The organism is Nonlabens xylanidelens, assembly GCF_002934445.1.
In the GTDB taxonomy this organism is placed as follows: domain Bacteria; phylum Bacteroidota; class Bacteroidia; order Flavobacteriales; family Flavobacteriaceae; genus Nonlabens; species Nonlabens xylanidelens.
The window spans coordinates 461370-519040 of the sequence record NZ_PTJE01000001.1 but is presented as its reverse complement, the minus strand read 5'-3'; the positions used below and the strand labels follow the sequence as shown (position 1 = coordinate 519040).

53 protein-coding genes (2 of these 53 cut by a window edge) are annotated in these 57671 nt (G+C 34.7%); 36 read left to right on the top strand and 17 right to left on the bottom strand.

Going from position 1 to position 57671, the window contains the following annotated elements; all coding sequences use genetic code 11:
• From LY01_RS02340 to LY01_RS02330, 3 genes are all read left to right on the top strand, one after another.
• Positions 1–335, top strand: the end of a protein-coding gene (locus LY01_RS02340; protein WP_104514194.1) for a TonB-dependent receptor. Its footprint begins 1810 nt before the window's first position; the window shows 335 of its 2145 coding nt (coding positions 1811–2145); its start codon lies beyond the left edge, outside the window; its stop codon occupies positions 333–335.
• A 208-nt stretch (positions 336–543) separates the two neighbouring features.
• A complete protein-coding gene (locus tag LY01_RS02335; RefSeq protein ID WP_104514193.1) occupies positions 544–1158 on the top strand; it encodes a hypothetical protein in 615 nt (204 codons plus the stop codon).
• 382 nt (positions 1159–1540) lie between these two features.
• The gene (locus tag LY01_RS02330; RefSeq protein ID WP_245890610.1) at positions 1541–7066 is read left to right on the top strand and encodes an alpha-2-macroglobulin family protein; all 5526 of its coding nucleotides are present in this window, start codon (positions 1541–1543) and stop codon (positions 7064–7066) included.
• Positions 7067–7254: 188 nt separating this feature from the next.
• Here LY01_RS02330 and LY01_RS02325 read toward each other — a convergent pair whose 3' ends face one another.
• Genes LY01_RS02325 through LY01_RS02315 form a run of 3 tightly spaced genes read right to left on the bottom strand, consistent with a single transcriptional unit; the run spans position 7255 to position 9837 of the window.
• Complete coding sequence (locus LY01_RS02325) at positions 7255–8286, bottom strand: glycosyltransferase family 9 protein (protein ID WP_104514192.1); 1032 nt, start codon at positions 8284–8286, stop codon at positions 7255–7257.
• 3 nt (positions 8287–8289) lie between these two features.
• The gene (locus tag LY01_RS02320) at positions 8290–8898 is read right to left on the bottom strand and encodes a DUF4254 domain-containing protein (protein WP_104514191.1); all 609 of its coding nucleotides are present in this window, start codon (positions 8896–8898) and stop codon (positions 8290–8292) included.
• Between the two features lie 42 nt (positions 8899–8940).
• Positions 8941–9837 (bottom strand): hypothetical protein, encoded by an 897-nt coding sequence (locus LY01_RS02315; RefSeq protein WP_146080357.1) that lies wholly within the window; start codon positions 9835–9837, stop codon positions 8941–8943.
• Positions 9838–9883: 46 nt separating this feature from the next.
• Between LY01_RS02315 and LY01_RS02310 the strand changes: the two genes are divergently transcribed.
• Complete coding sequence (locus LY01_RS02310; RefSeq protein ID WP_104514717.1) at positions 9884–10105, top strand: DUF6341 family protein; 222 nt, start codon at positions 9884–9886, stop codon at positions 10103–10105.
• Between the two features lie 11 nt (positions 10106–10116).
• Here the strand turns inward: LY01_RS02310 and purD are convergent, their stop codons facing one another.
• Positions 10117–11385 (bottom strand): phosphoribosylamine--glycine ligase, encoded by a 1269-nt coding sequence (gene purD, locus LY01_RS02305; RefSeq protein ID WP_104514189.1) that lies wholly within the window; start codon positions 11383–11385, stop codon positions 10117–10119.
• A gap of 64 nt (positions 11386–11449) precedes the next feature.
• Between purD and LY01_RS02300 the strand changes: the two genes are divergently transcribed.
• The gene (locus LY01_RS02300; protein ID WP_104514188.1) at positions 11450–12745 is read left to right on the top strand and encodes a phenylacetate--CoA ligase family protein; all 1296 of its coding nucleotides are present in this window, start codon (positions 11450–11452) and stop codon (positions 12743–12745) included.
• Between the two features lie 65 nt (positions 12746–12810).
• Positions 12811–13257, top strand: a complete 447-nt coding sequence (locus tag LY01_RS02295; RefSeq protein WP_104514187.1) for a hypothetical protein — start codon at positions 12811–12813, stop codon at positions 13255–13257.
• Position 13258: 1 nt separating this feature from the next.
• Here the strand turns inward: LY01_RS02295 and LY01_RS02290 are convergent, their stop codons facing one another.
• The 5 genes from LY01_RS02290 to LY01_RS02270 form a co-directional block, all read right to left on the bottom strand.
• A complete protein-coding gene (locus LY01_RS02290) occupies positions 13259–14050 on the bottom strand; it encodes a glycosyltransferase family 2 protein (protein WP_104514186.1) in 792 nt (263 codons plus the stop codon).
• A complete protein-coding gene (locus tag LY01_RS02285; protein WP_245890609.1) occupies positions 14051–15442 on the bottom strand; it encodes an undecaprenyl-phosphate glucose phosphotransferase in 1392 nt (463 codons plus the stop codon). It abuts the gene before it with no gap.
• Positions 15405–16394 (bottom strand): UDP-glucuronic acid decarboxylase family protein, encoded by a 990-nt coding sequence (locus tag LY01_RS02280; protein WP_104514185.1) that lies wholly within the window; start codon positions 16392–16394, stop codon positions 15405–15407. Before LY01_RS02280 ends, LY01_RS02285 begins: the two co-directional genes overlap by 38 nt.
• Before the next feature lie 270 nt (positions 16395–16664).
• The gene (locus LY01_RS02275; RefSeq protein WP_104514184.1) at positions 16665–17066 is read right to left on the bottom strand and encodes a hypothetical protein; all 402 of its coding nucleotides are present in this window, start codon (positions 17064–17066) and stop codon (positions 16665–16667) included.
• Positions 17066–17713 (bottom strand): peptidoglycan DD-metalloendopeptidase family protein, encoded by a 648-nt coding sequence (locus LY01_RS02270; protein ID WP_104514183.1) that lies wholly within the window; start codon positions 17711–17713, stop codon positions 17066–17068. The genes LY01_RS02275 and LY01_RS02270 overlap by 1 nt, the downstream gene beginning before the upstream one ends.
• A 115-nt stretch (positions 17714–17828) precedes the next feature.
• Here LY01_RS02270 and LY01_RS02265 point away from each other — a divergent pair, with 115 nt between their 5' ends.
• The 3 genes from LY01_RS02265 (at position 17829) to LY01_RS02255 (ending at position 19717) form a co-directional block, all read left to right on the top strand.
• On the top strand, positions 17829–18530 hold the full coding sequence (locus LY01_RS02265; protein ID WP_104514182.1) for a CoA transferase subunit A: 702 nt from the start codon (positions 17829–17831) through the stop codon (positions 18528–18530).
• A 95-nt stretch (positions 18531–18625) separates the two neighbouring features.
• On the top strand, positions 18626–19279 hold the full coding sequence (locus LY01_RS02260; RefSeq protein WP_104514181.1) for a CoA transferase subunit B: 654 nt from the start codon (positions 18626–18628) through the stop codon (positions 19277–19279).
• A gap of 57 nt (positions 19280–19336) precedes the next feature.
• Positions 19337–19717 (top strand): hypothetical protein, encoded by a 381-nt coding sequence (locus LY01_RS02255; RefSeq protein ID WP_104514180.1) that lies wholly within the window; start codon positions 19337–19339, stop codon positions 19715–19717.
• Positions 19718–19877: 160 nt separating this feature from the next.
• Here the strand turns inward: LY01_RS02255 and LY01_RS02250 are convergent, their stop codons facing one another.
• The 3 genes from LY01_RS02250 to LY01_RS02240 form a co-directional block, all read right to left on the bottom strand.
• On the bottom strand, positions 19878–20609 hold the full coding sequence (locus LY01_RS02250; RefSeq protein WP_104514179.1) for a hypothetical protein: 732 nt from the start codon (positions 20607–20609) through the stop codon (positions 19878–19880).
• A gap of 13 nt (positions 20610–20622) precedes the next feature.
• Positions 20623–21204, bottom strand: coding sequence for a helix-turn-helix domain-containing protein (locus tag LY01_RS02245; protein WP_245890608.1), 582 nt, complete (start codon positions 21202–21204; stop codon positions 20623–20625).
• 109 nt (positions 21205–21313) lie between these two features.
• Positions 21314–22357 (bottom strand): ferredoxin--NADP reductase, encoded by a 1044-nt coding sequence (locus LY01_RS02240; protein WP_104514178.1) that lies wholly within the window; start codon positions 22355–22357, stop codon positions 21314–21316.
• A 91-nt stretch (positions 22358–22448) separates the two neighbouring features.
• Here LY01_RS02240 and LY01_RS02235 point away from each other — a divergent pair, with 91 nt between their 5' ends.
• From LY01_RS02235 to LY01_RS02220, 4 genes are all read left to right on the top strand, one after another.
• A complete protein-coding gene (locus LY01_RS02235) occupies positions 22449–23927 on the top strand; it encodes a DUF5687 family protein (RefSeq protein ID WP_104514177.1) in 1479 nt (492 codons plus the stop codon).
• Positions 23928–24001: 74 nt separating this feature from the next.
• A complete protein-coding gene (locus tag LY01_RS02230) occupies positions 24002–24742 on the top strand; it encodes an ABC transporter ATP-binding protein (RefSeq protein WP_104514176.1) in 741 nt (246 codons plus the stop codon).
• 39 nt (positions 24743–24781) lie between these two features.
• Positions 24782–25012 (top strand): hypothetical protein, encoded by a 231-nt coding sequence (locus LY01_RS02225; RefSeq protein WP_104514175.1) that lies wholly within the window; start codon positions 24782–24784, stop codon positions 25010–25012.
• Between the two features lie 24 nt (positions 25013–25036).
• A complete protein-coding gene (locus LY01_RS02220) occupies positions 25037–25264 on the top strand; it encodes a hypothetical protein (RefSeq protein WP_104514174.1) in 228 nt (75 codons plus the stop codon).
• A 4-nt stretch (positions 25265–25268) separates the two neighbouring features.
• Here the strand turns inward: LY01_RS02220 and LY01_RS02215 are convergent, their stop codons facing one another.
• Positions 25269–28727, bottom strand: a complete 3459-nt coding sequence (locus LY01_RS02215) for a TraB/GumN family protein (protein ID WP_104514173.1) — start codon at positions 28725–28727, stop codon at positions 25269–25271.
• Positions 28728–28964: 237 nt separating this feature from the next.
• On the opposite strand from LY01_RS02215, the gene porW reads away from it, so the two are divergent.
• From porW to LY01_RS02150, 12 genes are all read left to right on the top strand, one after another.
• Positions 28965–31574: a type IX secretion system periplasmic lipoprotein PorW/SprE gene (porW, locus tag LY01_RS02210; protein ID WP_104514172.1), complete on the top strand. Its 2610-nt coding sequence runs from the start codon at positions 28965–28967 to the stop codon at positions 31572–31574.
• Positions 31575–31583: 9 nt separating this feature from the next.
• Positions 31584–31985 carry a bactofilin family protein gene (locus LY01_RS02205; protein ID WP_104514171.1) on the top strand — a complete coding sequence of 134 codons (402 nt, stop codon included), beginning with the start codon at positions 31584–31586 and terminating at the stop codon, positions 31983–31985.
• A 165-nt stretch (positions 31986–32150) separates the two neighbouring features.
• Positions 32151–32516, top strand: coding sequence for a hypothetical protein (locus tag LY01_RS02200; RefSeq protein WP_104514170.1), 366 nt, complete (start codon positions 32151–32153; stop codon positions 32514–32516).
• A gap of 124 nt (positions 32517–32640) precedes the next feature.
• Positions 32641–33831: a F0F1 ATP synthase subunit A gene (gene atpB / locus LY01_RS02195; protein WP_104514169.1), complete on the top strand. Its 1191-nt coding sequence runs from the start codon at positions 32641–32643 to the stop codon at positions 33829–33831.
• A gap of 31 nt (positions 33832–33862) precedes the next feature.
• Positions 33863–34060, top strand: coding sequence for an ATP synthase F0 subunit C (gene atpE, locus LY01_RS02190; RefSeq protein WP_104514168.1), 198 nt, complete (start codon positions 33863–33865; stop codon positions 34058–34060).
• Positions 34061–34159: 99 nt separating this feature from the next.
• Positions 34160–34654, top strand: coding sequence for a F0F1 ATP synthase subunit B (locus tag LY01_RS02185; RefSeq protein ID WP_104514167.1), 495 nt, complete (start codon positions 34160–34162; stop codon positions 34652–34654).
• Positions 34655–34659: 5 nt separating this feature from the next.
• Positions 34660–35196 carry an ATP synthase F1 subunit delta gene (atpH, locus tag LY01_RS02180; protein WP_104514166.1) on the top strand — a complete coding sequence of 179 codons (537 nt, stop codon included), beginning with the start codon at positions 34660–34662 and terminating at the stop codon, positions 35194–35196.
• A gap of 95 nt (positions 35197–35291) precedes the next feature.
• On the top strand, positions 35292–36866 hold the full coding sequence (gene atpA, locus LY01_RS02175) for a F0F1 ATP synthase subunit alpha (RefSeq protein WP_104514165.1): 1575 nt from the start codon (positions 35292–35294) through the stop codon (positions 36864–36866).
• A 69-nt stretch (positions 36867–36935) separates the two neighbouring features.
• The gene (gene atpG, locus LY01_RS02170) at positions 36936–37811 is read left to right on the top strand and encodes an ATP synthase F1 subunit gamma (protein WP_104514164.1); all 876 of its coding nucleotides are present in this window, start codon (positions 36936–36938) and stop codon (positions 37809–37811) included.
• Between the two features lie 177 nt (positions 37812–37988).
• On the top strand, positions 37989–38831 hold the full coding sequence (locus LY01_RS02160; RefSeq protein WP_104514162.1) for an alpha/beta fold hydrolase: 843 nt from the start codon (positions 37989–37991) through the stop codon (positions 38829–38831).
• Positions 38831–39331: an RNA polymerase sigma factor gene (locus LY01_RS02155; protein ID WP_104514161.1), complete on the top strand. Its 501-nt coding sequence runs from the start codon at positions 38831–38833 to the stop codon at positions 39329–39331. Before LY01_RS02160 ends, LY01_RS02155 begins: the two co-directional genes overlap by 1 nt.
• On the top strand, positions 39318–39884 hold the full coding sequence (locus LY01_RS02150; RefSeq protein ID WP_104514160.1) for a hypothetical protein: 567 nt from the start codon (positions 39318–39320) through the stop codon (positions 39882–39884). The genes LY01_RS02155 and LY01_RS02150 overlap by 14 nt, the downstream gene beginning before the upstream one ends.
• Positions 39885–39953: 69 nt before the next feature.
• On the opposite strand, the gene LY01_RS02145 is transcribed toward LY01_RS02150, so the two are convergent.
• The 3 genes from LY01_RS02145 to LY01_RS02135 all read right to left on the bottom strand — a co-directional run bounded on the left by LY01_RS02145 (position 39954) and on the right by LY01_RS02135 (position 43897).
• Entirely contained in the window at positions 39954–41687 is a 1734-nt protein-coding gene (locus LY01_RS02145) for a hypothetical protein (protein WP_104514159.1), read from the bottom strand.
• Positions 41688–41699: 12 nt separating this feature from the next.
• Complete coding sequence (locus LY01_RS02140; RefSeq protein WP_104514158.1) at positions 41700–42854, bottom strand: ABC transporter ATP-binding protein; 1155 nt, start codon at positions 42852–42854, stop codon at positions 41700–41702.
• 143 nt (positions 42855–42997) lie between these two features.
• Complete coding sequence (locus LY01_RS02135) at positions 42998–43897, bottom strand: hypothetical protein (protein ID WP_104514157.1); 900 nt, start codon at positions 43895–43897, stop codon at positions 42998–43000.
• 87 nt (positions 43898–43984) lie between these two features.
• On the opposite strand from LY01_RS02135, the gene LY01_RS02130 reads away from it, so the two are divergent.
• From LY01_RS02130 to LY01_RS02080, 11 genes are all read left to right on the top strand, one after another.
• The gene (locus LY01_RS02130; RefSeq protein ID WP_104514156.1) at positions 43985–44620 is read left to right on the top strand and encodes a thymidine kinase; all 636 of its coding nucleotides are present in this window, start codon (positions 43985–43987) and stop codon (positions 44618–44620) included.
• Between the two features lie 2 nt (positions 44621–44622).
• Positions 44623–45732 carry an alanine racemase gene (gene alr, locus LY01_RS02125; RefSeq protein WP_104514155.1) on the top strand — a complete coding sequence of 370 codons (1110 nt, stop codon included), beginning with the start codon at positions 44623–44625 and terminating at the stop codon, positions 45730–45732.
• A 122-nt stretch (positions 45733–45854) separates the two neighbouring features.
• Positions 45855–46265, top strand: coding sequence for a large conductance mechanosensitive channel protein MscL (mscL, locus tag LY01_RS02120; RefSeq protein ID WP_104514154.1), 411 nt, complete (start codon positions 45855–45857; stop codon positions 46263–46265).
• 187 nt (positions 46266–46452) lie between these two features.
• Positions 46453–47442: an aspartate-semialdehyde dehydrogenase gene (locus LY01_RS02115; RefSeq protein ID WP_104514153.1), complete on the top strand. Its 990-nt coding sequence runs from the start codon at positions 46453–46455 to the stop codon at positions 47440–47442.
• 65 nt (positions 47443–47507) lie between these two features.
• Positions 47508–48812 carry a T9SS type A sorting domain-containing protein gene (locus LY01_RS02110; RefSeq protein ID WP_104514152.1) on the top strand — a complete coding sequence of 435 codons (1305 nt, stop codon included), beginning with the start codon at positions 47508–47510 and terminating at the stop codon, positions 48810–48812.
• A 2-nt stretch (positions 48813–48814) separates the two neighbouring features.
• A complete protein-coding gene (locus LY01_RS02105; protein WP_104514151.1) occupies positions 48815–50977 on the top strand; it encodes a prolyl oligopeptidase family serine peptidase in 2163 nt (720 codons plus the stop codon).
• A gap of 216 nt (positions 50978–51193) precedes the next feature.
• On the top strand, positions 51194–52732 hold the full coding sequence (locus tag LY01_RS02100) for a choice-of-anchor I family protein (protein ID WP_104514150.1): 1539 nt from the start codon (positions 51194–51196) through the stop codon (positions 52730–52732).
• 139 nt (positions 52733–52871) lie between these two features.
• On the top strand, positions 52872–54602 hold the full coding sequence (locus LY01_RS02095) for a LytTR family transcriptional regulator (protein ID WP_104514149.1): 1731 nt from the start codon (positions 52872–52874) through the stop codon (positions 54600–54602).
• Positions 54603–54806: 204 nt separating this feature from the next.
• A complete protein-coding gene (locus LY01_RS02090; RefSeq protein WP_170034478.1) occupies positions 54807–55547 on the top strand; it encodes a LuxR C-terminal-related transcriptional regulator in 741 nt (246 codons plus the stop codon).
• A gap of 42 nt (positions 55548–55589) precedes the next feature.
• Positions 55590–56540 (top strand): ABC transporter ATP-binding protein, encoded by a 951-nt coding sequence (locus LY01_RS02085; RefSeq protein WP_104514147.1) that lies wholly within the window; start codon positions 55590–55592, stop codon positions 56538–56540.
• Between the two features lie 111 nt (positions 56541–56651).
• Positions 56652–57125, top strand: a complete 474-nt coding sequence (locus LY01_RS02080; protein ID WP_104514146.1) for an LEA type 2 family protein — start codon at positions 56652–56654, stop codon at positions 57123–57125.
• On the opposite strand, the gene truB is transcribed toward LY01_RS02080, so the two are convergent.
• Positions 57122–57671 carry the 3' portion of a tRNA pseudouridine(55) synthase TruB gene (truB, locus tag LY01_RS02075; RefSeq protein WP_104514145.1) on the bottom strand. The gene runs 158 nt beyond the window's last position, so the window shows 550 of its 708 coding nt (coding positions 159–708); the start codon falls outside the window, past its right edge; the stop codon is at positions 57122–57124. The genes LY01_RS02080 and truB overlap by 4 nt on opposite strands.

Genomic DNA, 57671 nt, shown 5'->3' with positions numbered 1-57671 from the left:
AAGACCTACAATCTCAAATAGGAGCCACCTTTAATTATTCCAGCGGCCGTCCATTTACTAATGCAAATAAGACAGGTTTCTTAAACGATAAAACCAGCTCGTTCCAAAGCCTTAATTTTAATTGGGCCTACCTTATTGATCAACAAAAGATATTATACTTCTCAGTTTCAAATGTGTTGGGTAGAGATAACGTTTTTGGTTATCAATACAGCGACACACCAGATGTTCAAGGACAGTTTAACCGTCGTACGATAGGCCAGGCAGCAGACCGTTTCTTCTTTGTAGGTTTCTTTTGGACCATAGGCGGCAGCGATAATCAGTTGGATAATCTGTAAGAATTAACGAAATCAGTATTTACAAATCACAAACACCCAATTCTTATTTTCCCTCGAGGGAAATGCCGATAGGCAAAGGGTGTTTGCGGTGGAATAAAAATGTCAAAACAACAATTCAGATACTAGTTTTTACAGTTGGGTTTGTTCCGCTTTCGCGAAAGCGAGATCACCATTATCATTGTATCATAAATCAAGTAAATTATTTATTATGAGAACTATAGCTACTACTTTAATTTTATTTTTCACATTAACTCTTACCGCACAATCTGGATATGAAAAAGCCATGAAAAAAGGACTGGAATTAATGCAAACAGATTTACAGGCAGCATCACAACAATTTGAACGTGTCGCAAAAGCAGAAAAAGAAAACTGGTTGCCATCATACTATGCAGCGCTATGTAATATCAATGGGTCTTGGGGTAATAATCCTAAAGAACAAACTTTATTAACCATGAATAAGGCACAAGAATTTATAGATAATGCAGAATTGCTCTCTGAAAACAACCCAGAAATAATGGTCTTACAAGGTATGTTAAACACCTGTTGGATTCAATACGACAGCCGTGTTTATGGTATGAAACTGTCTGGTGAGACTAATGCGATTTATGAAAAAGCGATTCAAATAGCTCCAGAAAACCCAAGAGTAATAAGTAATAGAGCGCGATGGTTAATGGGTAGTGCAAAATTCTTCGGTAAAGATATTACTCCTTATTGCGGTGAGATTGATAAAGCCATCACATTATTTGAAAATGAAAAGCCAACTGGTTTTAACCCTAGCTGGGGTAAAAGCGGTGCACTAGATGCAAAAAAGGAATGTGAGTAAGTACCTAAAAATTTATTGAATCTATTTTAAAATGCCAAGTGTTCCTCTTGGCATTTTTCTTTTGAAATAGTTTTCAGAGGCAGTGTTAGTCTCAGCGATATTCAGAGACGGTACTTTTTGATCTTATCGCCTTAGCTCTATATTCAGGCTTTCCCTCGAGGGAAATGTCCGCAGGACAAAGGGTGTTTGCGGTTGAGTAAAAAAATCAAAAATCAGATATCGCTAATCAATTCCCGCTTTCGCGAAAGCGAATCTCTACTAAATCAATTTATTAGTTAGAAAACAAAATATTTTAAAATTACTGTGCGTTATCTAGTTGCACCTCAATTAGTTTCTATAATTTTATAGAAATTCTCAACTAACCACTAATTACCAACCTATTTTGATCAAAAAAGCACTTCTATTCCTGTTTTCGTTGCTTATTCTAGCTTCTTGTAACACAAAAACTGACGAAGAAAAACTCCAAGAACAACAAAATGAATTGTTCAAATTTAGGGAATACGTCAGTCAGGTTTCTGATCATGTAATTTCTACTAGAGAACCTATAGTTATCAAATTAACCGAACCTGTAGAAGGGTGGACTGTAGGCAAAGAATTAGATGCTAGTTGGGTGAAATTAAATCCTAGTGCTTCTGGTAAATTGACAGTTCTAGATGCACAAACGGTATCTTTTTTACCAGAAAAACCTTTAAAAGAAGATACGGAATATGAGGTGAAGTTTAAGCTGGATAAAGTAAGAGAGGTAAGTGACGATTTAAAAGAATTTACTTTTAATTTTAAAACCATTGCTCAAGACTTTATCGTAGGTACAGATCCTGTAGGAAGTTATCAAAGCGATTATCAATATATCAATGGAACCATACGCTCTAGTGATATCATGGATTTAGAAAATGCAAAGAAGTTAGTTACCGCAACATTAAATGGTAAAAATCTAGCGGTAAAATTCCCTAACTCAACGGCACTCGGTAAATATTTTGAATTTAAAATAGACAGCATACAACGACCTGTAGAAGATGGTGAAGTAGAAATTTCATGGAATGGAAATAGTATAGGCGTCGCCGATAAAGGTAATAACACGATTACACTACCTGGTAAAAACAGTTTTTCTGTAACCGATATTGAACTGGTTAATGGAGATGTACAGTACATTTTAATCAACTTTTCTGATCCTATAAAAAAGGGACAAAATCTAGATGGAATGATCCAGATAGAAGGTGTTGATAAAATGAAATTTGAAAGTAATGGTAATGAATTGAAGGTATATCCTTCAAAAACGGTGACTGGTTCTAAAAAGGTTGAGGTTTTTACAGGTATTTCTAGCGTGGCTGGTTATAAACTTAAAAATGGCTTTTCTAGCTTCATTGCTTTTGAACAAGTAAATCCAGAAGTAAAACTAGTGAGATCGGGAACAATTTTACCGTCTTCTCAAAATTCAAAAATTAATTTTAAGGCGGTTAATCTTAATGCAGTAGACGTTTGGGTTTATAAAGTATTTAATAATAACGTACTTCAGTTTTTACAGAACAATAATATAGGTTCTACAGGTAATCTACGTAATGTAGGTAGACCAGTTGCTCGCAAAGTAATAGATATTAAAGCAACAGGTAACGATGTAAATAAATGGAATACATATTCTGTAGATCTTAGTGAGGTGATCGCTCCAGATCCTGGAGCTATTTATAGAGTAGAGTTTAAATATAAGCTGGCATACAGTGCTTATAAATGTGAATACACGGCAGAGAATCAGCCAGAAGTAGAAGAAATAGATTACGACGATTCCTTTGAGGCTAGCAGTTGGGATAGTGCACAAAACTATTATTATGATGACGAGTACGGTTATTATGATTATAACTGGAGAGATCGTGAAGATCCATGCTCTCATTCTTTCTATAGAAATAAATCAGTTAGTACAAATGTCCTAGCAAGTGATTTAGGTATAACCGTTAAAAAAGGAGATGATAACAGTTATTTAATAGCAGTAAATGATATCATTACTACCAGACCTTTAGGTGGTGCACAAGTAAAATTATATAACTTTCAACAACAAGAGATAGCTAGTTCTCGCACAGATAATCAAGGGTTATTAGACATAAGACTAGATAAACCAGCATACTTTGCACAGGTTACTTATAATAATCAATATGGTTATGTAAAACTGGACGACGGTCGTGCACTGTCGGTAAGTAAATTTGATACCTCTGGTAAAAAATTAAGTAAAGGAATTAAAGGTTACATCTATGGAGAAAGAGGCGTGTGGCGCCCTGGTGATAATATTTACCTCACCTTTATGCTTAATGATGCCGATAATAAATTACCTAACGGTCATCCTATTAAATTAGAATTAAGAGATCCTAATGGTAAAATCACGCATAGTGATGTGCAAAAAAATGGATTAAATAACTTCTACCAGTTTGACTTAAAAACAGATGATAATGCGCCGACAGGAAACTGGAATGCAAAAGTTGAGGTAGGTGGTGTTACTTTTAATAAAACACTAAAAATAGAAACCATTAAACCCAACCGTTTAAAGGTGAAACTATTTTTTGATCAAGAAATAATTAAGTCCGGAGATAATGTATACGGTTCTTTAAATGGTATGTGGTTGCACGGCGCAATTGCCAAAGGTCTTAAAGCAAATATTACGGCAAAGTATTATGCAACTACTACAAGTTTTAAAAAGTATGAGAGCTATGTTTTTGATGATCCATCAAGATATTTTGATCTTCAAGAATCAGAGATTTTTGATGGTCAGTTAGATCAAAGTGGAAACGCTAGTTTTGATTTTGAACCTAACATGGATTCTCAAGCTCCAGGAATGTTAAAAGCGAGTTTCCTTACTAAGGTGTATGAAAACGGTGGAGACTTCAGTACAAATGTGACTACTAAAACCTATTCTCCTTATGATACCTATGTAGGTATGAACGTACCACCAGGAGACAAGCAAAGAGGAATGTTGCTTACAGATACAGATCATAAATTTGATGTAGTAACTGTAGATCAAAGCGGTAACCCTAAGGCGACTCAAAATCTTGAGGTAAAAGTTTATAAAGTAAACTGGCGCTGGTGGTGGCAATCTCAGTCAGGTAGCCTTTCTAGATATGAAGCTCAGGAATACCGAGAAGAAGTGTATAACAACACGATCAATACCAACTCTAGCGGTAAAGGAACCTTTAAATTCTCACTTAAATATCCAGAATGGGGAAGATATTTAGTGCGCGTTTATGATCCAGAATCAGGACATTCTACCGGTAAAATTATTTATGTAGACTGGCCAGGTTGGGCAGGAAAAAGCCGTAAAGTAGATCCAGAAATGGCATCTATGCTTGTTTTTAATGCAGATAAGAAAACCTATAAAGTAGGAGAGAACGCAAAAATCACATTCCCGTCTACCGCAGGTGGACGCGCGTTAATCACCGTAGAGAATGGAACCGAAGTTCTAGACGCACAATGGGCAGAAACTAAAGACAAACAAACAGAGGTAAGCATACCGCTCAATAATCTTTATGTGCCTAATGTGTATGTGCATATCACTTATTTGCAACCTCATGCACAAACGGCAAACGATCTTCCATTGAGAATGTATGGTGTCATACCATTATTAGTAGAAAATGCGGCAACGCATCTAGAACCACAAATTAAGATGCCTAAAGAACTAGCGCCTAAAACTAGCGCTAAGGTTACTGTAAGTGAGAAAAATAACAAAGCAATGACCTATACACTGGCCGTTGTAGATGAAGGATTACTAGATTTAACTAACTTTAAAACACCTAACGCATGGGACACGTTCTTTGCACGTGAGGCGCTAGGAGTAAAGACTTGGGACATCTTTGACGATGTTATCGGTGCTTATGGAGGTCGTATAGATGCCGCATTTGCTATAGGTGGTGATGGTAGCGCAGCAGCTTCTAAGGCTAAGAAAGCAAATAGATTTAAACCTATGGTCATTCACTTAGGACCATTTACACTTCAACCAGGCGAGAAAAAAACGCACACTATTAACATACCTCAATATGTAGGTTCTGTGCGCACGATGGTAGTAGCTGGTAATGACCGCAGTGAAGCCTACGGTAGTGCCCAGGTTGCAACTCCAGTAAAGAAACCATTAATGATGCTGGCATCGCTTCCGCGAAAGCTGTCACCTGGAGAAACAGTAAAATTACCGGTTACCATTTTTGCTATGGATGATAAGGTAAAAGATGTAAAAGTGACCTTAGAAAACTCACCATTCTTTGAGTTATTAAATGGCAATACACAGCAATTAAAATTTACAGAAACAGGAGATCAAATCGCTTATTTTGATGTAAAAGTTAAGAATGCATCTGGAATAGCAAAGTTAAAACTTTCTGCAAGAGGAAATGGAGAGACCGCTGCTTATGAGACAGAAATAGATGTGGTCAACCCAAATCCATACAGTACGATTTCAGAAAAAGCAATCCTTAAAGTAGGAGAAACAGCTACTATTGCTGTAAACCCTTTTGGAACTAAAGGAAGCAACGCTTCTACTATTTCATTCTCTAGTTTACCAGCGATGAACATAGGTAAACGATTAAATTACTTAATACGTTATCCACATGGTTGTGTAGAGCAAACCACTAGTGCAGCATTTCCACAACTGCACCTTGCCAGCGTGATTGATTTAAATAGCAATCAGCAAAAAGAAATCAGTTCTAATATAAAGGCAGCGATAAATAAATTAGGTTACTACCAAAAAGCAAACGGTGGTTTCTCTTACTGGCCAGGCAGTGGTAGTGTAAATGACTGGGGTACAACCTATGCAGGACACTTCATTATCGAGGCCGAAAAAGCTGGTTATACAGTTCCTATTTCGTTCAAATCTAACTGGATTGCTTATCAAAAAAGAGTGGCAAAACAATGGCGTTATAACAATCACAATGACTTGTACCAAGCCTATAGATTATACACACTAGCAGTAGCAGGAGCACCAGATTTATCTTCTATGAACCGCTTACGCGAAAACGCAAACCTTTCTAACGATAGTAAGTTGAGACTAGCTGCAGCATATGCATTAGTAGGTCAGAACAAGGCTGCTGAAGAGCTTCTTTCAAAGAGTAATATAGATTTTCAACCTAAGAAATACGATTATAGAACCTATGGATCTCCACAACGTAATCGTGCAATGGCGTTAGAAACCTATACGATCATGAAAAAGGATGAGCGTGCCAGAAAACTTATGGAAGAAATGGCTAGAAACTTAGATTCTGACCGTTATTATAACACGCAAGCACTAGCTTATAGTTTTATTGCTATCAGTAAATATGCAAACCACATAGGTGGTAAAGGCGTTAACGTAGAATATACTTTTAAAGGTAAAACTAGTAAAGTATCGAGTATAAAAAGCATCGCAAATCGCAATCTAGATATAGACGAAAATCAAACAACCGTTACTGTAAAAAACAACGGTAGTAACACGATTTTTATCACCAATGCTATGACAGGTAAATTACCAGTTGGGACTGAAAAAACAGCACAAAGTAATTTAAGAGCTACCATTACCTATACCGATAAAGATGGAAATACGGTAGATGTAAGTAAGGTGACTCAAGGAACAGAAATTACTGCAGTAACTACTATTACTAACACAACTGGTTCTAGAATAGAAGATGTAGCACTTACTCAAATCTTACCATCTGGTTGGGAAATAGTAAATACTCGATTTACAGATTATGGAGCACAAGAAACTAACAGCAGTATAGATTACACAGACATAAGAGACGATCGTGTCAACTATTATTTTGACCTAAAAGGTAAAGAAACGCTTACTTTTAAAACTACTATTAACGCCAGTTACTTAGGTAAATACTATCTACCAGGTTTACAATGTGAAGCGATGTATGATGTAGATTATATCGTGAGAAATAAAGGACAATGGATTGAGGTGGTGAGATAGATATTTTCAATTACGATTTTTAAGCTTTCCCCTTTTTTAAAAGGGGAAAATTTAATTCGTGTACGAATTAAATAAGGGGTTTTGCGGTGTTAGAATATGTCAACGTACTTAAATAATTAAATACAGATTGTTGCGTCATTCCGCTGCATAGCAGAATCTCTTGGAAAATTCTCAGCGATTGTTGAATATTAAGACTCTAATACGATCTTTAGCCGTTCCACAACTTGTTTTACTTTAATAGAACTAGTCGCTTTTTTATAACCTTTCACCACTTTATTCCCAAAAATAGAAGTAGGTACTAGAGGGAATTTATCTCTATTTGCGGTTAATTGATTTTCTTCTGGTTGTGCATAAGGAGCAAAACCTGCATAAGGATGTGTGTTACCCCATAATGTAATAACAGGAACGCCATATAAAGCTGCTAGATGGCCGTTACCACTATCCATAGCAATCATGGCGTCTAGTTGAGACATAACGCTTAATTCGTTCTCAAATGAAGTAATGCCTGCCATATTAATGACATTTGAGGTGGTGCCAGCTATAATTTGCAGTTGTTCTTGTTCTTTCTTCCCACCACCGAATAGAAGTATCGTTATTTGATCATCTTGAGAGATGGCCTTTACGAGTTTCTTTGCTTTTTTTATAGTTACCGCTTTGGTTTCATGTGCAGCAAATGGTGCAAAACCTACCCATTTTGATGTTTTTCTACCTATTTGATCATGAATTTGAGGTAAAACGGCTTTTTTGGGTAAGAACTCGTTTCCTTTTAATTCGACTTTAAAACCTAACTCACGCAGCACGTTTGCATAGCGCTCTGTACTGTGTGTTAAGGGTTTAAAAAAAGTAGGATCGTTGATTAATTTCTTTTTTTCAGCGCGTCCTTTATCAATTTTAGATTTAGGGATTCCTCTTAAAAAAGTACGTAATATTTTACTGCGCAGCACATTATGAAAATCTGCTACGGCATCTATTTTAAGAGCCTTAATTTCTTTAGAAAGTCGGTAGAGTCCAGATACACCTTTGTGTCTATTATCTACATCGGCTTCTATAAACGTGATGTCTGGAATATGCTCTAGGATGGAACGGAATCGCTTTCGCGAAAGCGCAACTATCTCAACACTAGGATAATCTCTTTTTAAGGCTAATAAAACAGGAACGCACATGGCAATATCGCCCATAGCGCTTAGTCTAATGACGAGTATGCGTTGAGGTAGCGGCATGATTTATTTTAGAGCTCTGAGGACTGGATTAAGTTCGTCATCATTATACATTTTCATCTGTTTGTAGACTTTCATATACTTGTCACCATTAGAGATATCTTCTAACAGTTGGTCTAGTGCCGTCGATAAATCTACACGTTGTTCTAGAAGAATGTCTAGTTTTTTACTACAAGCATCTAGGTGATCTTGAGAAGCATCGGTACGAGTAGCTTCTTCATTCATGTGGTATATTTTTAATGCAAGAATAGACATACGGTCTACAGCCCATGCTGGACTCTCTGTATTGATAGTCGCATTATCCTTAACCGTTACATCGCTATAAAGGTCTAAAAAATAACCATCTACATACTCTACCATGTCGGTACGATCTTGATTACTAGCATCTATCTTACGTTTAAGAGTAAGTGCAGCAACTGGATCTATTTGTGGATCTCTGATAATGTCTTCATAATGCCATTGTACAGTATCTATCCAGCACTTGCGATATAATAAATGCTCTATAAGGTTAGAATTACGGTCGTATGGGTTTTCAAAATCTTGATCTACCGTATTCACTACGTGATAGGTATCGATAACAGTTTGAAAAATTTTATTGGCTTTATCTGAAAACATATTCATTTTTTAAAAGTGCAAATATAAAGATTTAAGAACGCTCTAGAATCTAAGAATAAATAGAACTACCATAGTTATAAATGGAATCCATAATAGACTTTCTTTAACGATCTTATTTTCGGTTTCTTGTACCATTCTTGCGATAAATATAGACAGTAATGGTATTAATAGTAGGGCGCTACCGTTCATTACAAAAAATAAAAAGCCGCAAATACCAGAAAATCCTAGTACAGAAAATCGAGATCTAGCACTTATGGATATTTTAGGAAACCCAAATAAAAGCGCGATAGACATGATGAGACCTAGACTACTTACTATAGAAGAAACAGCAAATAATACATCTATCTCAAAGTTTATGTAGTAAAAACTTAGATCAAATTTATTAAATATTCTAAGGAAGAAATTTGTGCCTATATATTGATCTAGAGTAAATGTAAGTATAGATACACAAGCAATTGCGATAAAAGGTAGGGTCCAATAATTAATATTTTTAAAAGCATAAATGACGATACTTAAAAATATAACGATAAAGAATAATGCACTCCAAGAGTGAAATACGGTAGCTAGAGAAACCCATAAGGAAGCATCAAATATTTTTCTAACCAGCCCTCTTCTAGTACGCATACTAAGCAATCTCCTTAATGCGAGTAAGATACAGGTGTATGCTATAAATATTTGCATATCAGAGAAGTATACTAATCCTATGACGAGTAAACAGCTGTAAATCCATAAGGAAAATGAGTTGTTATGAGTAAGCTCATTTTTAAGTGTTATAAACTGAAAAATAGCTATGGATGCCATGGCTAGAACAGAAATCCAAATGTATTTCCAACCTAGAAAAGGATGGTCTATTACAAAATAACCTACCATAATTGCCACCATCAAAAATGTGATGATGTAATGAATGGGTTTACTAGTTTTAAAAAAACTGGAAAGCATAGAGATTTTTAACTATTTTTGCAGTCGTAACAAGCAATTTACAGCAATGGAAACTTTATTAGACGCAATAGTAAGCTTATTTGAACTTATTTTAATTCCTTTTGATGCCTTGAGAGAGCTAGAAAACTCTAGTTGGTTTCTTGCAAACACTGTATCATGGATCGCAATAGCTATCCTAGTGGTTGCTTTTGTGTACTGGATGAAGCAACTTAAAGAGTACGATAAGGATGAGGATAAAACTCAAACTGGTCACTCTTTCTTAGGATAAGAAATCACTTTTTATAGGTCAAAACCTATATCAGTTCTATAATACATCTTATCAAAACTTAGTTTATCTAGGTTTTGGTAAGATTTTTTTAGTGCCTGTTTGAAATCAGGTCCAAAACTAGTTACCGCCATAACGCGACCACCGTTAGTCACTATTTTTCCATCTTTAAGAGCAGTACCGGCATGAAAGACTATGCTGTCTTCTACATTTTCTAGTCCAGATATTACCATTCCCTTTTCATAGGCTTCTGGATATCCACCTGCCACACACATGACTGTTGTCGCACTTCTAGAATCTAGGATTAGGTTTTCTTTGTGTAGTTCCGCTTTCGCGAAAGCGTGTAAATGAGCCAATAAATCGCTAGAAATACGAGGTAAGACTACTTCTGTCTCTGGGTCTCCCATTCTCACGTTATACTCAATTACTTCTGGTTCTCCATCTACGATCATTAAACCTATGAATACAAATCCTTTATAAACGATGTTCTCTTTTACAAAACCGTTAATAGTAGGTTTTATAACGCGTTCTTCTATTTTTTGCATCAACACATCGTCTGCAAATGGAACTGGAGATACAGCGCCCATTCCACCAGTATTAAGACCAGTGTCGCCTTCTCCTATACGTTTATAATCCTTTGCAGTAGGCATTACTTTATAAGAAGTACCGTCTGTCATTACAAAAACACTCATCTCGATACCGTCTAGAAATTCTTCTATCACGACTTTATTAGATGCCTCACCAAATTTGCCACCTACCAGCATTTCTTCTAGAGATTCTTTTGCCTCGTCTGCATGCTCGATAATAAGAACACCTTTACCGCCAGCAAGACCATCTGCTTTAAGAACATATGGAGGTTTAAGACTATCTATAAAAGACATTCCTTCTTTAAGATTATCCTTAGTAAAACTTTTATAAGCTGCAGTAGGGACGTTATTACGTTCCATGAATTCTTTGGCAAATTCTTTAGAACCTTCTAGAACAGCACCTTGTTTAGAAGGTCCTATAACGTTTACATGTTTTAACTCTTCTGTCTGGAAATAGTCATAAACACCTTCTACTAGTGGTGCCTCTGGACCTACTATAATCATAGTCACATCATTATCAAGGACAAATTTCTTTATTGCAGGAAAATCTGTGATGCCCAGGTCTACATTAGTTGCTATTTCATGAGTACCTGCATTTCCTGGTGCTACGTATAGCTTGTTAAGAAGTGAACTTTTAATAATCGATTGTGCAAAAGCGTGCTCGCGGCCACCGCTTCCTAAAATGAGAACATTCATGAGTTGTGTTTATGGAATGCAAAAATAAGTTTTACCTTGCTCAATGATAGCTTGATTTATCAAAATGCCACTAAAACTTTTTGACAACATATTAAAACTACAAGGTTTTGAGATCAATACAGCTCGTAAAGAGTTTGATAACTTGGTTTCTAACGGTAATGTAGGTTTGCAAAATCGCAAAGAATCTATAGTAAAACACCATCTTACTAACAATCATTTTTACAATAGTTTAGTTGTGAATAAAGAGGTGTTATGGAAAGATTTACCTGTTTTAAGTAAACGTAATTTACAACAACCGCTGCACGAGCGACTAAGTAAAAGTTATACCGTAAAGAACATTTTTAAAGGTAAAACGAGTGGTTCTAGTGGGCACCCATTTACTTATGGTAAAAATAAGTATGCACACGCTATGACTTGGGCAGCATTTCACCATGCTTATGAGCAGCATGGGATTAATTTAAACACTTCTTTACAAGCTCGTTTTTATGGTATTCCTTTAAGCGGTAAAGGAAAATATCTTGAGCTTATTAAAGATTTTGTGAGCTATCGCAAGCGCTTTCCTATTTTTAATATGAATGATGCGGTTCTAGAAAGCTTTCTCAACAAGTTCAAGAAAAATAAATTTGAATACTTAAATGGTTATACGAGCAGTATTGTATTACTAGCTAAGTATTGCGAGCAGAAAAATACGGTTCTTAAAGATATTTGCCCAACTCTTAAAATTTGTATTGTAACAAGCGAAATGCTTTTTCCAGATGACAGATTATTGTTAGAGAAATGGCTAGGAATTCCTGTTATAAATGAATATGGAGCAAGCGAAGTAGGATTAATAGCTATGCAAAATACTCAAGGAAACTTTGAGGTCAATCAGCAAAATCTGTATGTTGAAATAGTAGATAATGACAACCAGCCAGTTCCTGACGGAACGATAGGTAGAATTCTAGTTACAGATCTTTATAATCTAGCACATCCTATGACACGTTATGAAATAGGAGATTTGGGTAGTTTAGAAACTTTAGAAAATGGAACTAGAATATTAAAAGACCTACAAGGTCGTACTAGTGATATAGCAATACTACCTAGCGGTAAAGTTGTGCCAGGATTGACTTTTTATTATGTTACTAAAACGGTCATAAAAGAAGATATAGATATTCTCGAGTTTGTGGTCATTCAGAAAAAGCCAGATGCTTTTGAAATTCAGTATGTGAGTAAAAGTGAGATAAATACATCTGTAAAAGAGAGTATTCAAAATGCCATGGATGAATATCTAGAACCAGGATTATCCTTAAAATTTACAAGACTTGAGGTTCTTGATAGAAGTAAACGTGGCAAGTTGAAACAGTTTATGAGTGAGGTTTAAGATTTTAAAACTTTTTCAACGCAACCTATTAGATGTAACAGCATCTTACTAGTAAACTAAACCAAATGAAAAAGATTATTCTATTTTTATTCGTCTCAATAGTATTTGTGAGTTGTAATTCTGATGATGATTCTACTTCAGTGCCAATTACTTTAATTTCAGAAAACAGTTTACACGGTAATGGACAAGAAGGTATTATTGAACAAAATAGGGTTATAACTGACAGTGTTACTTGGAATAACTTGATAGCCTCAATGGATTCTGTAAATATGGTATCAGATCAATTTACAGAGACTATTATAGATTTTAACACATATACAGTTATCGCTGTTTTTGATGAGGTGAGACCTTCTAGTGCATACGATCTAGAAGTTCATATCTTCCAAAACACCTCTAATATTATTGTGGATGTAAATAATATCAACTTTGGTGAAAACGAATTTAACATAGTTCAACAACCGTTTTACATAGTGAAAATTGAAAATAGTAACTTACCTATTGTTTTTCAATAAATTATTCGCTTTTTAAGAAATCGACTTTTACCTTCATCCTATTCTTCACAATAAACTGCTCATAAAAGAATCGCAACATCATCCAGCAGCTTTTAATAGTAGAATATCCCAAATGCGATCTATACACGGCATAGTTATACTTGATAAGGTCCAGTTTATTTGAGGATAAACCATCTCCTAAACGGTAACTAGCTATGGGTTCTTGAATACCTATGGCACTACCTGCTTTTTTAACGATATCTAACCACATCGCCCAGTCTTGTCGTTTACGTAAATTAGGAACCGCTATTTTACCTAAAACAGCAGCGTTATATATACCGGTTAGATTACCTAGGTAATTACTTTTATGTAGTTTTTGATACGTTAGCTTTTCAAATACCTTGTGGATAGCTATGGGCTTTTCTGGTATGGTTTTAAAAATTTCATAAGCACCATAACAGACTAGCGCATCTTGAGACTTCATAGCGTTAATTTGAGTTTCTAGCTTATGTTGTTTCCATAAATCGTCTGCATCTAAGAAAGCGATGTAGGTGCCAGTTGCAGCATCTATGCCTTTGTTTCGTGTTATTCCAGCTCCAGAATTAGTGGTGTTCTTTAAGGTAATAAAAGTTATTTCTTGAGAAGAGTTTTTTGCTGCATACGCTTTCGCGAAAGCATAACTACCATCAACACTACAGTCGTCTATAGTAATAATTTCTAGCGGTCTATGAGTTTGGGATATAATGCTGTCTAGAGATTCTTGAACCGTTGCCATGCTGTTATAAGTAGGCATTATGATAGAAACGAGGCTCATCTAGTAGGCTTTTTCTTCACCTTTAAAAACATTTGCAATGGTTTTAAAGATGATTTTTATGTCTACAGCAATATTCCAGTTTTCTATATAATAGATATCATTGCGCACGCGTCCTTTTATGTCTTCTTCAGTTTCTACCTCGCCTCGATATCCACTTACTTGTGCTAGTCCCGTAATGCCTGGTTTCACAAAATGACGCACCATAAACTTATCGATACGCTCTGCATACATGTGTGTATGGCTTACCATATGTGGTCGCGGTCCTACCACACTCATATCTCCTAGAAGTACGTTAAAGAACTGTGGCAACTCGTCTATACTGGTCTTGCGTAAAAATCTTCCAATTTTAGTAATTCTAAGATCACCACGTGTTACCTGATGTAAATGTGCGGTCTTATTAGGGACCATAGATCTAAATTTATAACAAGTAAACTCTTTGTAATCTAGTCCATTACGTGCTTGTTTAAAAAAGACAGAGCCTTTAGATTCTAACTTTATGATGATAGCAACTATAGGTGTTAACCAGGACATAACAAATAGAATAACAAATAGGGAAAAGATAATATCAAAGGCTCTTTTACCAAATTTATTTGCGACGTCATCCAGTGGTATTTCTCTTAAAGAAAGCACAGGTGTCAGGCCGTAATAGTCATAATGCAACTGCTTAGAAAGTACAGCCTCGGTGTCTGGTATAAATTTGAGAGTTCTCAAATTATTATCTGCAAAGTCAGTGAGTTCTACTAGTTGATCATTATTCAACTCTTTAACAGAGCAAAAAATCTCGTCTATTTGATGTTCTACGACCCATTCTAGAAAACTGTTTATGGAGAACGCAGGAGAATGTACATCGACTACTTTTTTAGAACGATAACCATAATCTGTATGTATCTCAAAGAACTCATTTAAACGCTCTGTTTCTTCATTTACACCTAGTATGGCAACATTTCTATAATTACCACCTAGAACACTTCTATAATTCTTAAGAATGAAAAACAGACTTATTTTAATGATAGAGATGCTAGCTACTGTGGCAGCTATATAATTAAAGATAAGAGTAGACTCTCTATTTAAATCATAGTAATAACCAAAAAAGGCAAATACCACAAAACCAAAAAAGACAGATTGCTTTGCAAGGCGCATGAGTAAAGTGGTCAACTTTGTATTCCTGCGTATCTTGTAAAAGTCTAGTTGCATAGATACGATAATCCAGCAGATACCTATAAAAATGCTATAAGTGAGTAGGTCAAAATTTTCTACAAAAAAATAAGACGCAGCAAGAATGATCAAACCTAAATCTACAACGTAAGAAAGAGGTCTTATAAAACCAGAAAACCGGCCATTACGATAGGCTATACTATCTGCGGATATGTTTTGTAAAGTCTTTGTGGTCACGTTTGTTTAATTCTGCAGTAGATAACGATTTGAAATAATCATAAGTTAACTTCATTCCTTCTTCTCGACCTACCTTAGGTTCCCAATCTAGAATTTTCTTTGCAAGTGAAATATCTGGACGTCTTTTGAGTGGATCGTCTTGAGGTAAATCTCTATAAACTACTTTCTGGTCAGTTCCAGTCATGGATATAATTTCCTCAGCAAAATCACCTATAGTAATCTCATTAGGGTTACCTATGTTTACAGGGTCAGAATAATCACTAAGTAGCAATCTATAAATTCCTTCTACCTGGTCATCTACATAACAAAAAGATCTGGTTTGTGACCCATCACCAAAAACGGTAATGTCCTCACCTCTCAACGCTTGCCCCATAAAAGCAGGAATTACACGACCATCGTTAAGTCGCATTCTAGGACCATAAGTATTAAAAATACGTACGATTCTAGTTTCTAGACCATGAAATCTATGATAAGCCATAGTCATCGATTCTTGAAAACGTTTTGCCTCATCATAAACACCACGCGGTCCTATAGTATTTACATTACCATAATAACTCTCATCTTGAGGGTGCACAAGTGGATCTCCATAAATCTCACTAGTTGAAGCGATTAATAGACGTGCATTTTTAGCTTTGGCAAGACCTAGTAAATTATGCGTTCCTAGAGAACCTACCTTTAAAGTCTGGATAGGTATTTTTAAATAATCAATAGGACTTGCTGGACTGGCAAAATGCAGGATATAATCCACATCACCAGCAACATGCACATAGTTAGATACATCGTGATTATAGAATTCAAAATCTTCATGAGGGAAAAGATGTTCTATATTTTTAAGATCACCAGTAATAAGGTTATCCATTGCTACCACACGGTAACCTTCTTTAATAAAACGATCACAAAGGTGTGAACCTAAAAATCCAGCCGCACCAGTAATAAGAACTCTTTTTTTCATTTAATAGATAATTGAATAAGATCGTAAAGATAGCAAAATTGAAAGGGTAGTAATGCCGCTTTCTTTGGAATCATAAAAGCGATGGCTTTAATGAATAATATTCATATTCATTTTCTGTCTTTACGTTCTTCATCTCTTTCCCATTTTAAACTGTCTAACATAATATTCCAGTGATTTGTTTTAAGAGAGAAAACCCTAGGGTCTATTTCTTTAAGTTCAGATAAAAGTAATTCATAACTTTGATCAGTAAATTCATTTTCAAAAATTGAATTAGGTTCTAATTAAATTATTTAAGAAGGAATCGATTTTAAGGACACACTGTGCAAAGCATGAGAGGTTAGAATTAATTAATATTTCTTCAAAAAAATTATCGTGATTAAAATAAATAAATTCTTCTGTTGCTATATTTATAGCTACAGGATCTCCTGATCCATTAGATCCTATTGATAAGAAATTATCGTAGTTAATATCTTGTAATTTCCACAGATAATTGACTGTCTTAAGGTTCTTTTCTTTTAAATTTTCAAAAGAAAATTCCCAACATTCTGATGGCATTCCTATTTCTCTCAAGAAATCAAAATTGACTGAATTATAGTTATTACTTTTATTGTCAAAGTATAGAATTTCACTTGCTATAGTATTCCATTTTCTTAACTGATCTTTCTTTAGCATTATAATATTTTTTCAAAAATAAACTCATTAGGATCTAAAATAACACCATCATACCTATCGAGTTCTTCTCGCGCTGCAACACCTGGAAAATCACCTTTGTAATCTTGCATATCTGTCATGATCTGGAAATGAAGATGTGGTGAATAACCGCCGTTTTCTCCTGGTTTTCCTAGAGTTGCTATGGTCTCGCTTTCGCGAAAGCGGAATCCAACAGCCCATTTATCCATATCACTTATAGAGAGATGTCCATAAAGTGTGTAGAGTTTCTTGCCCTTGAAATCATGTTCTAAGATTAGGGTAGGTCCATAATTCCCTGCGTCGTCATTGTGCGCATAACTATGTACCACGCCATCCATAAAAGCATGAACGCTTGTGCCAGCTGGAGCCCAAAGGTCTATTCCCATATGGATGTCGCGTACCACACCAGCCTGGAATCTAGCCGATTTTCTATATAAGGCGCGTTGTTCTAGATAACCACCATGAGCGATGTATTTACCGGTTAGGGTACGCTTTTCTTCTAGATATTTTTCAAATGTAGAGATGTCACTCACATCGTTCTCATTCCAAAAAGTATTATTAACCGATAGGTCGATAGGGAAATAATCACTTTTACTGTATGCAGGATCGATAAGATGTTTAAAAGACATAAGCAGAATAGTTGATTAAGAGCTAGCAATTTAACAAAATAAGAAAGCTTGTGTTATGGATAGTCGCTTTAAATCTTCAATTAATTGCCGTATTTTTAAACCAAAGAATTTTGATATGATCAATAGAACGGTAAAAGGTGTGGAAGAGGCACTGGAAGGCGTTAAAAGCGATATGACTTTAATGGTAGGTGGTTTTGGACTGTCTGGTATTCCAGAAAATAGCATCGCGCAGCTAGTAAAATCTGGTGTAAAGAATCTGACTTGTATTTCTAATAATGCTGGTGTGGACGATTTTGGACTTGGGTTATTACTTCAAGGAAAGCAAATCAAGAAAATGATCTCTTCTTATGTAGGAGAAAATGATGAGTTTGAACGACAGATGTTGAGTGGAGAGCTGGAAGTAGATCTTATCCCTCAAGGTACGCTAGCCGAAAGGTGTCGCGCTGCACAAGCTGGTATCCCTGCATTCTTTACTCCAGCTGGTTATGGTACTGAAGTAGCCGAAGGTAAAGAGGTACGAGACTTTAATGGAAAACCACATATTCTAGAACATGCCTTTAATGCAGATTTTGCTTTTGTGAAAGCATGGAAAGGTGATGCCGCAGGAAATTTAATATTTAAAGGTACAGCACGTAATTTTAATCCAGTTATGTGTGGTGCTGCAACCATTACTGTTGCTGAGGTAGAAGAACTAGTCCCTGCAGGAGAATTAGACCCAAATGAAATTCATATTCCGGGAATTTTTGTGAAGCGTATTTTTCAAGGTGAGAAGTATGAGAAACGTATTGAGCAAAGGACTGTTAGGAAGAGAGAATAGTTAAATTGGAGAAAGTAAGAACAGATTCCGCATCAAGTGCGGAAATTCAATGTCAGTTCGAGCGATAGTCGAGAACGTTTACCAAAGAAAAAATCATGTTAGATAAAATAGGAATAGCAAAGAGAATAGCACAAGAAGTAAAGAATGGTTACTACGTTAATCTAGGAATAGGAATTCCTACACTGGTAGCAAACTATGTCCCTGAAGGAATGGAAGTAGAGTTTCAGTCAGAGAATGGTGTTTTAGGAATGGGACCTTTTCCATTTGAAGGAGAAGAAGATGCAGACGTTATTAACGCTGGTAAACAAACTATTACTACCATGCCAGGAGCAAGCTTTTTTGATAGCGCAACAAGTTTTGGGATGATACGTGGACAGCATGTGGATCTTACTATTTTAGGAGCTATGGAAGTAGCAGAAAATGGAGACATTGCTAACTGGAAAATACCAGGGAAAATGGTAAAAGGAATGGGTGGCGCTATGGATCTTGTAGCTAGTGCAGAAAATATAATCGTTGCCATGATGCACACTAACCGCGCTGGAGCATCAAAACTGCTTAAAAAATGTTCTTTACCTCTTACTGGGGTAAACTGTATCAATAAAGTAGTGACTAATCTTGCAGTTCTAGAAGTAACTGATAAAGGTTTTAAACTCTTAGAACGTGCGCCTGGTGTAAGCGTAGAAGATATTCAAAACGCTACCGAAGGAACACTGATTATCGATGGAGATATTCCTGAGATGAGTATTTAAAACTTTTTACTTCCCAAGGGTAGAATTAATTCTACCCTTGGGAATCAAATCATAAGTATGGATTACAATATCCTAAAAAAGTCACTTCAAATGGTGGCAGATTTTGCTCAAAATACTCATAGTATAAATACGGTTTCTGAGTTTTTAATTGTTCATGAAAGAAACCTAAAAATGTTACATCACTATGTCGTGGAGCATAATGATGATTTTGTAAAAGAATTATTGACTTCTATACCACAAATCTCACCTACTGAAGTGAAACAATATATAGAACATGATCGTGGTCTTGCAACTAATAAAAGAGGTGGGCTATACACTTTAATAAAACTGTTTATGAATAACGGTAAAGAAGATATCGAAGTTCTTAAAGAGAAATTTGACTTTATAGCAAATCGCAATAATACCATCATTATGATTTTGAATAATAGTGGTTTTTAACTAAGCTTAAAACAGCTTTTTAGAAACCAACATGCCAAGTATTTGTCTTGGCATGTTTGGTTAAAGGCGATAAATTAAGATATTGATCTTCATTCTATTATCGATAAAGAATTTAAACTAAGCCAACGCATATTGTTGGCATGTCAATTTTAAAGCTTTGTTATTTCTGTTTTACAAATCTTACATTATTCTTAGTTGAAGAACCCATTTCTTCTTCAGATGTTTGATTTACAATGAGTACAGAATCATTTAATGTTGTTATTTCCCACACTTTGTCGATAAAACCATATTCATTCCATAACTCTAGTGTTATATATTCATTTGAGCCACTTATATTAAAAGGTGATTTTACCGTTTCAAAATATACATCAGAATATATTGTGTCTTTTTTAAATGTTAGTAATGGAGGCCATATTACTTTTAAACCTTTAGGACCTGGTAATAGAGACATAGGGTGTTTTTCTAAATCTTGAACATTATCATTATAATCTAGAAAGTTTTCATTAATCCATTTCCCTTGTAATAACTTACGGTTCCATTTTTCAGGCCTTTCATTCATTACAAATGTATAGGTAGGATTTTTCAAAGAATAGCCGGTTATCGTTTCATTTGTTTTACTAGTAATAAAATAACCGTGCATTTCTGATGTTATACTTTGTAAGTACAAAATAGTACTTCCTTCTTTTTGAACAATTTCCCATAAAAAGCAATCTGGTGGATTATCAAAACGACAGAATGTAGAATCTTGAAAATCAAAAAGAAGATTTACTTTTGAAGTAGTATAATTAAAAGTCTTCCCTATCAAATCATCTTTAGTAATAATTGGTTTTTCAGAATTATTACAGCTTACTGATATAAGAATTAGAAAGGTAATGAGAAAGAAGTTTTTCATGTTGAATTTTTATTCAATCTTTAGGTAGCAATCGATCTCCGTAAAATAAAGTCAAAATAGAGATTATTAAACAAGGAAATAGCATGGAGTAAATTCCAGTAATCCAGGCCTTACCAAAGCCCATTGAAATGAGACACATAATAAAATAAGCTATGTAGCCTGTTCCATACTTTAGAAGTCTTTCTCCGTTTGACATTTTAGAGGTGAAAAACACGATACAAATAGGCAAGAAAAAACTAGTAATCACACCGCCAAATCGACTATTTATATTTGTATTTTGATCAAGAGTTAAAAATCCTATAATTCCCATTAATGCGATATTAAAAACGATTAAAAAGAAGTAGTGAGTAATAATGGTAACAATATTATTATCGTCTGAGTTTTCTTTTATTAAGTCAGAAGTCGAGATCTTTAAAACTTCACAAATTAATTCTAAAGTAGAATTTCTAGGTGTTGTTTCGTTTTTCTCTATACGTTGAATCGTTCTTAGATTTACTTTAGAAAGCTCTGCTAATTCTTCTTGAGTTATTCCTTTTTCTATCCTCAAAGAACTAATTCGATTACCAATAAATTCCATTCGTTTTTTATTTTTCATAAACCTATTGAATTTACTAAAAAATAAAGTGATTTTCACCTGTCACTTTCTTGACAAAGCAGTGACATTTAATGCCAAATATTGAATAACAGGTAGTTATGTTAAATGATTACACCTCATCAAAATTCACCACAACCTTTGCACTAGTTGCATAAGCTTGACATGCTAGTGAGAGTCCAGCTGCAACTTCCTTATCGGTTAAGATCGCATTTTTTGCCATTTGTGCACTACCTTCTTCTATCTGGCATATACAAGAGCTGCAAATACCGCCCTGACAACTGTACGGTGCATCGATGTCATTTTTAAGCATGGCATCTAGTAAAATCTCGTCTCTTTTTACAGTAAGTGTGTGCTTCTCATCATCGAGTATTACCGTAAGCTCAGTTAAATGACTGTCTTCTGATATTTCTATTTTATTCTCTTTGGCAGCAAAAAGTTCGAACTTGATGTTCTCCTTTGTAAGAACCTCTTTTTCTACCAGATTATCTGTCGCCATAGAAATCATCTCTTCTGGTCCACATAGATATGCTTTTGCAAAAGTGAGATCAGCAACCTCTTGTTTCAAGAAAAAGTTGAGGTTAGATTTACTCACACGTCCGAATAATGCCTCATCGCGCTCCTCACGAGAGAAACAATATTTAAGGAAAAAACGACCTCCATATTGATCCTTAAGATCATTGAATTGCTCGTAGTAAATAGTTTGTGCTACCGACTGATTTCCATAAATCAAGGCCACTTTGCTTTCTGGCTCATTCGTAAGTACTTCCTTGATAATAGAAGTAATAGGAGTAATACCACTACCTGCTGCTATCATCAAATAATTTTGAGCGGTTTCACTTTTTTCATGAATAAAAAGACCGTCTGGTGTAGCAACTTCTAGCTGGTCACCTGCACGCAATGTCATGGCATAGTTAGAAAAAACACCTTTTTCTACTGCTTTAATAACCACTTTTAAATCATTTTCATGCGGCGCGCTGGATAGAGAGTAAGCACGACGTACTTCTTCTCCATTTATGGTAGCTTTGAGCGTTAAGTACTGACCAGAGATGTAGTTAAAATCTGCTGTGAGGGCTTGAGGTATATCAAATATAATCTCTACTGCCTGAGAAGTAACTTTGGTAACTTGTTTTATAGTAAGATGATGAAAAATCATGTGGTATATTTAAAGCTGCAAAAGTAATAAAGGAAATCGAGCTGTAACATTTTTAACAAAATGATTACTTATAAATCAAAATCACACCAAAATGATCAAACAATTTATCAACCTTGAGTGGAAAAGCTTTTTTAGAAGTGCAGCTTTTAAAAAGAATCTAGCCTTTAAAATCTTTCTTGGATTTTTTGCATTGTTATTGATTCTAGAATTTGCAGCAGTAGGGGCAGGTAGTTTCTTTTTAATCGAAGACGGGATAGAAGATGGTGCAATTACAGGGACAGACCCTTTTCAAGTAGTAAATAGATTTCTTATCTACTGGTTTGCTGCAGATTTAGGTTACCGTTATATGTTACAAAAGATGCCAGTCGCAAACATAAGACCATTACTGTATTTACCATTTTCAAAAAGTAAAATTGTAAAGTATGCATTAGGTAAAACTCTACTATCATTTTTTAACCTTCTACCAGCTTTCTTTTTTGTGCCATTCAGTATAGTATTGTTGGTACAAGGTTATAATCCAGTAGGTGTTATAAGCTGGCATCTTGCTGCCGTTTTTATCACTTTAAGTATCAATTTCTTAAATATTTTCATGAATAATATGGATAAAGTTTTTTATCCTATGCTAGTTATTCTGGTAGGACTAGGTATTCTACAGCGATATGAGATTTATGACATTACACAGCACACAGAACCTGTTTTCAGTTTCTTTTATGATCAACCATGGAGTTTTGTAATTCCATTGTTAATTGCTGCATCTCTAGCTTACTTTGCTTACGGTTATTTTTTAAAGCAACTGTACTTAGATACAGGACTTAAGTCTAAAGCTAAAGAAGCTACAACAGAAGATTTGAGTTTCTTAAATCGTTTTGGCTCTATTTCTACTTATTTAAAAAATGACATCAAATTAATAAAACGTAATAAAAGAGCCAAAATGACTTTTATAATGGGTTTCTTAATTGTTTTCTATGGTTTGTTTTTTATGTCAGGTCAGTTTGGTAACTACGGAAAAGTATTTGCAGGAATATTTGCAACAGGTGGATTCTTATTCAGCTTTGGTGGTCTAGTACCTTCTTGGGATAGTAGTTATTATAAACTCATGATGTCTCAAAACATTCCTTACCGCGATTTTTTAATGAGTAAATGGTGGTTAATGGTTATAGCAACTGCAGTAAGTACGGTATTAGCTACTTTCTATTTATACTTTGGTTGGGACTGGTGGTTTGCTATTCTAGCAGGTGCAGCTTATAACATAGGTTTTAATAGCTCTGTAGTACTTTTAGGCGGTGCTTATGTAAAAACACCTATAGATTTAATGAGTTCTAAAAAAGCTTTTGGAGATTCTAAAGCCTTTAATGCAAAAACCTTTTTATTGATTATTCCTAAAATGCTTTTACCGGTAGGTATTTATGCCTTATTTGGTGAGACACTAGGTTCTAATTATGGTTTTATAGCCATTGCAGTAACAGGGGTTCTGGGTCTATTGTTTAGAAACAAGATCTTTACTTTAATAGAAAAAATCTATAAAACAGAGAAGTACGACACGATCGCTGCTTATGCTCAAAAGGATTAACTGGTCTGTGAGGACTGTTTAGATTCCGCTTTCGCGAAAGCGGAATAATAACCAACTTTTAATACAACAAGATTATGATTTCAATAACAAACCTTTCAAAAGTATATAACGGCGTTTCTGTTCTAAATATAGAAGAGCTAAAAATCGAAAAAGGCCAAGCGATAGGTCTAGTAGGAAATAATGGTGCAGGAAAAACAACTTTATTTTCTTTGCTACTCGATTTGATCCAGCCTACGACTGGTTATATTTTGAGCAATGATATTAAAGTAAGCGAGAGCGAGGACTGGAAACCTTTTACGAGCGCTTTTGTAGACGAAAGTTTCTTAATAGGTTATCTAACACCTGAAGAATATTTTTACTTTATAGGTGAATTAAGAGGGCAGAATAAAGCAGATATCGACGCACTGATTGCTTCTTATTCTGACTTTTTTAATGGTGAAGCCGTGGGACAGAAAAAGTACTTGCGTGATCTTTCTAAAGGAAACCAAAAGAAAGTAGGAATAATAGCTTCTTTAATAGGTAATCCAGAAGTGGTTATACTCGATGAGCCGTTTGCAAATCTGGACCCTTCTACTCAAATACGTTTAAAGAAAATTATTAAAGGACTTGCTGACGATCCTAATACTACTGTTTTAGTCTCTAGTCACGATTTACAACATGTTACTGAGGTAGCACAAAGAGTTGTGTTGTTAGAAAAAGGAAAAGTAATGATGGATAAAGTAAAAACATCAGGAACTTTTGCAGAGTTAGAAGGTTATTTTAAAGGGATCTCTGAGAGTTATGCTCCTACTGCAGCGATAAGCGAGGAAGAGTAAAACTTTGTTGAATTTCAATACTAATTTAAATAATTTAATATGAGTCCAAGATTTAAAATGTTAGGAATTCACGTGATTATTTTTCTTACATCATTTCTGATACTAAGAATTATAATGATGCAATTTATAGAAGAACCTAACGCGATGTCGATAATTTTACCTCTTGGATTAGCCTGGTTAATTGCACCCAGACCTCATGTTACTCAATTACAGTCTGGCAAGGAGTATGGGCTTAAATTCCTTTTTGGTAAGAAGGTAATGAAGATGTAGGTATCTTTGAAGAAAATAATTATCATGAGCCCTAAAATCAAATCATTCCTTATTTATGGTATTTCGTTTACTGTATTATTCTTGATTTCTAGATATATAGTCATGTTGTTAATGGAGCCTGGTATGTTAACTACATTTATACCATTAGGTGTAGCCATGGTTGTAGCACCTAAACCACACATAGAAGAAACCGAAAACGGTAGAGAGTACGGTTTAAAGTCTATCTTTTTTAAGAAGCCGTTTAAGATGTAATTTCTTATTGTACTCTCCAGCGGCCCTGGTGTTTTAGTTCTTTTACTATTTCTTTTATGGCATCTGCTTTTTCTTTATCTGTTTCATAACGTTTACCATTACTATAGGACTTAGAATAAGTTTTAGTTACTAGAGTGTTTTTTTGACCTAGTTTAAAAGCCACGTACCTAATATATGTTTGCTCCTGGTAACTTCCTTTCTTTTTAAATTCAAAGAGGTATAAGGCTACTTTATCATCTTTGTCTGTGGTGATTACTTTCTTTTCTATGAGACTTAGTTGTTCTTCATTCTTATCAAACAATTTTGCAGTAAGTGCAATACTCCTTGCTAGTTCTTCTTGAGTTACTTGTGGAGAGAGCATTACACCTCTCTTAGAAGCAGTGATAACTACTTGCGCTTTAAGAGAATTATCTTCTTCTATAAGTTCTTGTAATCGCAGTGGTATAGATTCTTCATTCTGTTTTAATAGTGTAAAATACTCTGCCAGGGCTTCTTTTTTACCGCTATCTAATAATTTAGTAAAAAAGTCTTGTGCGTTTTTATCTTTTCTAAATGGAAAAATCAATTTCACATAACTAGTAAGCAAGCCATTTGAGTTATAACTATAACTAGATTTGCGTGCACTCAATGTTCTTTTGATCTCTATTTTTCCATCTGTAATTATTTGTTTACGGTATTTTTTATAGACCTTCTTTTTTACATAATTAGAATCCTTTACTCGTGCTAGCAGCTCATAAACAGGTTCTTTATATTCACTTATAGATGCATAGGTAAGTAAGTCTGGAAATAATCTAGAAGATAATTTTAAAGAATCTCCATATCTATTTAAAGCACTAGAGATGCCAGACTGTTTTAAAGGAAGATCTTTTTCTAGTAACTCCAGTACCTTATCATGATCTGTAGTGGTCTTATTTCTTAATAACTCTTTAAGTATAATAAGTTGTACATCAGGGTCATTATAAGAAGTTTCATATAAATTTGTGATGTATGGAAGTACTCTTGAATCCTCTAACTTCATTAATTCTCCTAGAGTGTATTCTTTAATGTCTTTAAGACTCTTATCATTTATATCTACCGTATTGATTAAATTAATCATCTCTGGAATATCCTTTGCCTTAAATTTTATCTTTCCACTTGCTTCAAAGACTATGGTGTCTTTTGCAGCTACATTTTTAAAGAATATTTCTGTTTTATCGCTAAAAACATCCTTACCCAATAAGGTGTCGCTAGGTGTAAAACTATCGTAGAATTGGCTTACAAATGGAGATGTTTGTGCCGTGCTATCTATTACCGTTTTAAGATGATAAATGCGTCCTTTATAATACATACTTTTTGCCAGTATATGCTTAGCACTTAGACTGTCTTTAAAAGTTCTTTCATAGATAAAGAGACTGTCCTTTTGAGTTTTTTTCTTGTTTTTTGCACGCATATTATTGCGATATAACTTCATGGTAGACCAGTCTTCGGTATCTACCTCTTTCCATAGATCATTAGGTTTATGAAACATTTGTAAATCATGAAACTTTTCCATTTTCACCTCTATTTGCTCATTTGCAGCTGTGGTATAGTAAGTTGTTTTCTTACTCGCTTCATAAGGTTTAATCTCATCACGAGAGTATCTGTTTCTTGCAGTAGGAGCTATAACAGGGCTTTTAACGTTAAAGAATAGAGCAGTGTCTTGTACAGTTTCAAATTCTTTATAGTCTATTTTATTAAAAGATAGAGAATTGAAAAAAGCATCGGCATTTTTTTGATCAGTTCCTGTATAGCCTAATAAATAATAACTACCGTCCTTTACTATTGCTTTAAGTTGGATTTTAGAGTCGGTAATAGTGTCCATGACAGCTGTCGCACGATAACTGTAATAAGGTGTTTTTTCTATAGAGCCGCTCTCTTTCTTATAATCTAGATCTTCTAGAAATTCATCTATTATAAATTGTGCTTCAAATTTATCCTCTTCGATATAATCGGTATCAAAAACTGGAGATTCTTGTAGAAAATAAAAAGAGTCTCCATCAGTTCCTTGTAAAAATGTTTTACCAGGGTTATCGATATTGGTACCTACTATATGTTCAGGAAATAGAACCTCATACTTGTTGTAAGGGGCAATAAATTTTTTTAACTTTTTACTGACAGGTGATAAGGTGATAGAATCAAATATGGATTTTTCATATCGTTTTACATAATCCAGTTTACCACCCAATTTTACAACCACTAATTCTAATGGAGTTTTATAAATATGGTATTTCTGGTAATCCCCTTTTTTAGTTTTATTGAGAATAGAAAAGCCAGGGTAAGGAAGTGTAAACTCTTTCTTTTCAATAATTTCTCCTGGTATATCTTCAAAAAGCACATTGTTTAAAAATTCTAAATCAATAATTTTTTTATTGGTGTGTAAGTAATCGAGAGTGTTGATTCTAGAAATAGTTAAGAATGCACCATTAGTCATCTCTGGCATCATATAAAATGACTGATTACTGATGCTAAATTCGCGTAGATTGTCAAATGTATTTAAAGAAATGGATTGATCAGGGGTACGCTTTCGCGAAAGCGTAGGAGCAACAAAACTCTCGTCCAGATTTTTCTTCTCTCTTTTAGCTAACTCAGTTTGTTTAGAGGTTAATGCCTTTACAGTATAGCCTTTACGTTGCAGCATTTGTATCATCCCTTTTTTACCAGGTAAATGTGCGGCGCCTACACCTGCAAATATTGATTTTGAGCTCATGATAGAATCCATAACCTGTACCATGTTCTCATTGCGATCATAAAGCATGTTCTTTCTATAATACTCTGTATTAGTTGCCGCACCTATAGAATCTAGTAGAGAAATATTGCGATCTCGATATACATTTTCTTGTATGTCATATCGATTTTCTTTTTCTAGACGCTCTAGCAACCATTTATCAATATCTTTTTTTCCAGGATTAGTCGCGGCTTTTGAAGTTAGGTATTGAGATTCTTTAAAATCTTCTAGACTTATTATGGGTTTTCCAGCCTTTTTTCCAGCCTGAAATATGAACATATCTAGATAAGTCTCTTCTTCAAAGTTATCTGACTCGCTGCTTTTACGATATAGATAACCGTTTAATGCTCTATCATTCATCCTTATACTAGATCTAACCATTTGAGGATCTGGATGCTCTAGTTTAAAGATACTTTTGTAAAAAGAAGATCTATAGGACATGGATGGGTTTTGAACTGAGAGTATTTGTTCTTTGTAGTATTCTCCCATCCATTGTGTTGGGTCAGATTCTAGTGCGATAGCATCTACTTTATTTAAAGAAGTAAAAAACACATCGTCTAGTCTAAAAGCTACTTTACTACTTACATGCATGGTACCATATAAATATGACGGTTTTTCTAAACCATTTCCACTAATTTCCCATAACAGGCTGTTATCTGTTTGTGATTTTGAGAAGGAAGAAAATAAAACGACTGTTATAAATAAAAGATAATATTTCATATAAAATGATAAAGTAAATAAGCTATCAAAAATGATACCTAGTATAGATGTCTAAAAGTAGGGCAAAGACATTTTGAAATCAAACGTTTAACGATCTGTTTTTATATTCACCTTTCTATAAAATTAATTAGTTGCAAGATCTAAACATCACAGAAAGTAAAAAATCCTTATTTTTACCATCTTTCACAATATCAACGCGGTATTTGGAGTTATGGACGTTAGTTTAAAACCTATTTTTTGAAACAGTTTTTCTACAATATTTGTATCGCATTTCTACTCATAGCTATTATTACCGGCTGTAGTAGGAAAAACAATTCTTTTATAAGTCGTAATCTTCATGCTGTCGGGACAGAGTATAATGTTCTTTATAACGGTAACCTTGCTTTACAGGCTGGTCTCGATGGACTAGAACAAACTTATAAAGATAATTACTGGGATATTCTCCCGGTAGAACGCATGACTTTAAAAGATCAAGTATTCTTGCCAGGTGAAAAACCAGCAGATCCTAACTTTGAACGTGCCGAAGAAAAAGCAGTAAAAGCAGTGCAAAAGCACTCCATGCTCATAAATGAAACAGAATATAATCCACAAGTGGACGAGGCTTACATGCTATTAGGTAAGGCTAGATATTATGACCAGCGTTTTATACCTGCGTTAGAGGCATTTAATTACATATTGCAATTTATGCCAGAGAGCGACCAGATCAACCAGGCCAAAGTATGGCGTGAGAGAACTCATATGAGACTGGATAATAATGAAATAGCAATTAAAAATTTAAGTAAATTACTTAAAGAAGAAAAAGGCGATATAGAACAAGAAGATCTCGCTATTGCAAACGCAACTCTGTCTCAAGCTTTTTTAAACATAGAACAAGTAGATAGTGCGTTACTTTACATGAATCGTGCAGAGCGACAGACTAAAAATAGAGAAACACAGGCTAGATATAAATTTATAACAGCACAACTTTTTGCAAAACAAGGGCAGCGCGATAGTGCATTTGCACATTATGATGAAATTATAGACATGCATCGCAAGATCCCACGTCGTTATTATATCAATGCCTACATTGAAAAAATAAAAAACTTTGACGATTCTCAAGATTCTAAAGTAGAACTGCTAGAGACCATAACAGATCTAGAAGAGAATAGAGAAAACAGACCATGGTTAGACGCTATCTACTCTCGTAAAGCTATTTATTATGAGAATGAAGACAGTATAGAAGGTGCAAAGGAATATTATAACAAATCCTTGCGTGCAAGAAACGGTCAGGACAGATATTTGAGAGGTAACAATCATTCTGCTTTGGGTAAAATCAGTTTTGACGAGGCTAAGTTTGTAAACGCAGGTAAATATTATGATAGTGCTGTTGCAAATTATGTAGAACGTACAAAAGAACACAGACTAGTTACTAAAAAAAGAAACAATCTAGAAGATGTTATTTTCTATGAAGGTAGACGTCGCAGTGCCGATAGTATTTTTAAAGTGCTAGCAATGACGCCGCAAGAGCAAGCGGTATATTACCAAGAGTACATAGACGAGCTTAAGGCAGAAGAAGAGCGCATAGCACAAGCCGCTGAGGTAGAAGCTGCAAAAGAAGCACAAAATCAGAATGCATTTCAGACTATTAAAGGTGTAACAAAACGTAGTAAAACAGGTCCGTCATTTTCTACACCTGGATCATCGATAGGTACTTTAAAAAACACTGGTAGTTCTTTTTATTTTTATAACCAGCAAACTGTTGCCCGCGGTAAGGTAGACTTTAGAAGAAAATGGGGTAAACGTGATCTTAAAGATAACTGGAGACGTAAAAACAAAAAAGAAGAACTAGAGACCGAGGTGATAGATGAGCAAATCACAGAGGTAGAAGAAGTGAGACCAGAATTTAAAACAGAATTCTACACAAGCACTTTGCCAGAAGGTAAAATCATGCTAGACAGCATCGCGCAATCTAGAAATTTTGCTTACTATCAATTAGGAGTGATATATAAGGAGAAGTTTAAGCGCAATGATCTTGCTATTAATCGTTTTGACACCTTATTAACTCACGATCCTGAAGAGAAATTATTGTTGCCAGCACTTTATAACTTGTATTTAATTTATAAAGAAGATGGAGGTAGTAACGCTTTCGCGAAAGCGGAACAATTAAAAAACAAAATCATATCTAACTATCCAGATACACGATATGCTCAAATATTAAGGAATCCAGAGGCAAAACTAGATGATAGTGCTAGTCCACTAGCTGTTTATAATAGACTTTACAAAGAGTATGAAAAGGAGAATTATGAAGTAGTTATATCTAGTGCAGAGAATTATGCAAATCGTTTTAGTGGTGATGACATAGTGCCGCGTCTAGAATTATTAAAGGCATTTGCAGCTGGTAGACTGTATGGTTTTGAAGAGTATAAAAAAGGTCTGGACTACGTGGCTTTAAACTTTCCAAATACAGAAGTAGGTAAAAGCGCTCAAAAACTAGCCTCAGATGCTGAGACTATTAAAATTGCAGAGGCTTTCCAGCCAGAAAATAATTTAAAAGACTTTAAGCTAGTTTATAGATTTAATACTACAGATGCCATAGCAATGGAGAATCTAAAGAATAAGTTATTAGAGGTGTTTAAAAACGAAAATTATAACTTTAGAGTCTCTGTAGATGTATATAATAAGGACGAGAAACTAGTAGTAGTTCATGGTTTAAACTCAAAACTAGGCGCAAGAGGTCTAGGTGACCTTATGGCAAAACCAGAGAATAATTATAACATAACAAAATCATTCTTTGCTATAGCGTCAGAAAATTATAAGATTATTCAGGTCTATAAGAATCTAGATAAGTACCAAAAAGAAATGCTTTAACGCAATCATATGTTTAACGATAAAAAAAATAAGAAATCTTCTATGGAAGCAGGTAAATCACAAAATAGAATAGGTCATGGAACAACAATCAATGGCGATGTAGTAAGTGATGGAGGTTTTAGAATAGATGGTGTTATAAACGGTACACTTAAAACGCCTGGTAAAGTAGTGATAGGTAAGGATGGTAAGATAGATGGTACTCTAGAGTGCGCAAATGCAGACGTAGAAGGTGTGTTTTCTGGAACATTAGTGGTTAACGGTCTTCTTAGTTTAAAGTCCACAGCAAATATTCAAGGAGATGTCTCTACTCAAAAACTGGCCGTAGAGCCTGGAGCTACTTTTAATGCAAGTTGTAAAATGGATGCTCCAGTAAAATCTATTACCGCTGGTAAAAGGGGGAAAACAGCCTAGGCATTCATTTTTTAATATTTATGTGATAACGATTACTACCTGTAGTTAATTACTATCGTATAGTCGGTAATTAAAATTTGCACTAGAGATGGTAGTCATCACCAGTTTTAGGGTTTTCTTTGTCGCATATTAAAGTCGTACTATTATTTACCTTAAAATCATCCAGTGAATTTTTATCTTAAAACATTTCTTGTAGTCTTATTATTAACAGCCGTTTTTTATGGTGCACATTACCTTATAGTAGAAGACCCTGCGATTTCTTTAATTAAAACTTATTCATTTTTAGGTGCAGCGACGTTTATAACAGTGAGTGCGTTGAAATATGTTTTTGGTTTAGTGCCTGATAAATTAGGCTTTTCATTCTTAGCTCTAGTGTTTGTAAAGTTCGGTGTAGTGTTTCTTTTATTCCCTGAATTATTGAGTGATGATCCTAAATTATCTAAGGTAGAGTTACTAGGCTTTCTAGTACCATACTTTATCTTTTTATTTATGGAAGCGGCAATTGTTATTAAGTGGCTTAATAAGAATTAATTGGCGGTTAAAAACCTCTTTAAAAATCGTGAAAAAATTAACTTTTAAAAGCTATGTTTTTACACGTTTTTTTGTCATACATTTGCAGCCGAATTAAAAGACCTAACTTTTTAAGGTGATTTACATGTTTACAGCGTACTTAAAAACAGCTTTTTTTGCTTTAATCCTAACAGCTTTTGCAACAGCACAAGCACAGGATAACCATGGTGATGTTGATCATCATGAACAGGTGGTTGCCGATGGTGGAAAAGTGAATACAAAAGAAGAGATCAAGTCTTATATAGAACATCACTTACAAGACTCTCACGATTTTCATTTATTTTCTTACACAAATGATGCAAATGAGCGCAAGCACATAGGTTTCCCTTTACCAGTTATGGTATGGTCTAGTGCAGGTCCTAAATTTTTCTTATCATCAAAATTTCATCATGATGATAATGCTCAGGTTCTTGTAAAAGAAGGTGACGCTACATTCTTTAAACTACACAGTAAGATTTATGAATTAGAATCTGGTGCTGCAGCGGTAAGTTATGATGGTGATCACCATCCTTCAAATGCTCACAAGGTGTTTGATTTTTCTATTACTAAATCTGTTTTTGGTTTACTAGCAGTAGGTTTAATTATTTTCTTGTTATTCCGTTCTCTAGCGAGACAGTACAAGACTAAAAGTATTCCTACAGGTGTAGGTCGTGTTTTAGAACCTTTAGTTCTTTATGTAAGAGATGAGATTGCTCGTCCTAACATAGGAGAGAACAAGTACAAAAAATTCATGCCTTATTTATTAACGGTATTTTTCTTAATCTGGATTTCTAACCTTTTAGGTCTTACACCATTCGGTTTTAACATTACAGGTCAGATCGCTATTACTTCTTGTTTAGCTTTGTTTACCTTCTTTATTGTACAATTTAGTGCAAACAAAGATTACTGGAAACACATTTTCTGGATGCCAGATGTGCCAGTTTTAATGAAGATAGTTTTAATTCCTATAGAGTTATTAGGAATTTTCACAAAACCATTTTCACTATTGATACGTCTTTTTGCAAACATAACTGCAGGTCACTTTGTTGTGATGAGTCTTATCGCATTAATGATTACACTTAAAGCTCAGTTTGGAGCAGTAGGTTCTACAGGATTATCTGTTGTGCTTACCTTATTTATATCAGTAATAGAAGTATTAGTTGCTTTTCTACAAGCGTTTATCTTTACCATGTTGTCATCACTATTTATAGGTATGGCAGTTGCAGAGCATGATCACCATGAGCATGCCGGTACAGAAGAAGATGATGTAGATGAAGTAAGAGAACGTTTTATTTAATTTTTTTGTTTAATTTTTAATTTCAATAATCATGGAGGGAACTCTTAATTTAGTTGGTGCAGGTCTTATCGTAATCGGTGGAGGTCTTGGTCTTGGTCAAATTGGTGGAAAAGCAATGGAAGCTATTGCTCGTCAACCAGAAGCAGCAGGAAAAATCCAAACAGCAATGATCATCATTGGAGCACTTCTTGAAGGGCTTGCATTTGGAGCACTTATCTTAGGTAGTTAATATCTAACGATAACATTTTACAAAAAGAACACTTACCTGTAACGGTTGGTTACAGGTAGTGTTTTTAAAAATTAAAAATTAGTATTTTAAAGTAGAATAATGAATTTATTAGAAGATTTTTCACCTGGCTTGTTTTTTATGCAAGCGATCATTTTGATCATTCTTATTGTATTGCTAGGTAAATTTGCCTGGAAACCTATTCTTAGTGCTTTAAGTGAGCGTGAAGAAGGTATAGAAAGCGCTCTTAAAGCTGCTGAAAATGCAAAGCTAGAAATGGCAAGATTAGAAGCTTCTAATGAAGCTGCTGCTCAAGATGCTCGTGCTCAAAGAGATGAGATGCTTAAAGATGCACGTGAGATTAAAGAGCAAATGATAGCAGATGCTGCTGGTCAGGCTCAAGAAAAAGCAGATAAGATTATTGCTAGTGCTCAAGAAGCTATAGAATCTGAGAAAAAAGCTGCTCTTGCAGATATTAAATCTCAAGTAGCTGACCTTTCTCTAGATATTGCTGAGAAAGTAACTCGTAAAGAGCTTTCTGAGAAAGACGCACAATTAGCACTTATCGATAAAATGCTTGCTGAAGCAAATATTTAGAAACTATGAAATTATCAAGAGCTGCATCACGTTACTCAAAGGCCATTCTATCACTAGCTGTCGATAAGAATGAGGCTGCTGCTGTTAATGAAGATATGAAAAGCATCCTTGTGACTGTTTCTGAAAACAAGGAATTACGTAACTTTTTAGTGAGTCCTATCATAAAAGATGTTCAAAAACGAGATGGTTTACGTCAGGTATTTAAAGATACTGGTGCGATAACCATGAGTACTTTTGACCTTTTAGTAAGAAACAAACGTGCTGATATTCTTCTAGATGTAGCAACAAGTTATATATTACGTTTTGAAGAAATGAATAAACGTGAGATCGCAACGGTAACTACTGCTGTAGAAATCAGTGCAGATCTGGAGAATAAAGTACTAGCTAAGGCTAAGGAACTTGCAGGAAAAGAAGTAACACTTGAAAAAGTTATCGATCCATCTATATTAGGAGGTTTTGTCCTTAGGGTAGGTGATAGAGAGATAAACGCAAGTGTACAGAATAAATTTGGTGAACTTAAAAGAACATTTGCTACTAACTAGTAAGGTTTAAAAGTTTTCCGCTTTCGCGAAAGCGATATCATAACAAACAATACGATCTGTAAAAGGATCATTGAAACAAGTATAAAAATAAGAACATGGCAGAAGTAAATCCAGCAGAAGTATCTGCAATACTTAAGCAACAATTATCAGGTTTTGATGCAACTGCATCTCTTGATGAAGTGGGAACCGTACTTACCGTAGGTGATGGTATCGCACGTGTTTACGGTCTTTCTAACGCACAATATGGAGAACTTGTTTCTTTTGAAAGTGGACTAGAAGGAATCGTTCTTAACCTTGAAGAAGATAACGTAGGTGTTGTACTTCTAGGTAAATCTACAAGTATCAAAGAAGGTGATACTGTAAAACGTACTGAGCGTATTGCTTCCCTTAAAGTAGGTGAAGGAATCGTAGGTCGTGTAGTTAATACACTAGGAGAGCCTATCGATGGTAAAGGTCCTATAGAAGGTGATCTTTATGAAATGCCTCTTGAGCGTAAAGCACCTGGAGTAGTATATCGTGAGCCAGTTACAGAACCTATGCAAACTGGTATCAAATCTATTGATGCAATGATTCCTGTAGGTCGTGGACAGCGTGAGCTTGTAATCGGTGACCGTCAGACTGGTAAATCTACCGTTTGTATCGATACGATTATCAACCAAAAAGAATTTTATGATGCTGGGGAACCAGTATATTGTATATATGTTGCGATAGGACAAAAAGCGTCTAACGTGGCACTTATTTCTAAAGTACTAGAAGAGGCTGGAGCACTTGCTTATACAACTATAGTTGCTGCAAATGCATCTGATCCTGCACCGATGCAAGTATATGCACCGTTTGCTGGAGCAGCGATAGGTGAGTATTTCCGTGATACTGGTCGTCCTGCACTTATTATTTATGATGATTTATCAAAGCAAGCAGTTGCTTACCGTGAGGTATCTCTTTTACTACGTCGTCCACCAGGACGTGAGGCGTATCCTGGAGATGTATTCTTCTTACACTCTAGATTATTAGAGCGTGCTGCAAAGGTTATCAATAATGATGAAATTGCTGCAAGTATGAATGATTTACCGGAGAGTTTAAAGCCTATCGTAAAAGGTGGTGGATCTCTTACGGCACTTCCTATTATTGAAACGCAAGCTGGTGATGTATCTGCATATATCCCAACTAACGTTATTTCTATTACAGATGGACAGATTTTCTTAGATGGTGATTTGTTTAACTCTGGTGTACGTCCAGCAATTAACGTAGGTATCTCGGTATCTCGTGTAGGTGGTAATGCACAAATCAAATCGATGAAAAAAGTATCTGGTACTTTAAAGCTAGATCAAGCAGCTTATCGTGAATTAGAAGCATTTGCAAAATTTGGTTCTGATCTAGATGCAGCTACTTTAAGTATTATCGAAAAAGGTAAGAGAAACGTAGAGATCCTTAAACAAGGTCAAAACAATCCTTACCCTGTTGAAAATCAAATCGCAATTATCTATGCAGGTTCTAAGAACTTGTTAAGAAATGTGCCTATTGAGAAAGTAAAAGAATTTGAAAGAGACTACCTAGAACTTCTTAATGCAAAGCATAGAGGTACTCTAGATACTCTTAAAGCTGGAAAGCTTACTGACGAGGTGATTGATACACTTACAGCAGTAGCAAAAGATCTTTCTAGTAGATACTAAGAACTTAGAAGTTAGAGATGAGAAATTTGTTTCTCATCTCTAACCCTAAAATCTAACTTCTAACAAATTATGGCAAACCTTAAGGAAATAAGAAACAGAATATCGTCAGTATCATCTACCATGCAGATTACATCTGCTATGAAGATGGTGAGTGCGGCAAAGCTTAAAAAAGCACAAGATGCTATTACTGCAATGCGTCCTTATTCTGATAAGCTTACTGAAATTCTTCAAAGTCTTAGTTCGACTATGGAAGGCGATGCAGGTAGTAAATTTGCAGAACAACGTGAGGTAAATAAAGCACTAGTAGTTGCTATTACTTCTAACCGTGGTCTTGCAGGTGCTTTTAACTCTAACATCATTAAAGAACTGACTCGTTTAAATCAGGAAGAATTAAAAGGTGTTGCAGTTTCTTATATGGCTATAGGAAAAAAAGCAAATGATTTTGTAAGTAAAGCATCTCCTGTTCAATCTAATAAAAGTGATTTATTTGATGACATATCTTATGATAATGTTGCAGTAATCGCTGAAGAGTTGATGGAATTATTTGTTACTGGAGAGTTTGATAAAATCGTTATCGTTTATAACAGTTTTAAAAATGCTGCTACTCAAATAGTAAGAACTGAAGATTTCTTACCTCTTAAGCCAGTAGCTAAGGATGAAGAAGCGATTCAAGAACAAAAGGAACTGGACTATATTTTTGAGCCTTCTAAGGAAGAAATCATTGAAGAGTTAATTCCTAAGTCATTAAAGATGCAATTGTACAAAGGAGTGCGTGATTCTTGGGCTAGTGAGCACGGTGCACGTATGACAGCTATGCACAAAGCAACTGATAATGCAACAGAATTGAGAGATCAATTAAAACTAACGTATAACAAAGCACGTCAGGCAGCTATTACTAACGAGATCCTTGAGATCGTAGGTGGTGCTGAAGCATTGAATAACTAATTAATTCCTACTAAAGCAGGAATCTCCATAACCGGAGTGACATAAATAAACCCTTTCAGAATATTATTCTGAAAGGGTTTTTTAATGGCTGGAATTTTAAATAGTAAAATAATGTAGATATTGATGTAACATTTTGGTGATTTTGTATCTAAAGGATAAATCATTAAAATACCAATCATGAAATTTTTATTTAAACTATCATTAATCGCTGTTTTATTTTTTGTTCAACAAGTTAGTGCACAATTAGAGAGTGTGAGTCCTATCGTTACTGGTAGTGGGAATCCAGTACTATTTCTTCCTGGATTTGCAAGTAATGCATCTGTATGGGACGCAACAGTAACTCAATTTTCTAAAACAAACCAATGTCATATCATTGATTATGCTGGTTTTGGAAAAGTCGAGCCTATAGACTTTCCATGGTTGCCTACCATATTAGAAGATTTAAAAGCCTATGTACATTCCATTGATAATGATCAACTAGTAATAGTAGGTCATAGTATGGGTGGTACTATTGCAACATGGCTCGCCTCGCAGTCAGATTTAAAAATCAAAGAAATTATTATAGTAGATGGTTTACCTTGTACTGGAGCATTAATGTTTCCTAATTTCTCACCAGAAAGCATGACCTATGATAATCCTTATAATCAAAACATGCTGTCTATGGAAGATGCTGCTTTTGAGCAAATGGCTATGGGTATGGCACAAGGAATGGTCACCTCTTCTCAACACCAACTTGAAATTAAGCAGAGCATACTTAATTGTGATCGCAAAACTTATGTATATGGTTTTACAGATTATTTAAAACTAGATGTGAGACCCCTATTAAACAAGATCACTGTACCAGTCACTATTCTTGGAGCAGGTAAATTATATGGAGTAGAAGGAGCAACTCAAACTTATAAAAACCAATATAAGAATCTAAGTAGTTATAATTTAATTGTTAATAAGGATGCGATGCACTTTATAATGTTAGATGCTCCTATCTGGTTTCAAAAGCAACTCCAACTTATATTAGTCTAATGAATAAATATTCTAAAATAGATTTTGAAAAACTGTATCGAGAGCAGTATAATAAAGTGCTGCGGCTATGCATGGGTTATGTACAGGGTGACGAGCATGTAGCAAAAGATTTGCTGCAAGAGGTATTTATCAAAGTATGGCAGCATTGGGATAGTTTCAAAGGTGGTTCACAAAGATCTACATGGCTATACCGCATAACAGTAAATACTTGTTTACAACAATTACGTACTCACCAGAAATATATTAAAACCTCCATAGAAATATTAGATAAAGATACTACTGTATCTGAATCAATAGATAAAGAACAGCAGTTTAAAAGCCTTTATTCTTGTATTTATCAATTAACCAAAGAAAATCAATCGATTATTTTACTTGAGTTAGAAGGAATCCCTCAGAAGGAAATCGCTCTAATTATAGGAATAGAACATAATGCTCTTAGAACACGATTAAATCGTATTAAGACACAACTAACTAAATGCGTAAATAATGAAAACATTTGAAGAAATACAAAACTCTTGGTCACAGAATAAAGAACCTATAGATGAGGCTCTGTTGCCAACTATATCTAATCGCGTCAATCGCTTAAAAAACAAAAATAGAATCACTATAGCGGTTTTAATAGCTACGGTTGCTGTTCTTGTTGCATACCTTATTTGGGTGGGTTACACAGCGCCTGTGAGCTTTTATGTAGGTTTGTTTTTAATGGTAGGATCAATAGCTTATCGAGTGATTGCTGAACTTTTCTCTACACAAAAATTAGCAAAAATAGCACTAGATAATTCTTATAACAATTATAAGAGCGCAATTGAAAAATACTACAGGTCTAGGTTAATATTACACAAAGTGTTGACTCCTATTATTCTTGTTGTTTATTGGCTAGGTTTTATAATGCTTATACCTACGTTTAAAGAAAACTTATCTCATTTTTGGTTCAATTACACATGGATATCCAGTATTCCCATTGCGATAGCGATGCTGTTTTTTATTAGATATCATATCAAAAAAGAACAAGTTATTCTCGATAAATTATATAAAGAAACTTCTATCTCATAGGTGTAAATTGAGTGTATAGTTGATAATAGTTCCGCTTTCGCGAAAGCGGAACCATCATCTTACTTTTCTCTACCCATCTGGTTGTGCGCGCCATTTTAAAATATTCTTACAGTATAAGAATATAAATAATACTCCAGCTGCTAGTAATGCATAGCTCCAGTAGATATCTAAATAGTCCATAATGGTTAGGCATGGATCGACAGTATTATATTGTTCATAATGATAGTCACACCAGTCATTTTGATGTGTATCTATAATTATTAATATCAAAAAGATATAAGGTACAAACCCTACTATGGTAATGTTCATAAAGATAGAACCTATCAATTTATTTACTTTAGAAAGTCCTAAAAAGGCTACTGTAAGTATCAACGTACCTAGTATTAAGGTAAAATACATAACAAAATACTGTATCATCGAGCTGTAATCAACTACAAACCCAAAAAATGCTGCTATCAGACCTATTAATATCACGAGTAATACACTGGCTACTATAGAAAACAGTAAAGATTTTAAACTGGTCGTTCTGAAAATAAAGACAATACAAGCAAAGAAAAATGCCATCCATAAAAAGATATGGATGGTACCTTCAAATATGTTAGTCGTTTTTATCTCATCTATGTTTTTAAGAGCTTGCTTTAAAGAATTACTGTCTAGGTAATAGGTGCGCGATCTTAAAGAATTTTCATATATAACAAAGTCGTTTTCTTCTTGATAAGAAACGCTATGTTTATAAGGATATGAGCCATCATATATTATTTTCTTAACCTCATAAGGACTTTCTGTATAAGCTATGTCTAGCCAAGACTTTGTCGTTAGGTTATGCGATATACTGTAATCACTTGCTAGTTCTATAAAATCACCTAATAATTTATTATAGGCTTCCTTATCATGTTGGGTAATAAAAGCTTGGTGGTTTTCTATGAAGTCTTTTTGCTTCTTTGTAATCTTAGTAAATGGATTATAGTCATCTCTATATTGATAGTCATAAGAACTATACTCATCTTCTTCACCGTTATAAAATAACTTATTGTAATTGTAATAACTAGGTGCGCTAGTTTTTACATAACGATTCACATCTATGACTTCATCTTTAAAATAAAAGATTTGTTTATTGTCTTTAGTTTCATTGAGTATGTTACCAGTAACATCATAAGGATCAACAGATTTGTCTATAGGGTAAACCTGTTTTCTAAGACTATAGAACTGATAATAATTATCTTTAAATTCAAAATAAGGTTGGTCTACATCTACCGTACTGACTGCGGTAGCACAGTATAATTTATCAAAAGGATTAGGATTTCTTAATTGGTCCAGTTCATAACGAGAGAGATCGTGAGTGAAGAACGGTGCAGCAGCGTTAGTAAGTGCTATATCCTTTTCCATGCGCACATCATTATACGTTAATGTGACATAGGTTTGCATACCTAGTGTATAAGAATAGTAAAAGGTAGTTGCCGCTAGAAATATGATAAAATAGCTAGTAAACTGTTTAAATAGCTTTACCCTGCTATTAGGATAAAAATTCTTAAAAGCATTATTTCTAAATAATGAAATGAGCCATAACACAAGCAGTAATATGCTTACCATTACAGATATAAGAATAACCCCATTACTAAAGAAGTTTTCTATCGCACTATATCTCTGTAAAGACTCAGGATTCATAAGCGCCACACAACCTAGTAAATAAAACAAGATGTGTAAAATAAGAGAAATGGCTAGCATCCATACTATTTTAGTATTCCATAGCGTAGGATGGTTTTCTAAAAGCGCTTGGTTTTTTGCAGTTATAAATTTTTTCATGATTTGGCTGGATTAGGAAACAAAGAATCTTCTAGTAGAACTCGATATGTTACGTATGTAAGTAACCTCTATTTGGGCAGCACCTAGAGCATAGAGTACACGATAAAATTGTGTGTCACCAGCAAAATAAGCTAGGTAAACACCACCATTATAAACTAGTTTCTCAATAGGTAAATTTTCAAAGGCTTTTTTAATCGCTTCTCTATCGCTGGTACTATCTATTTCTATAATTAATTGATCGAGAGTCTCACCTTTAAAACTAGCATTGTTATCTGTATACTGACCATTTTTAAGGTAAATCACTTTATCAGATACTTTTTCTACTTCATACAACTGCTGTGAACTTAAAATTAAAGCAATAGGATTTACTACCGAGTTGCATATAGATTTTAAATCCTCTAGAACTACCTGTTGGGCTAGTACATCTAGATTTGCCAGTGGCTCATCTAATAGCATGACCTCTGGTTTGCGTAGTAACGTTCTAGCCAGTTCAAATCGCATTTTGTAACCAGAAGAAAGTTCACTCCATTTAAGCTGTTTATAATTCCATAGACCTAGTCTAGCAATCATCATGAGAACACGAGTCTCATTTTCCTCTGGAGCAACGCCGTAATTAGAAAGAACAAATTTGAGATTATCCTTAAGGCTACCGTACCAGGTTGCTGTGCGTTGCGGTATGTAAACTAATTTTGCACGCAGGTCATAGTCAGAGGCAATATCTTCTTTAAATACATAGTTTAAGGAACCACTCGTATTATTAAGCTCTCTAGCTAGAATGCGCAGTAAGGTAGTTTTACCATTACCATTTTCTCCTACCAGTCCATAAATATGTCCTTTTTTAATATCTATAGAAACCGGTCCTAGTTGAAAACCGCTTCTACCATAAGTTTTAGTAATATCACTAGCTGTTATTACAGGGCCTTGAGTAGATGCAGGTTCTACCTTTTTAGTTTGTAACAGACTCAAAACCTCCATAGATCTAGAGATTAATCCGGTCTCATTATTTACATGTTGTTCTTTCCAGTCGGTAAGAGCAATCATTTTTTTATAGACGTCCATATCTTGAGTGTCCATCGCGCAATCCATAAGCTTGCGATAGCCTAGAACAGTATCTTTATTATCAAAGAAGCTTTTCACCTCTTCCAGTCTTTGTAGGTATAATGACATAATTAGGGTTGGTTTAATTATATGTAACTCAATTTAAGTAAGTTATGATATAATATTTAATGGTTGTCTCGCTTTCGCGAAAACGGAATCCAAAAAAAGCAAGACCTCAATCCTGCTTTTATAAATTTAAATATTTTTAAGGGCTAGTAATTCCTTTCTACTAATTCTAGAAAACGGTCTGCATAGGCATCTTTTCCTTCCCAATTATTGTAATCTGGTTTCACCATAGTGTCTATAAAACTGTATGCATCGTTAAAAGTAGTCATGGTATTTAATTGCGATATCACGCGATTAAAATCCTGGTCGCTACCGTTAAAAAGGTGCTTAATAAAACCTAGACGGTCATTCATACCTATTTTAAGACCGCGATTTAAACGGTCATTAAGGGATAGAGGTTTATCGCTTGCATTAGTGTCATTTACTTTACGCTCAAAAACGGGCATAGTTTGAAAATCTGCAGTGATTTCTTCTAGATCGTTCTTTGTATATTTCTTTACATCTGGAATTACTATTTTTTCATCTACTACAGGTTTTGCTTCTTCTGTCTTCTCTACCTCTGGTGTTTCTACTTTTATAGGTTCTGGTTCAGGTGTTTTAATTTCTGGAATTTCAATTTGAGCACTAGTTTCAGGAACTTCATCAGGCATTTCTACCACCATTTTTTGTATGGTAGATATTCCTGGTAATTCTATTTCTTCTCTAGTATCCTCACCATTAGGCATGAAAAGTTCACTTAGATCATTGTTTGCAAAAGCATCTTCTACCTCTTCTTGTGTGTCTTCCATTACTTGCTCTACCTCTCCAGTAATAGAATCTACGTCTTCTTGTGCCTCGGTAAATGCATTTGAGAGTCTGCGTTCTATTTCTGCATCACCAGCAGTGGGCTGCACATCGGCAAAATGTTTTTCTGTAAAGGCAAGAACGGTAAGCTTTTCATATAATTCTTTGGCAATGGCTTGTAGCTCATTCACATCGTCCTTTTTCTTCAGTTGTAGAATACGGTGTGCTAGGCTAGTAAGATCTGCTGCTATTTTCTTTTTCATATTGGGATTATTGCCGCTGGTTTATTTGTATTTTTGAATTCTCAAAATGGGAAATGCATCCCACTTTTAACGCCTGTAAATTACAAAATGTTTCTAGAAAATACCGTTAATCATGAAGAGCAATTCGGCTGGATCGAGGTAATTTGTGGATCTATGTTCTCTGGTAAGACAGAAGAACTTATAAGACGTTTAAAACGAGCACAGTTTGCGCAACAAAAAGTAGAAATTTTTAAACCTGCTATAGATGTGCGATATGATGAGGAGATGGTGGTATCTCACGATTCTAATGAGATTCAAAGTACACCAGTTCCTGCAGCAGCAAATATTCCTTTACTAGCAAATGACTGCCAGGTAGTAGGAATAGATGAGGCTCAATTCTTTGACGACGAGATAGTAGCGGTGTGCAATGCATTGGCTAATCGTGGTATAAGAGTGATCGTTGCTGGACTAGATATGGATTTTAAAGGAAATCCATTCGGTCCTATGCCGGCACTTATGGCAACAGCAGAGTATGTTACCAAAGTGCATGCAGTATGCACCAGAACAGGTAATCTCGCTCAATATTCTTACCGTAAAACGGCAGACGAAGATGTGGTCATGCTAGGTGAACAACAGGAATATGAACCATTAAGTCGCGCAGCATATTATAAAGCGATGATAGCAAATAAGGTGAAGGATATGGATGTGGATGTAGAAGAAGTAAACGATAAAAATTTATCATAAAAATGCAACCAAAGGGTACGAGGCTAGAAGTGAATCTTAATGCCTTAGAGCATAATTACCATTATTTACGCAGCAAATTAGACCACGGCACAAAATTTATATCGGTCGTTAAGGCAAACGCCTATGGTCATGGTATTGTAGAAGTAGCACAAAAATTACAAGATTTAGGTACAGATTATTTTGCCACTGCTTATGTAGAAGAAGCGGTAGAGTTAAGAAATAATAAGATTGTTAAACCTATTTTAGTTTTACATGCACAACAGCACAATTTAGAGATATGTATAGATCGCTGTCTAGAACCAGTTATTTATAGTGTAGAAATGCTGGATGCTTTTACCGCTTTCGCGAAAGCGAAAAACCAACAGTCTTATCCCATACATATAGAGTTTAACACAGGATTAAATCGTATAGGAATAGATGCGGTAGATCTAGATAAAGTGCTAGATAAAATAAAGTCCTCTCCAGAAATAAAAGTAAGAGGACTACAGTCGCATCTTGCAGCGAGTGAAGATTTAGATGAAGAGGCGTTTACTAATAAACAAATCTTGCTCTTTGAAAAACTAGCAGATAGAATGCAAGATGTACTAGGCTATGAAATTCTCAAACATGAATCAAATACCAGTGGCATACTCAATTTTAAGAGTGCGCATTTTAGTATGGTAAGATCTGGGATAGGGCTTTATGGTTTTGGTAATGATTTAAAATTTGATAAGCATTTAAAACCTATAGGTACTTTAATCTCTAACATCTCACAAATTAGAACCATCGAAGCTGGAGAAACGGTGAGTTATAACCGCATGTTTGTGGCAAAGGATCGTACTACTTATGCAGTAGTAGCTATAGGTCATGGTGACGGTATTAACCGTATTTATGGTTATGGAAAATTAAAAGTTCAAGTTAATGGGCATGCAGCACCTACATTAGGTATTATATGTATGGACATGTTAATGATAGATATTACTGGTATAGAAGCAAGCGTAGGTGACGAGGTTGTCATTTTTGATCCACAAGTACATACTTCAAGACAAATGGCTGAAGATGCTGGTACAATATCATATGAATTACTTACCGGAATCCAGAAAAGAGTAAAACGTGTTTATTTAAGTAATTAATCGGTAATAGATGTATAACGTCTGATTTTTGTTTCTGAGTGCAACCATTTTTTCTTAAGTTTTTGTTAACAGGTTTAAATAAATTAAATTTGCAGTATCATTTTAACTAAATAATCAAAAAGATGCTTAAAGAATTTAAGAGTTTTATCATGACAGGTAATGTCATAGACCTAGCAGTAGCAGTTATCCTTGCAGGAGCAATAGGTGCAGTAGTAAAAGGATTTGTAGACCTTATCATGATGCCTATTATAGGACATTTTGCTGGTGGAGTAGACTTCAAAGATATGAAGGTAGTACTAACTGAAGCAATGGTAGGTGCAGATGGTGTAATCACTAAACCAGAAAATGCTATTTTATATGGTGCTTGGGTAAATACAATTATCTCTTTAATCATTGTTGGTTTTGTACTTTTCATGATTGTAAAAGCTTATAACAAAACTAAGAAACCAGTAGAGGCTCCAGCACCAGCAGGACCTTCAGCTGAAGAAAAATTACTTGCAGAGATACGTGATGCTATCAAAACGCAAAAATAATATATAGGTTTTAACCTACTTATTAAACCGCCTTATTGTAAGATAAGGCGGTTTTTTTGTGCTTAATAAGTATGCTGGTAAGTCACATTTGTTAATTATTAAACAATTTGTGCAAAATTGAAAATATTGGATAATTGTATGGTTAAGAAGGTCTGACTATATACTTTTACTTCCTAAATTTAAAATAATGAAAATAGCTGTAGTAGGTGTTACCGGTATGGTAGGCCAGGTCATGCTGCGTATCCTTGAAGAACGCAACCTAAATGTTTCAACTCTTATACCAGTTGCCTCAGAAAAATCTGTTGGTACTGAGGTTACCTTTAAGAATAAACAGTATAAGGTAGTAAGTATGAAACAGGCTATTGAGATGAAACCAGATATAGCTCTGTTTTCTGCTGGTGGTTCTGTGAGTTTAGAATTTGCTCCACAGTTTGCTGCAGTAGGAACAACCGTTATAGATAATTCTAGTGCTTTTAGAATGGATGCAGATAAGAAACTTATCGTTCCAGAAATAAATGCTGCTTCTCTTACTAAGGAAGATAAAATTATAGCAAATCCTAATTGTTCTACTATCCAGATGGTGGCTACTATGTCGCCACTTCATAAGAAATACGGTATAAAAAGATTAGTTATCTCTACATATCAGTCCATCACAGGTACTGGTGTAAAAGCAGTGGAACAACTAGAAAATGAATTTCAAGGTAAAAAAGGTCCTATGGCTTATCCTTACCAGATTCATAAAAATGCCATTCCTCACTGTGACGTATTTGAAGAAAACGGATACACAAAAGAAGAGATGAAACTGGTTAATGAAACTCAAAAAATCTTAGACGATAGAACCATCGCTGTTACTGCAACTGCGGTACGTATTCCTGTAGTAGGTGGACATTCAGAGAGTGTGAATGTAGAATTTAGAAATGAATTTGATGAGTCTGCTGTTAGAAAATTATTGTCAGATACACCTGGTATTACAGTACAAGATAATGTAGATGTTAATGTATATCCTATGCCTTTAATGGCACATGGAAAAGATGACGTCTTTGTAGGCCGTATAAGAAGAGATTATTCTCAAGAAAATACCGTTAATATGTGGATCGTGTCAGATAACCTTAGAAAAGGTGCTGCTACTAACGCTGTTCAAATCGCAGAATACCTTATAGCGAATGATTTAGTTTAAAAAGACATCCTTTAACAAGCCAGTGAGTATTTTTATCTAACTTTACGTATCTAACGTTATAAGTTATGTTTAAAAAAATACTCACTGGTTTTTTAGTATCCTTTTGTTTTGTAGTTCATGCACAATTCTGGACAGAAAACTCTTCTGGATTTGCGAATAACCTAACCGGTTTAAATAGATTTCATGTAGTTGATGAAAATGTAGCATGGGCCATTGCTTATGATGGTGTGAATACTATAAATAATGTACAACAGTTTTCTAAAACAGATGACTCTGGTAATACTTGGAGTGCAGGTTCCTTTGACCTGGGAGATACCGGTTTAGGTATTTCTGATGTGAGTGGTGTAGATGGCACTACAGCTTTTGTAGCTGCTCATCCTAGGCAAGCAGGACAACAAGGTGGTATTTGGAAAACTATAGACGCAGGTATGACATGGACACAACAGACAGGCGCAGCTTTTAATTCGGCTACGAGTTTTCCTAATGTAGTTCATTATTTTGATGCAAATAATGGTCTTGCAATAGGAGACCCAGCAAATGGATACTGGGAAATTTACAGCTCTAATGATGGAGGTGCCACTTATACCAGAATCCCTTCTTCAAGCTTACCGAGTCCGTTGAGTAATGAGACAGGATTTTTAGCACAATTTGCCTATTCAGGAAATAGTATATGGTTTACCACCAGCGCAGGACGTATCGTTCATTCTGCAGATAGAGGTGTGAGTTGGAGTGTGTATCAATCTCCACTAAGCAATTTTGGCGGGACAGCTATTTCTGGAGATATCTCTTTTGCAACCGCAACTAGAGGTGTTATTCAAGATAATTCAGGAAATTTATACCGATCTACAGATGCAGGAGCAAACTGGACGACTATAGTCTTATCAGGTACCGGCGCACCTTATGGTGGTGCCATTACCTACATTCCTAATACTACCAGTATGGTGAGTACAGGTGGTGAAGTGAGTTTTGCAGGTAGTTCTTACTCTCGTGATGATGGTGTTACATGGATTAATATCGATACAGATCAACATGTAGATAATGTCTTTTTTAATACCACAGTAGGTTATAGCGGTAGTTTTAGTAACGCAACTACTGGTCAAGGTGTATTTACCTATACAGGAAATGTACTTAGTGAAAACTCTATAGAAGATAGATTTGACGTAATTTTAGTTCATAATACTATTCAAGAACAGTTAGAAATCACCACAGATCAAAATATATTGAGTACCGATATATATGATTTACATGGTCGCTTGATAACCACTTCTACAAGTGCTATCATAAACACTAATCAATTGAAGTCAGGAATCTATTTAGCTCAAATCACTACAGATTTAGGTAAAAGAACTTCTAAATTTATAAAACAATAGTTATGAAAAAATGGCTTTATGGAGTAGCAGCTCTAGCAACATTAATCTCTTGTGAAGAAGAAAAGAAAGAACAAAAAAGTATGGCAATGACTTATCCGCAAACTAAAAAAGTGGATACCGTAGACGTATATCACGGTACAGAAGTAGCAGATCCTTATAGATGGTTAGAAGATGACCGTAGTGAAGAAACAGGTAATTGGGTAAAAGATCAAAATAAAACTACTCAAGGCTTCTTATCTCAAATTAAATATAGAGATGAGATTAAAGAAAGACTTACTGAGCTGTGGAACTATGAGAAAGTTGGCGCTCCATTTATAGAAGGAGATTATGCTTATTTCTATAAGAACGATGGTTTACAAAATCAGTACGTTATTTATAGATATATGAAAGATAGCGATCCAGAAACTGCTGAAGTATTTCTAGATCCCAATACATTTAGTGAAAAAGGAACCACTTCTTTAGGTGGTACTAGTTTTACAAAAGACGGTTCTTTATTTGCCTATTCTATAAGTGAAGGTGGTAGTGACTGGAGAAAGGTAATCGTTATGGATGTAAAGTCCATGAAGCAAGTGGGAGATACCATCATAGATGTAAAATTCTCAGGTATGTCATGGAAAGGAAATGACGGTTTCTTCTATTCTAGTTATGATAAACCAGATGGTAGTGAGTTAAGTGCTATGACAGACCAGCATAAGTTATACTATCATAAATTAGGAACTCCACAAAGTGAAGACAAAGTCATATTTGGTGGTACACCAGACCAGAAATACAGATATATAGGCGGTGGTGTTACAAAAGATCAAAAATTCTTAGTCATCTCAGGTAGCACCTCTACTAACGGTGGTAAAATGTGGATGCAAGAATTAAATAAACCTAATGCTCCTCTAGTTGCTGTGGTAGATAATTTTGATACCAATACGTACTTACTTCATAATGAAGGGACAAAACTCTGGTTAGTTACCGACTACAACGCACCTAATAAAAGAATAGTAATGACAGACTTTTCAAATCCTACACAGGACACTTGGAAAGATGTCATTCCAGAAACAGAGCATGTGTTATCTCCATCTACTGCTGGTGGGTATATTTTTACAGAATATATGGTAGATGCGGTTTCTCAAGTAAAACAATACCGTTATGATGGTACTTTAGTAAGAGAAGTAAAACTACCAGGAATAGGTAACGTAGGTGGTTTTGGAGCAAAAGAAAAAGACGCAACTTTATATTATAGCTTTACTAACTATACAACTCCAGGTAGTACTTATTTATACAACATAGAAAAAGGAACGTCAGAGTTATATCGCAAGCCAGAAATTAAGTTCAATAGCGACAACTTTGAGAGTAAACAAGTTTTCTATGCATCTAAAGATGGTACAAAAATACCTATGATCATATCTTACAAAAAAGGGATGGTATTAGATGGTAAGAATCCAACGATTCTATATGGTTATGGAGGCTTTAATGTTTCTCTTAATCCTGGTTTTTCAGTTACTAGAGCAGCATGGATGGAAATGGGTGGCGTTTATGCCGTTGCAAACCTACGTGGTGGTGGAGAGTATGGTAAAAAATGGCACGACCAAGGGACTAAAATGCAAAAACAAAACGTATTTGACGATTTTATAGCCGCAGGAGAATGGCTCAAAGAAAATAAATATACAGACACAAAACACCTTGCTATTCAAGGTGGTTCTAATGGTGGTTTGTTAGTAGGAGCTACTATGACACAACGTCCAGACCTAGCAGGAGTTGCTTTTCCTGCAGTAGGAGTTCTAGACATGTTGCGTTATAATAAATTCACAGCAGGTGCTGGTTGGGCATACGATTATGGAACTGCCGAGGATAATCCAGAAATGTTTGAATACCTTAAAGGATATTCTCCACTTCATAACATTAAAGAAGGCGTTTCTTATCCGGCAACTATGGTTACCACAGGAGACCATGATGATCGTGTAGTACCAGCACATTCCTTTAAGTTTGCGGCAGAGCTGCAGTCTAAGCAGGCAGGTGATGCACCTACTCTAATAAGAATAGAAACAGACGCTGGGCATGGCGCAGGAAAATCTACCGAGCAACAGATTCAAGAATGGACAGATATCTATGGTTTCGGTCTATTTAATATGGGATATGAAACTTTACCAGAGGTAAAATCTCAAGTAAAAATGTAATCGTACGTATTATAGAATATAGAAAATCCATGTCATAAGATATGGGTTTTCTTTTGCCTCAATATTTATAAGTGTTCCGCTTTCGCGAAAGCGGAATAACAACCATCCATACTCTAGTTACAATTAATTAACCTAACAAAAATGATCTCATAAAACTGCGTTAACTCCTTTATTACAAAGGTAGTTGTTCTTTGTAGTTACCTAATAAACCAAGAAATGAAAAAAGTTATTTATGCGTTTTGTGCGCTAGCATTCTTAAGTTGTAAAGAAGATGATGATAGTGTAGAGTTAATCAGCCAGTCTACCGAAGTTAATTTTCAAAGAGCAGCTACCATACAAGTAGGAGGTGAAGGAAGTGCAGAAATAAGTGCTTATGATAAAGTAAGTAAAAAACTTTTTGTCATCAATGCAGATGTTAATCAAGTAAGTGTTTATGACCTTACAGATCCTAGTATACCTCTAGAACAACCAGCTATATTATTAACATCTGGTGCGCCTAATAGTGTAGCAGTAGGAGATGGTATTATAGCAGTCGCTATAGAAAATGATAATAAGCAGCTTAATGGTACCGTAGCTACTTATGACATTGCAACTCAAAATTTACTAAATACATATACTGTAGGTGCGTTGCCAGACATGGTTACTTTTACACCAGATAATTCTAAAATAGTGGTTGCTTGTGAGGGAGAACCTAATGACGATTATACTATTGATCCAGAAGGCACCGTGGGGATTATTAACGTTGTAAGTGGTAACGTGCAACTAGTAGATTTTTCAGTTTTAAACAGTCAGGAGACCAGTTTAAAAGCAGACGGTGTTAGAATTTTTGGTCCAGGAGCAAGTGTAGCACAAGATCTAGAACCAGAATATATAGTAGTGTCTCAAGATGGTACAACAGCTTTTGTAACCTGTCAGGAAAACAATGCTCTTATGAGTGTTAACCTAGAAACGGCTACGATTAATTTTATTAAAGCATATGGAACTAAAGATTATAGCCAGCCATTAAATTCCCTAGATGCTAGCGATAGAGATAATGTTACTGAATTAAAAAACTGGCCGGTACTATCTTATTACCATCCAGATGGCATGGACATTGCAAATATTAATGGATTAGAATTAATCGTTACTGCAAATGAAGGTGACGCTCGTGATTATGACGGCTATTCTGAAGAAGAACGTCTTAAAGATATCACCCTAGACCCAACTGCTTTTCCTAATGCAGTAATGTTACAAGAAGATGAAAACGTAGGTCGCCTAAAAATTACTACTGCAAATGGTGATGTAGATAATGACGGTGATTATGATGTGATTTATGGTTATGGAGGTCGTAGTTTCAGTTTCTGGAATACTAACGGTGACCTAGTTTATGATAGCGGTAATAGCATTGCAGAAAATACACTAGCTATTAACCCAGCTAGATTTAATGATGAAGACAAAAGAAGTGATGATAAGGGTGCAGAGCCAGAAGCTGTTGCTATATTAGAGATTAAAAGTAGTATAGAAAAAACCACTCCTTTATCTAATCGTTTTATACTAGCAGTAGCTATGGAACGCACTGATGGTGTTTTACTATATGATGTAACTAACCCTAGTAATCCTGTATTTTTAACATGGTTACAAGCTATGGGTGATGAAGCACCAGAAAGTCTTGTAATGATACCACGTGAAGATAGTGGTAATGATAAAGCGCTTTTAATAGTAAGTAATGAAGACAGTGGTACAGTAAACATATATCAAAATGTAGTTACTGATTAATAATTAAGTAATATTTTATATAACCCATGTCTGAAAAGGCATGGGTTTTTATTTCTTTAAAATAATCAGTCGATGCCTATTTTGATTTATAAGCTTTTATTAATTTGAGCACCTATTTACTAATCAACCCCTAACAGTAATGTTTATTTCTAATAATACTAAAAGAGTTACACTATTTTTACTTTGTTTTTTCTCCACTTTAATTTGCTATTCTCAACAAGATTTAATTAATAATTATGTGCGTAAAGCACGTGGTAATTTCGGTAAACAAGATTCTTTAAAGCATTATGGAAACCTGTTGATAGCTATTAAAGATAGTAGTGCACAAGCGCAAGGTTATTTATTTAATGCTCACGCTATGCGTACAGTTAATAAAGTAGATAGTGCCATTTATTACTCTTCTAAGGCAAATAATCTAGTACCTAATAAAGGTTTAAGATTAAAAACACGTGTTATTAATTTTACAACTTCTTGTTTTCTTGCAACTAGAAAATTTGAACTTGCGTTAAAAGAAGCTACACTTTTAGAGCAGATTGCTTTAAAAATGAAAGATGAAAGACAGCTAGCAGCAGCACTTAGCTTAAAAGCTAGAGCACAGGACGGTCTCGGAGACTTTGAGAAGGCGATGAAGAACATTGTAAAGGCAGTAAATATTCAAGAGAAGGTAGATTCTAGACCTCTAGCAAATATGTACACACAAATTGCTATTACTTACAACCACATGAACCAGCCAGCACTGTCACTGCCATGGTTTAAAAAATCACTAGAACAAGCAGTAAAGAATAAAAATGTAAGATCTGAACTTAACGCTATTAATAATCTAGCTAGTCATTATCATTTACTTAAGAATATAGATAGCAGTAAGTTTTATTATTCTAAATTATTACAAAAAGAGAATCAACTTAATCCATTCCAAAAAATGGGGGCTTACCTTTCACTAGCTAGAATAAATGTAGATATGGGTGAAGTAGATAAAGCAATAAAACATTTGGAGCTAGCTAAAACACTTAACTTACCAAATATTAAAAATTCCAATACTGCTATTTCTTTTCTATCGATAGAACAAAAGATAGCACGTAAAAAAGAAGATTTTGAACTTGCAGAGGTATTTATTGACTCAATAATGAGTATAACCAACAATGGTGAGTTAAATCAGATTAATTATCCTTTTCTATTAGAAAAAGCAACTCTATATGAAGAGAAAAAAGAATATGAAAAAGCCTTCAAAACGTTAAATAAATACACTGTATTTAAAGATAGTATAGATAATAATACAAATTTGGCCATAATTCAAAATTCGGCCGATTTTTATCAACTAGAAGAGAAAGAAGAAGATTTACTTATTGCTCTTACAGAAAATGAGAGCTCACAAAACACTATAATTTGGTTGTCAATCATTGGGATTTTGATAATTATAGCACTCTTATTCTTATTTAAAAGATACCGTAACAGTAAAATCAGAGAGAAAGAATTAGAAAAAAAGCATAAGGAAATCTTAGTATCTTTTGAAAAATTACAAGAACAAATAATTGACAACAAAAAACCAAATGCACCAGATCATATACTATTAAATTCAAAACATATTGTGAAATTAGACCAGTTAGAGTATGTTAAAAGTGAGGGTCATTATCTAGATTATTTCATAGAAGGAACGTCATTACCGCTTACAGAACGTAGCGCGTTAAAAGAAAGAATAAATCAGTTAGAAACTAGTGGTTTTTTACAAGTTCATAGATCTTATGTGATTAATATTAAAAAAGTAAAAACTATTCATAGCGCCTTGGTAATTATGGAGACAGGTAATAAAATCCCTCTCTCTCGTACTTTTAAACAGCGTTTAAAAGAAGAAGATCATCCATTATTTACATGATTATGTAAACGCTTTCCTGAGATTGAAAATGTTTTTAATGTCATTTAAATAATTAATTAAAGAAGATGAATAAAATGAGATGGTTACTCATGTTACAAATAGTGTGTTTCATGACATAGCCTAATGTTTATGAGGTTTGAGAGAGTGTATTGTCTCATTTTTGGTGAAAATAGATTGTTTAAAATCAATTTAAAACCAACCATAATGTCTCAAATATATTCCTCTAACAACCTTAAAATCGATTACGTTAATAACATTTTAATACAAGAATGGACTGAAGAGTTACTAGACGAGAATCAGTTTGTAAATGAATTAAAAATATTTTTAGATTACTTTAAAAAATGTAAACCACAAGGTGTTCTTTGGGTGCAAGAAAAATTTAAATTCACAATTCCTACACATCTTCATCAATGGATAGAGAAAAATATTTTTGAACCGCAATATAAATCTGGTTTACGTAAACTAGCTTTAACTGTTCCCCTAGATCAAGGGGCACACCTTTCATTAATAGACTCATTTAATCGAGTAAGTTCTGTTATGAACCCTCGTTATTTTGTTAGTCAAGAAAAAGCGATGAATTATTTGAATGATGGTATTACGGGAAATGAAAATAACGAGGTAAATTATCAAGTTTCTCGTTCCATTGATAAAACAGAAATTTTATTAGAGGTCCATAACAGGCATTTAGCACATGCTATAAAACATTTAGATAGATTAAAAGAGCAGTTTCATTTCAGGATACAGCATACTGATCAATTTGATCAATTAACCTTAAGAGAGTTAGAAGTTTTTAAAGCAATTACTAGAGGAGAAGTTAATAAAAATATTGCAAGGACATTATTCATATCAGAATCTACTGTAGCCACGCATAGAAAATCTATTAATAAAAAACTAAATATAAAAACGAGTAAAGATTGGCACCTTTTTGCTACAGCTTTTTTATAAAATATTAGCAAGATCTCTATTATCGGTAGTTATCTTTGTTAGATGCTGCAATTGATTGATATAAGTTTCGCTTTCGCGAAAGCGGAAACCCTAAAAAACATTTCTCTAGACATAATACAAGGTACTCATGTTGCCGTGATAGGAGAGAGCGGTTGTGGAAAAAGTACTTTGCTAGACATAACCTATGGTTTATTACAGGCAAAAAAGGGACAAATATTGTGGGATGATGAAGAACTTACTGGTCCAGACCATCATCTAGTGCCAGGACACCCCATGATGAAGTACGTGCCGCAAGAATTTGACCTCATGCCTTTTACTAGTGTATTTGAGAATGTGGGAGAACACCTTTCTTTACAAAAAGATGATCGAGTAAGTCGCATTCTAGAATTACTCGATGTAGTAGATATGAGCGACCTCAAGGATCGCAAGGTAAAAACTCTTTCTGGCGGGCAGAAACAGCGTGTAGCGATAGCAAAAGCACTTGCTCAAGAGCCTCAACTATTATTATTAGATGAACCTTTTTCACATATTGATAATTTTAGAAAAAACGCGCTACGCAGGAAATTGTTTGATTACTTAACGGTTAATAATATCAGTTGTCTCGTTGCTACTCACGATCGCGATGATGTACTATCATTTTGTGATAAAACAGTTATCATGCAAGAAGGTGCCATTATCGATTATAGAACTACCGCACAAGTGTATGAAAAACCATTAAGTGTTTATACGGCATCTTTGTTCGACGAAGTAAACCTTATACCTAAAGAATGGTTGAATTCTGAAAAGGATTTAATTTTATATCCGCATCAATTAAAAATATCTGAAACAGGATTTAAGGTTGATGTGCAACAGTCCTTTTTTCAAGGTGCAGATTTTCTTATAGTTGCTCAAAAAGATGGAAAACAAGTGTTTTTTAAATCAAAGCAAGCTATTTCAAATGAAAAGCAGCTGTTTTTAAATGTCTTCCCAGAAAATTTGGCTCTCAGAAATTGAATTTATACTATTAGCTTGTTCCAAATTTATCAGGGATCGGCTCGTTCTATCTCGATTGATTATTAATTTCAAACTCTTTACATCTTTCTATCTTTGCACAAATATCGCTCCATGAAAAAGCTTTTTATTCTTCTAGTATTTATATTTCTAAGTTCTTGTGGTAATCCATATGAAGACATCGTCTTTGTAGAGATTAAAGATGCTCAGTTAGAAAAAGCAACGGCTAGTCAGTTAGATGTAGTTGCTACTTGTGTGCTTTTTAATCCTAATAGCGTCGGTCTTAATCTTAAAGAGGCAGACTTTGATGTTTATATTAATGGTAAGAAAACAGCGGTTGTAAATCAGCATGAAGATGTGGTTATGCCAGCAAATTCAGAATTTGAATTTCCTATACGCACTTCTATTAACCCTAAAGAAGTTTATGGAGAAAAAGGAAAAGGAATTCTCGGTGCAGCATTACAAATACTTGCAAGTCAAAAGGTAGACGTAAAGTATCAAGGAAGTATAAAAGTTGGGAAAGGAGCGGTTAACTTTACTGTACCAGTGGTGGACAGTTTAAGTGTTCCCGTAAAATTTAATTTCTAGTCTCCAGCATCTATTTTAACCAGCTCTTCAAAACCTTCTATAGACATCGCGTTTTCTACTCGATAATTACCTATGGCTGTTCTTCTAAGAGCAGATAAGTGACCACCATTATTTAACGCAGCACCAAAGTCATGTGCTATAGATCTAATGTAAGTTCCTTTACTACAAGAGATTCTAAAATCTACTTCTGGCAACTCAATTCTTGTGATTTCAAATTCGTGAATGGTAACTGCTCTAGAGGCTATTTCTGTGGTTTCTCCAGCTCGTGCTAGTTCATAAAGACGTTTTCCATCCTTTTTAATAGCAGAAAAAATAGGCGGTTTTTGCTGAATCTCTCCAGTAAATTGTGCGGTAGTTTCTTTAATTAACTCGTCAGTAAGTTGATCTATTGGAAAGGTTTGATCTATCTCAGTTTCCATATCATAACTAGGTCTGGTACTACCTAGTGTTATCGTACCGGTATATTCTTTTTCTTGTGCCTGGTAAGTGTTTATGTTCTTAGTTTCTTTACCTGTACATATAATAAGAAGCCCACTAGCTAGCGGA

Bases quoted from the DNA above. Each gene is read 5' to 3' on its own strand.
- LY01_RS02335 (WP_104514193.1), top strand. From the start codon at position 544: ATGAGAACTATAGCTACTACTTTAATTTTATTTTTCACATTAACTCTT.
- LY01_RS02325 (WP_104514192.1), bottom strand. From the start codon at position 8,286: ATGCCGCTACCTCAACGCATACTCGTCATTAGACTAAGCGCTATGGGC.
- LY01_RS02320 (WP_104514191.1), bottom strand. From the start codon at position 8,898: ATGTTTTCAGATAAAGCCAATAAAATTTTTCAAACTGTTATCGATACC.
- LY01_RS02315 (WP_146080357.1), bottom strand. From the start codon at position 9,837: ATGCTTTCCAGTTTTTTTAAAACTAGTAAACCCATTCATTACATCATC.
- LY01_RS02310 (WP_104514717.1), top strand. From the start codon at position 9,884: ATGGAAACTTTATTAGACGCAATAGTAAGCTTATTTGAACTTATTTTA.
- purD (WP_104514189.1), bottom strand. From the start codon at position 11,385: ATGAATGTTCTCATTTTAGGAAGCGGTGGCCGCGAGCACGCTTTTGCA.
- LY01_RS02300 (WP_104514188.1), top strand. From the start codon at position 11,450: ATGCCACTAAAACTTTTTGACAACATATTAAAACTACAAGGTTTTGAG.
- LY01_RS02295 (WP_104514187.1), top strand. From the start codon at position 12,811: ATGAAAAAGATTATTCTATTTTTATTCGTCTCAATAGTATTTGTGAGT.
- LY01_RS02290 (WP_104514186.1), bottom strand. From the start codon at position 14,050: ATGAGCCTCGTTTCTATCATAATGCCTACTTATAACAGCATGGCAACG.
- LY01_RS02280 (WP_104514185.1), bottom strand. From the start codon at position 16,394: ATGAAAAAAAGAGTTCTTATTACTGGTGCGGCTGGATTTTTAGGTTCA.
- LY01_RS02275 (WP_104514184.1), bottom strand. From the start codon at position 17,066: ATGCTAAAGAAAGATCAGTTAAGAAAATGGAATACTATAGCAAGTGAA.
- LY01_RS02270 (WP_104514183.1), bottom strand. From the start codon at position 17,713: ATGTCTTTTAAACATCTTATCGATCCTGCATACAGTAAAAGTGATTAT.
- LY01_RS02265 (WP_104514182.1), top strand. From the start codon at position 17,829: ATGATCAATAGAACGGTAAAAGGTGTGGAAGAGGCACTGGAAGGCGTT.
- LY01_RS02260 (WP_104514181.1), top strand. From the start codon at position 18,626: ATGTTAGATAAAATAGGAATAGCAAAGAGAATAGCACAAGAAGTAAAG.
- LY01_RS02255 (WP_104514180.1), top strand. From the start codon at position 19,337: ATGGATTACAATATCCTAAAAAAGTCACTTCAAATGGTGGCAGATTTT.
- LY01_RS02250 (WP_104514179.1), bottom strand. From the start codon at position 20,609: ATGAAAAACTTCTTTCTCATTACCTTTCTAATTCTTATATCAGTAAGC.
- LY01_RS02245 (WP_245890608.1), bottom strand. From the start codon at position 21,204: ATGAAAAATAAAAAACGAATGGAATTTATTGGTAATCGAATTAGTTCT.
- LY01_RS02240 (WP_104514178.1), bottom strand. From the start codon at position 22,357: ATGATTTTTCATCATCTTACTATAAAACAAGTTACCAAAGTTACTTCT.
- LY01_RS02235 (WP_104514177.1), top strand. From the start codon at position 22,449: ATGATCAAACAATTTATCAACCTTGAGTGGAAAAGCTTTTTTAGAAGT.
- LY01_RS02230 (WP_104514176.1), top strand. From the start codon at position 24,002: ATGATTTCAATAACAAACCTTTCAAAAGTATATAACGGCGTTTCTGTT.
- LY01_RS02225 (WP_104514175.1), top strand. From the start codon at position 24,782: ATGAGTCCAAGATTTAAAATGTTAGGAATTCACGTGATTATTTTTCTT.
- LY01_RS02220 (WP_104514174.1), top strand. From the start codon at position 25,037: ATGAGCCCTAAAATCAAATCATTCCTTATTTATGGTATTTCGTTTACT.
- LY01_RS02215 (WP_104514173.1), bottom strand. From the start codon at position 28,727: ATGAAATATTATCTTTTATTTATAACAGTCGTTTTATTTTCTTCCTTC.
- LY01_RS02205 (WP_104514171.1), top strand. From the start codon at position 31,584: ATGTTTAACGATAAAAAAAATAAGAAATCTTCTATGGAAGCAGGTAAA.
- atpB (WP_104514169.1), top strand. From the start codon at position 32,641: ATGTTTACAGCGTACTTAAAAACAGCTTTTTTTGCTTTAATCCTAACA.
- atpE (WP_104514168.1), top strand. From the start codon at position 33,863: ATGGAGGGAACTCTTAATTTAGTTGGTGCAGGTCTTATCGTAATCGGT.
- LY01_RS02185 (WP_104514167.1), top strand. From the start codon at position 34,160: ATGAATTTATTAGAAGATTTTTCACCTGGCTTGTTTTTTATGCAAGCG.
- atpH (WP_104514166.1), top strand. From the start codon at position 34,660: ATGAAATTATCAAGAGCTGCATCACGTTACTCAAAGGCCATTCTATCA.
- atpA (WP_104514165.1), top strand. From the start codon at position 35,292: ATGGCAGAAGTAAATCCAGCAGAAGTATCTGCAATACTTAAGCAACAA.
- atpG (WP_104514164.1), top strand. From the start codon at position 36,936: ATGGCAAACCTTAAGGAAATAAGAAACAGAATATCGTCAGTATCATCT.
- LY01_RS02160 (WP_104514162.1), top strand. From the start codon at position 37,989: ATGAAATTTTTATTTAAACTATCATTAATCGCTGTTTTATTTTTTGTT.
- LY01_RS02155 (WP_104514161.1), top strand. From the start codon at position 38,831: ATGAATAAATATTCTAAAATAGATTTTGAAAAACTGTATCGAGAGCAG.
- LY01_RS02150 (WP_104514160.1), top strand. From the start codon at position 39,318: ATGAAAACATTTGAAGAAATACAAAACTCTTGGTCACAGAATAAAGAA.
- LY01_RS02145 (WP_104514159.1), bottom strand. From the start codon at position 41,687: ATGAAAAAATTTATAACTGCAAAAAACCAAGCGCTTTTAGAAAACCAT.
- LY01_RS02140 (WP_104514158.1), bottom strand. From the start codon at position 42,854: ATGTCATTATACCTACAAAGACTGGAAGAGGTGAAAAGCTTCTTTGAT.
- LY01_RS02135 (WP_104514157.1), bottom strand. From the start codon at position 43,897: ATGAAAAAGAAAATAGCAGCAGATCTTACTAGCCTAGCACACCGTATT.
- LY01_RS02130 (WP_104514156.1), top strand. From the start codon at position 43,985: ATGTTTCTAGAAAATACCGTTAATCATGAAGAGCAATTCGGCTGGATC.
- alr (WP_104514155.1), top strand. From the start codon at position 44,623: ATGCAACCAAAGGGTACGAGGCTAGAAGTGAATCTTAATGCCTTAGAG.
- mscL (WP_104514154.1), top strand. From the start codon at position 45,855: ATGCTTAAAGAATTTAAGAGTTTTATCATGACAGGTAATGTCATAGAC.
- LY01_RS02115 (WP_104514153.1), top strand. From the start codon at position 46,453: ATGAAAATAGCTGTAGTAGGTGTTACCGGTATGGTAGGCCAGGTCATG.
- LY01_RS02110 (WP_104514152.1), top strand. From the start codon at position 47,508: ATGTTTAAAAAAATACTCACTGGTTTTTTAGTATCCTTTTGTTTTGTA.
- LY01_RS02105 (WP_104514151.1), top strand. From the start codon at position 48,815: ATGAAAAAATGGCTTTATGGAGTAGCAGCTCTAGCAACATTAATCTCT.
- LY01_RS02100 (WP_104514150.1), top strand. From the start codon at position 51,194: ATGAAAAAAGTTATTTATGCGTTTTGTGCGCTAGCATTCTTAAGTTGT.
- LY01_RS02095 (WP_104514149.1), top strand. From the start codon at position 52,872: ATGTTTATTTCTAATAATACTAAAAGAGTTACACTATTTTTACTTTGT.
- LY01_RS02090 (WP_170034478.1), top strand. From the start codon at position 54,807: ATGTCTCAAATATATTCCTCTAACAACCTTAAAATCGATTACGTTAAT.
- LY01_RS02085 (WP_104514147.1), top strand. From the start codon at position 55,590: ATGCTGCAATTGATTGATATAAGTTTCGCTTTCGCGAAAGCGGAAACC.
- LY01_RS02080 (WP_104514146.1), top strand. From the start codon at position 56,652: ATGAAAAAGCTTTTTATTCTTCTAGTATTTATATTTCTAAGTTCTTGT.